Annotated in this window: 60 protein-coding genes and 1 pseudogene (2 of these 61 cut by a window edge); 39 read left to right on the forward strand and 22 right to left on the reverse strand. The window is 71.5% G+C overall.

All coding sequences use genetic code 11. The annotated features are described in order from the left end of the window. The 4 genes from LXM90_RS09580 to LXM90_RS09595 all read left to right on the forward strand — a co-directional run. Positions 1–598: the 3' portion of an efflux RND transporter periplasmic adaptor subunit gene (locus LXM90_RS09580; RefSeq protein ID WP_020092022.1), read on the forward strand. Its footprint begins 506 nt before the window's first position; 598 of the gene's 1,104 nt are visible here — the last part of the coding sequence; the start codon falls outside the window, past its left edge; the stop codon is at positions 596–598. Next, entirely contained in the window at positions 595–1,692 is a 1,098-nt protein-coding gene (locus LXM90_RS09585) for an efflux RND transporter periplasmic adaptor subunit (RefSeq protein WP_020092023.1), read from the forward strand. Before LXM90_RS09580 ends, LXM90_RS09585 begins: the two co-directional genes overlap by 4 nt. A 22-nt stretch (positions 1,693–1,714) precedes the next feature. Next, positions 1,715–4,780, forward strand: coding sequence for an efflux RND transporter permease subunit (locus LXM90_RS09590; protein ID WP_020092024.1), 3,066 nt, complete (start codon positions 1,715–1,717; stop codon positions 4,778–4,780). A gap of 178 nt (positions 4,781–4,958) precedes the next feature. Then, positions 4,959–5,180: a hypothetical protein gene (locus LXM90_RS09595; protein ID WP_020092025.1), complete on the forward strand. Its 222-nt coding sequence runs from the start codon at positions 4,959–4,961 to the stop codon at positions 5,178–5,180. Between the two features lie 15 nt (positions 5,181–5,195). On the opposite strand, the gene LXM90_RS09600 is transcribed toward LXM90_RS09595, so the two are convergent. Further along, entirely contained in the window at positions 5,196–5,573 is a 378-nt protein-coding gene (locus LXM90_RS09600) for a 4a-hydroxytetrahydrobiopterin dehydratase (protein WP_020092026.1), read from the reverse strand. A 184-nt stretch (positions 5,574–5,757) separates the two neighbouring features. Between LXM90_RS09600 and LXM90_RS09605 the strand changes: the two genes are divergently transcribed. From LXM90_RS09605 to LXM90_RS09630, 6 genes and pseudogenes are all read left to right on the forward strand, one after another. Next, entirely contained in the window at positions 5,758–6,738 is a 981-nt protein-coding gene (locus LXM90_RS09605; RefSeq protein WP_020092027.1) for an ABC transporter substrate-binding protein, read from the forward strand. A 60-nt stretch (positions 6,739–6,798) separates the two neighbouring features. Next, a complete protein-coding gene (locus LXM90_RS09610; protein WP_056528723.1) occupies positions 6,799–7,536 on the forward strand; it encodes an ABC transporter permease in 738 nt (245 codons plus the stop codon). Continuing rightward, a complete protein-coding gene (locus LXM90_RS09615; RefSeq protein ID WP_103984763.1) occupies positions 7,517–8,251 on the forward strand; it encodes an ABC transporter ATP-binding protein in 735 nt (244 codons plus the stop codon). The genes LXM90_RS09610 and LXM90_RS09615 overlap by 20 nt, the downstream gene beginning before the upstream one ends. A 174-nt stretch (positions 8,252–8,425) precedes the next feature. Continuing rightward, positions 8,426–8,522, forward strand: a pseudogene (locus LXM90_RS09620) (isocitrate lyase/phosphoenolpyruvate mutase family protein); the annotation flags it as partial. A gap of 259 nt (positions 8,523–8,781) precedes the next feature. Next, positions 8,782–9,999, forward strand: a complete 1,218-nt coding sequence (locus tag LXM90_RS09625) for an MFS transporter (protein ID WP_234082476.1) — start codon at positions 8,782–8,784, stop codon at positions 9,997–9,999. A 34-nt stretch (positions 10,000–10,033) separates the two neighbouring features. After that, positions 10,034–10,921: a LysR family transcriptional regulator gene (locus LXM90_RS09630; protein WP_234082478.1), complete on the forward strand. Its 888-nt coding sequence runs from the start codon at positions 10,034–10,036 to the stop codon at positions 10,919–10,921. A gap of 9 nt (positions 10,922–10,930) precedes the next feature. Here the strand turns inward: LXM90_RS09630 and LXM90_RS09635 are convergent, their stop codons facing one another. The 5 genes from LXM90_RS09635 to LXM90_RS09655 all read right to left on the reverse strand — a co-directional run bounded on the left by LXM90_RS09635 (position 10,931) and on the right by LXM90_RS09655 (position 15,963). Further along, positions 10,931–11,263, reverse strand: coding sequence for a cytochrome c (locus LXM90_RS09635; protein ID WP_234082481.1), 333 nt, complete (start codon positions 11,261–11,263; stop codon positions 10,931–10,933). Between the two features lie 11 nt (positions 11,264–11,274). Then, positions 11,275–12,492 (reverse strand): molybdopterin-dependent oxidoreductase, encoded by a 1,218-nt coding sequence (locus LXM90_RS09640; RefSeq protein ID WP_234082483.1) that lies wholly within the window; start codon positions 12,490–12,492, stop codon positions 11,275–11,277. Between the two features lie 495 nt (positions 12,493–12,987). Beyond that, positions 12,988–13,503, reverse strand: a complete 516-nt coding sequence (locus LXM90_RS09645) for a DUF2165 family protein (protein WP_020092034.1) — start codon at positions 13,501–13,503, stop codon at positions 12,988–12,990. Positions 13,504–13,574: 71 nt separating this feature from the next. Continuing rightward, complete coding sequence (locus LXM90_RS09650) at positions 13,575–15,491, reverse strand: hypothetical protein (RefSeq protein ID WP_234082486.1); 1,917 nt, start codon at positions 15,489–15,491, stop codon at positions 13,575–13,577. Positions 15,492–15,636: 145 nt separating this feature from the next. Beyond that, the gene (locus LXM90_RS09655; RefSeq protein WP_020092036.1) at positions 15,637–15,963 is read right to left on the reverse strand and encodes a HesB/IscA family protein; all 327 of its coding nucleotides are present in this window, start codon (positions 15,961–15,963) and stop codon (positions 15,637–15,639) included. 153 nt (positions 15,964–16,116) lie between these two features. On the opposite strand from LXM90_RS09655, the gene LXM90_RS09660 reads away from it, so the two are divergent. Continuing rightward, entirely contained in the window at positions 16,117–17,364 is a 1,248-nt protein-coding gene (locus LXM90_RS09660; protein WP_234082489.1) for a deoxyguanosinetriphosphate triphosphohydrolase, read from the forward strand. Positions 17,365–17,389: 25 nt separating this feature from the next. Here the strand turns inward: LXM90_RS09660 and LXM90_RS09665 are convergent, their stop codons facing one another. After that, the gene (locus LXM90_RS09665; RefSeq protein WP_020092038.1) at positions 17,390–17,827 is read right to left on the reverse strand and encodes a hypothetical protein; all 438 of its coding nucleotides are present in this window, start codon (positions 17,825–17,827) and stop codon (positions 17,390–17,392) included. Positions 17,828–18,106: 279 nt separating this feature from the next. On the opposite strand from LXM90_RS09665, the gene argS reads away from it, so the two are divergent. The 6 genes from argS to tatC all read left to right on the forward strand — a co-directional run bounded on the left by argS (position 18,107) and on the right by tatC (position 24,472). Continuing rightward, on the forward strand, positions 18,107–19,858 hold the full coding sequence (argS, locus tag LXM90_RS09670) for an arginine--tRNA ligase (protein ID WP_020092039.1): 1,752 nt from the start codon (positions 18,107–18,109) through the stop codon (positions 19,856–19,858). A gap of 48 nt (positions 19,859–19,906) precedes the next feature. Beyond that, on the forward strand, positions 19,907–21,286 hold the full coding sequence (locus LXM90_RS09675) for an SPOR domain-containing protein (RefSeq protein ID WP_020092040.1): 1,380 nt from the start codon (positions 19,907–19,909) through the stop codon (positions 21,284–21,286). Between the two features lie 251 nt (positions 21,287–21,537). Next, positions 21,538–22,542, forward strand: a complete 1,005-nt coding sequence (nagZ, locus tag LXM90_RS09680; protein WP_234082492.1) for a beta-N-acetylhexosaminidase — start codon at positions 21,538–21,540, stop codon at positions 22,540–22,542. Positions 22,543–22,699: 157 nt separating this feature from the next. Then, entirely contained in the window at positions 22,700–22,972 is a 273-nt protein-coding gene (locus tag LXM90_RS09685) for a twin-arginine translocase TatA/TatE family subunit (protein WP_020092042.1), read from the forward strand. A 103-nt stretch (positions 22,973–23,075) separates the two neighbouring features. Then, entirely contained in the window at positions 23,076–23,675 is a 600-nt protein-coding gene (gene tatB / locus LXM90_RS09690) for a Sec-independent protein translocase protein TatB (RefSeq protein WP_056528755.1), read from the forward strand. Further along, positions 23,672–24,472: a twin-arginine translocase subunit TatC gene (gene tatC / locus LXM90_RS09695; RefSeq protein ID WP_020092044.1), complete on the forward strand. Its 801-nt coding sequence runs from the start codon at positions 23,672–23,674 to the stop codon at positions 24,470–24,472. Before tatB ends, tatC begins: the two co-directional genes overlap by 4 nt. 15 nt (positions 24,473–24,487) lie before the next feature. Here the strand turns inward: tatC and LXM90_RS09700 are convergent, their stop codons facing one another. Together LXM90_RS09700 and tyrS are read right to left on the reverse strand one after the other, a co-directional pair. Then, positions 24,488–25,171: a response regulator gene (locus LXM90_RS09700; RefSeq protein ID WP_103984760.1), complete on the reverse strand. Its 684-nt coding sequence runs from the start codon at positions 25,169–25,171 to the stop codon at positions 24,488–24,490. Positions 25,172–25,203: 32 nt separating this feature from the next. After that, complete coding sequence (gene tyrS / locus LXM90_RS09705) at positions 25,204–26,475, reverse strand: tyrosine--tRNA ligase (RefSeq protein WP_042675258.1); 1,272 nt, start codon at positions 26,473–26,475, stop codon at positions 25,204–25,206. A gap of 123 nt (positions 26,476–26,598) precedes the next feature. On the opposite strand from tyrS, the gene LXM90_RS09710 reads away from it, so the two are divergent. From LXM90_RS09710 to ribB, 4 genes are all read left to right on the forward strand, one after another. Continuing rightward, positions 26,599–27,732 (forward strand): anhydro-N-acetylmuramic acid kinase, encoded by a 1,134-nt coding sequence (locus LXM90_RS09710; RefSeq protein WP_020092047.1) that lies wholly within the window; start codon positions 26,599–26,601, stop codon positions 27,730–27,732. Beyond that, positions 27,729–28,343, forward strand: a complete 615-nt coding sequence (locus tag LXM90_RS09715) for a DUF3578 domain-containing protein (protein ID WP_042675259.1) — start codon at positions 27,729–27,731, stop codon at positions 28,341–28,343. The genes LXM90_RS09710 and LXM90_RS09715 overlap by 4 nt, the downstream gene beginning before the upstream one ends. A gap of 103 nt (positions 28,344–28,446) precedes the next feature. Further along, positions 28,447–29,547, forward strand: a complete 1,101-nt coding sequence (aroC, locus tag LXM90_RS09720; protein ID WP_020092049.1) for a chorismate synthase — start codon at positions 28,447–28,449, stop codon at positions 29,545–29,547. A 32-nt stretch (positions 29,548–29,579) separates the two neighbouring features. After that, positions 29,580–30,656: a 3,4-dihydroxy-2-butanone-4-phosphate synthase gene (gene ribB / locus LXM90_RS09725; protein WP_026604765.1), complete on the forward strand. Its 1,077-nt coding sequence runs from the start codon at positions 29,580–29,582 to the stop codon at positions 30,654–30,656. 20 nt (positions 30,657–30,676) lie between these two features. On the opposite strand, the gene LXM90_RS09730 is transcribed toward ribB, so the two are convergent. Beyond that, on the reverse strand, positions 30,677–31,294 hold the full coding sequence (locus tag LXM90_RS09730) for a LysE family translocator (protein WP_234082495.1): 618 nt from the start codon (positions 31,292–31,294) through the stop codon (positions 30,677–30,679). 132 nt (positions 31,295–31,426) lie between these two features. After that, positions 31,427–32,356: a histone deacetylase family protein gene (locus LXM90_RS09735; protein ID WP_020092052.1), complete on the reverse strand. Its 930-nt coding sequence runs from the start codon at positions 32,354–32,356 to the stop codon at positions 31,427–31,429. A 191-nt stretch (positions 32,357–32,547) separates the two neighbouring features. On the opposite strand from LXM90_RS09735, the gene LXM90_RS09740 reads away from it, so the two are divergent. The 9 genes from LXM90_RS09740 (at position 32,548) to LXM90_RS09780 (ending at position 39,172) form a co-directional block, all read left to right on the forward strand. Beyond that, the gene (locus LXM90_RS09740) at positions 32,548–33,126 is read left to right on the forward strand and encodes a L,D-transpeptidase (protein WP_020092053.1); all 579 of its coding nucleotides are present in this window, start codon (positions 32,548–32,550) and stop codon (positions 33,124–33,126) included. Positions 33,127–33,288: 162 nt separating this feature from the next. After that, positions 33,289–33,729, forward strand: a complete 441-nt coding sequence (locus LXM90_RS09745) for a hypothetical protein (protein WP_020092054.1) — start codon at positions 33,289–33,291, stop codon at positions 33,727–33,729. A 100-nt stretch (positions 33,730–33,829) separates the two neighbouring features. Further along, positions 33,830–35,833 (forward strand): acetyl-CoA carboxylase biotin carboxylase subunit, encoded by a 2,004-nt coding sequence (locus LXM90_RS09750; protein ID WP_020092055.1) that lies wholly within the window; start codon positions 33,830–33,832, stop codon positions 35,831–35,833. Between the two features lie 28 nt (positions 35,834–35,861). After that, positions 35,862–36,212 carry a hypothetical protein gene (locus LXM90_RS09755; RefSeq protein WP_020092056.1) on the forward strand — a complete coding sequence of 117 codons (351 nt, stop codon included), beginning with the start codon at positions 35,862–35,864 and terminating at the stop codon, positions 36,210–36,212. 17 nt (positions 36,213–36,229) lie between these two features. Continuing rightward, positions 36,230–36,661: a gamma-glutamylcyclotransferase family protein gene (locus LXM90_RS09760; protein ID WP_091676826.1), complete on the forward strand. Its 432-nt coding sequence runs from the start codon at positions 36,230–36,232 to the stop codon at positions 36,659–36,661. 146 nt (positions 36,662–36,807) lie between these two features. Further along, positions 36,808–37,656, forward strand: a complete 849-nt coding sequence (locus LXM90_RS09765; protein ID WP_020092058.1) for a formate/nitrite transporter family protein — start codon at positions 36,808–36,810, stop codon at positions 37,654–37,656. Positions 37,657–37,711: 55 nt separating this feature from the next. Next, positions 37,712–37,996, forward strand: a complete 285-nt coding sequence (locus LXM90_RS09770; RefSeq protein ID WP_020092059.1) for an acylphosphatase — start codon at positions 37,712–37,714, stop codon at positions 37,994–37,996. 79 nt (positions 37,997–38,075) lie between these two features. Continuing rightward, positions 38,076–38,849 (forward strand): DUF599 domain-containing protein, encoded by a 774-nt coding sequence (locus tag LXM90_RS09775; protein WP_020092060.1) that lies wholly within the window; start codon positions 38,076–38,078, stop codon positions 38,847–38,849. After that, positions 38,846–39,172 carry a DUF3253 domain-containing protein gene (locus LXM90_RS09780; protein ID WP_020092061.1) on the forward strand — a complete coding sequence of 109 codons (327 nt, stop codon included), beginning with the start codon at positions 38,846–38,848 and terminating at the stop codon, positions 39,170–39,172. Before LXM90_RS09775 ends, LXM90_RS09780 begins: the two co-directional genes overlap by 4 nt. Here LXM90_RS09780 and LXM90_RS09785 read toward each other — a convergent pair. From LXM90_RS09785 to epmA, 5 genes are all read right to left on the reverse strand, one after another. Then, positions 39,091–39,936 (reverse strand): YdcF family protein, encoded by an 846-nt coding sequence (locus LXM90_RS09785; RefSeq protein WP_020092062.1) that lies wholly within the window; start codon positions 39,934–39,936, stop codon positions 39,091–39,093. The two genes, LXM90_RS09780 and LXM90_RS09785, sit on opposite strands and share 82 nt — an antisense overlap. Positions 39,937–39,941: 5 nt before the next feature. After that, positions 39,942–40,592 carry a dimethylmenaquinone methyltransferase gene (locus LXM90_RS09790; RefSeq protein ID WP_020092063.1) on the reverse strand — a complete coding sequence of 217 codons (651 nt, stop codon included), beginning with the start codon at positions 40,590–40,592 and terminating at the stop codon, positions 39,942–39,944. A 100-nt stretch (positions 40,593–40,692) separates the two neighbouring features. Next, complete coding sequence (locus LXM90_RS09795) at positions 40,693–41,304, reverse strand: glutathione S-transferase family protein (protein WP_020092064.1); 612 nt, start codon at positions 41,302–41,304, stop codon at positions 40,693–40,695. Between the two features lie 16 nt (positions 41,305–41,320). After that, positions 41,321–42,364, reverse strand: a complete 1,044-nt coding sequence (locus LXM90_RS09800; protein ID WP_234082498.1) for a lysine-2,3-aminomutase-like protein — start codon at positions 42,362–42,364, stop codon at positions 41,321–41,323. Next, entirely contained in the window at positions 42,361–43,416 is a 1,056-nt protein-coding gene (gene epmA / locus LXM90_RS09805; protein ID WP_026604766.1) for an EF-P lysine aminoacylase EpmA, read from the reverse strand. The genes LXM90_RS09800 and epmA overlap by 4 nt, the downstream gene beginning before the upstream one ends. A 191-nt stretch (positions 43,417–43,607) precedes the next feature. Here epmA and efp point away from each other — a divergent pair, with 191 nt between their 5' ends. Beyond that, entirely contained in the window at positions 43,608–44,231 is a 624-nt protein-coding gene (gene efp / locus LXM90_RS09810) for an elongation factor P (protein ID WP_199778764.1), read from the forward strand. 45 nt (positions 44,232–44,276) lie between these two features. On the opposite strand, the gene LXM90_RS09815 is transcribed toward efp, so the two are convergent. Next, a complete protein-coding gene (locus tag LXM90_RS09815) occupies positions 44,277–45,296 on the reverse strand; it encodes a heparan-alpha-glucosaminide N-acetyltransferase (RefSeq protein ID WP_020092068.1) in 1,020 nt (339 codons plus the stop codon). A 353-nt stretch (positions 45,297–45,649) separates the two neighbouring features. On the opposite strand from LXM90_RS09815, the gene LXM90_RS09820 reads away from it, so the two are divergent. The 8 genes from LXM90_RS09820 (at position 45,650) to LXM90_RS09855 (ending at position 50,870) form a co-directional block, all read left to right on the forward strand. Next, positions 45,650–46,255, forward strand: coding sequence for a cold-shock protein (locus LXM90_RS09820; RefSeq protein ID WP_020092069.1), 606 nt, complete (start codon positions 45,650–45,652; stop codon positions 46,253–46,255). Positions 46,256–46,405: 150 nt separating this feature from the next. Further along, positions 46,406–46,900, forward strand: a complete 495-nt coding sequence (locus tag LXM90_RS09825; protein ID WP_020092070.1) for a DUF192 domain-containing protein — start codon at positions 46,406–46,408, stop codon at positions 46,898–46,900. A gap of 121 nt (positions 46,901–47,021) precedes the next feature. Beyond that, positions 47,022–47,426 carry a hypothetical protein gene (locus LXM90_RS09830; protein WP_020092071.1) on the forward strand — a complete coding sequence of 135 codons (405 nt, stop codon included), beginning with the start codon at positions 47,022–47,024 and terminating at the stop codon, positions 47,424–47,426. 80 nt (positions 47,427–47,506) lie between these two features. Next, positions 47,507–48,379, forward strand: coding sequence for a dienelactone hydrolase family protein (locus LXM90_RS09835; protein ID WP_020092072.1), 873 nt, complete (start codon positions 47,507–47,509; stop codon positions 48,377–48,379). A gap of 190 nt (positions 48,380–48,569) precedes the next feature. Then, positions 48,570–49,025: a response regulator gene (locus tag LXM90_RS09840; protein WP_042675510.1), complete on the forward strand. Its 456-nt coding sequence runs from the start codon at positions 48,570–48,572 to the stop codon at positions 49,023–49,025. 78 nt (positions 49,026–49,103) lie between these two features. Continuing rightward, a complete protein-coding gene (locus LXM90_RS09845) occupies positions 49,104–49,304 on the forward strand; it encodes a hypothetical protein (protein WP_020092074.1) in 201 nt (66 codons plus the stop codon). Between the two features lie 115 nt (positions 49,305–49,419). Further along, positions 49,420–50,595, forward strand: a complete 1,176-nt coding sequence (locus LXM90_RS09850) for an alpha/beta hydrolase (protein ID WP_020092075.1) — start codon at positions 49,420–49,422, stop codon at positions 50,593–50,595. 74 nt (positions 50,596–50,669) lie between these two features. Beyond that, positions 50,670–50,870 (forward strand): hypothetical protein, encoded by a 201-nt coding sequence (locus LXM90_RS09855; RefSeq protein ID WP_020092076.1) that lies wholly within the window; start codon positions 50,670–50,672, stop codon positions 50,868–50,870. Between the two features lie 3 nt (positions 50,871–50,873). Here the strand turns inward: LXM90_RS09855 and LXM90_RS09860 are convergent, their stop codons facing one another. The 5 genes in view from LXM90_RS09860 to LXM90_RS09880 are tightly spaced (at most 21 nt apart) and all read right to left on the reverse strand, a layout consistent with a single transcriptional unit that may run on beyond the window. Next, on the reverse strand, positions 50,874–51,830 hold the full coding sequence (locus LXM90_RS09860) for a YncE family protein (protein ID WP_020092077.1): 957 nt from the start codon (positions 51,828–51,830) through the stop codon (positions 50,874–50,876). Continuing rightward, positions 51,827–52,360 carry an SRPBCC family protein gene (locus LXM90_RS09865; RefSeq protein ID WP_020092078.1) on the reverse strand — a complete coding sequence of 178 codons (534 nt, stop codon included), beginning with the start codon at positions 52,358–52,360 and terminating at the stop codon, positions 51,827–51,829. The genes LXM90_RS09860 and LXM90_RS09865 overlap by 4 nt, the downstream gene beginning before the upstream one ends. 21 nt (positions 52,361–52,381) lie before the next feature. After that, entirely contained in the window at positions 52,382–52,972 is a 591-nt protein-coding gene (locus tag LXM90_RS09870; RefSeq protein WP_020092079.1) for a DUF447 domain-containing protein, read from the reverse strand. 4 nt (positions 52,973–52,976) lie between these two features. Next, positions 52,977–54,539 (reverse strand): DUF6513 domain-containing protein, encoded by a 1,563-nt coding sequence (locus tag LXM90_RS09875; RefSeq protein ID WP_020092080.1) that lies wholly within the window; start codon positions 54,537–54,539, stop codon positions 52,977–52,979. Continuing rightward, positions 54,536–54,861, reverse strand: the 3' portion of a protein-coding gene (locus LXM90_RS09880) for a uridylate kinase (RefSeq protein WP_020092081.1). Its footprint extends 250 nt past the window's final position; the window shows 326 of its 576 coding nt (coding positions 251–576); its start codon lies off the right edge, out of view; it ends in the stop codon at positions 54,536–54,538. Before LXM90_RS09880 ends, LXM90_RS09875 begins: the two co-directional genes overlap by 4 nt.

Raw genomic sequence — 54,861 nt, forward strand, 5'->3', positions numbered from 1 at the left:
GCAGTTCTCCTATACCGAGCTGCGCGCGGGCGTGTCCGGCGTGGTGACGAGCCGCAGCTTCGAGGTCGGCCAAGTGGTCCAGTCGGGCCAGACCGTGCTGGTCGTCGCGCAGGACGGGCCCCGCGACGCGGTCTTCAACGTCTACGAATCGCTGCTGGCCCAGCCGCCGGCCGGCGACACCGTCGCGGTGGCGCTGCAGTCGGACCCGTCCGTCACCGCGGTCGGGACCGTGCGGGAGATCTCTCCCACCGTGGATGCCGCCAGCGGCACGGTGCGGGTCAAGATCGGCCTTAAGTCGACGCCCGACGCCATGGGGCTCGGCGCCGTCGTGATCGGTCGCGGGCGCTTCGCGCCGCACGAATCGGTGATCCTGCCCTGGTCGGCGCTCTACCGCTACGACGGGAAGCCCTCGGTGTGGGTCTACGATCCGGACCGGAAGACCGTCTCGGTCCGCGCGGTGGAGATCGATCGCTTCGGCCCCGATATCATCGCGCTGAAGCGCGGCGTCGAGCCGGGCGAGCGCGTGGTCATCGCCGGCATCCAGTTCCTGCGTCCCGGCCAGACGGTCGCGGCCGCCGAGATCGGAGACCGCCCATGACAGCGCGCGCGTATCTCGTCCTGGGCCTCCTCGCGACGGCACTGGCCGGGTGCAACGGTCACGGCGAGGAGGGAGGCGAGGCCGCGGCGGCCCCGGTCCGTCCGGTGCTGACGCAGGTTGTCGTACCGAGTGACACCGTCACGTTCGGGCCGTTCGCCGGCACGATCGAGCCGCGCTACCAGGCGCAGCTCGGCTTTCAGATCCCCGGGCGCATGGTCGCGCGGGACGTGACGATCGGCGACCTCGTCACCCGCGGCCAGCGCCTCGCGGCCCTCGACACCATCGTGACCCGTTTCGACCTGACCCGCGCCGAGGCCGACTTGGCCGACGCGAAGGCGCAGGCCGAGAACGCAGAGGCCGCGGAGTCGCGGACCCGGCGCCTGATGACCGGCAACGCCGTCTCCCAGGCGACGCTCGACCAGGCTGTCGCCAAGCGCGAGACCGCCCGGGCCCGGGTGGATCAGGCGATGGCGAGCCTCCAGAAGGCCCGCGACCAGATGGACTACACTGAGCTGAAGGCCGAGTTCGACGGTGTCGTGACCCAGCGCCTCGCCGAAGTCGGCCAAGTGCTCAGCGCCGGCCAGGGCGTCGTGACCGTGGCGCGGCCCGACGTTCGCGAGGCGGTGGTCGACATTCCCGAGGCCCATGTCGGGGCTCTGCCGTCGGACGGCGTGTTCACCGTCGCGCTCCAGAGCGCTCCGGAGCTGACGGCGCGCGGGCGCGTCCGCGAGATCGCGCCCCTCGCCGAGTCGGGGACGCGGTCCAAGCGCATCCGGATCACCCTGGACGATCCCGGCCCGGCCTTCCGGCTCGGCGCGACCATCAACGTGTCGCTCATGCGCAAGGTCGCGCCCACCGTCCTTCTGCCCGCCTCGGCGCTGCTTGAGGACGGTGACCGCCGCTCGGTCTGGGTCGTCTCGCCCGACGGGAAGTCGGTAGCGCGCCGCGACGTCACCGTGGCGGCGCGGGACAACGCCGAGGACGGCCGCGTCGCGGTCGTCGCCGGCCTGAAGGCCGGCGAGCGCGTCGTGGTCGCGGGCGTCCACGTCATCAAGGAAGGCCAGGCCGTGCGCCTGACCGACGGCGCCGTCTGATCCGGCCGCACGGGGTTTTCGCGTGAAGGACTTCAACCTTTCCGACTGGGCGCTCGGGCACCGCTCGTTCGTCTGGTTCCTCATGCTGGTCTCGCTGATCGCGGGCCTGATGGCCTACACCCGCCTCGGCCGTGAGGAGGATCCGCCCTTCACCATCAAGACCATGGTGGTGCAGACCACGTGGCCCGGCGCGACCATCAAGGACACCCTCGATCAGGTCACCGACCGGGTCGAGAAGGAGCTTCAGCAGCTCAACGGCCTCGACTTCGTCCGCAGCTACACGACGCCCGGATCGTCGACAGTCTTCGTCCAGTTCCGCGACACGCTCAAGAAGAACGAGATCCAGCCGGCCTTCTACCAGGTCCGCAAGCGGCTCGGCGACATCAAGGGTCAGTTCCCGGAGGGCGTGCAGGGTCCGTTCTTCAACGACGAGTTCGGCGACGTCTACGGCAATATCTACGCGTTCACGGCCGACGGCCTGACGCACCGGCAGCTGCGCGACTACGTCGAGGGCATCCGCACCGAGGTCCTGCGGGTGCCCAATATCGGCAAGACCCAGCTGATCGGCACGCAGGACGAGACGATCTACCTCGACTTCTCCACCCGGAAGCTCGCCGGCTACGGCATTGATTTCCAGGCCCTGATCAAGGCCCTGCAGGCGCAGAACGCGGTCTCGGCCTCCGGCGTGGTGCAGGCCGGGCCGGAGCGCATCTCGCTGCGGGTCAGCGGCTCCTTCGCCTCCGAGGCCTCGCTCCAGGACTTCAACCTGCGGGTCAATGACCGCTTCTTCCGCCTCGCCGACATCGCCGAGATCAGCCGCGGCTACGAGGATCCGCCCGCACCGCTGTTCCGGGTGGACGGCAAGCCCGCGATCGGCCTCGCCATCGCGATGCGTCCGGGCGCCAACCTGCTGCATTTCGGAGAGGCCCTGAAGGAGCGCATGCGCGCCATCGAGGCCACCCTGCCGCTCGGTGTCGGCGTCCATCTCGTGTCGGACCAGCCCAAGCAGGTCGAGCACGCGGTCGGCGGCTTCACCCAGGCGCTGGTCGAGGCCGTCATCATCGTGCTGGGGGTGAGCTTCGTGAGCCTCGGCGTCCGGGCCGGCCTCGTCGTCTCGGTGTCGATCCCGCTCGTGCTGGCGATCGTCTTCGTCGTCATGCAGATCATGGACGTCACCCTCCAGCGCATCTCCCTCGGCGCGCTGATCATCGCGCTGGGCCTCCTCGTCGACGACGCCATGATCACCGTCGAGATGATGGTGGCCCGCCTGGAGCGGGGCGACACGCTGCGGAAGGCCGCCACCTTCGCGTACACGTCGACGGCGTTCCCGATGCTGACCGGGACGCTCGTGACGGTGGCGGGCTTCCTGCCGATCGGCTTCAACGGCTCCGGCGCCGGCGAGTACACCTACTCGCTGTTCGTGGTGATCGCGGCCTCGCTGCTGGTCTCCTGGGTCGTGGCGGTCCTGTTCGCGCCGCTTGTCGGTGTCACGCTCCTGCCGAAGACCATGAAGCACCACACGGAGAAGGAGGGGATCTTCACGCGCCTGTTCGTCTGGGCGCTGCGGCTCGCCATGCGCTGGCACTGGACGACGGTGGTGGTCTGCCTCGGGCTGATGGCGGCGGCCATCGTCGGGATGGGGCACGTTCAGCAGCAGTTCTTCCCGTCCTCGGACCGGTCCGAGGTGCTGGTCGACCTGACCCTTCCGCAGAACGCCACCATCGCCGAGACCCGGGCGCAGATGGACCGGTTCGAGGCGAACCTGAAGGACGATCCGGACGTGACGAGCTGGTCGTCCTACGTCGGCGAGGGCGCGGTGCGCTTCTACCTCCCGCTCGATCAGCAGCTCGCCAACGCTTTCTTCGGCCAGATCGTCATCGTCACAAAGTCGCTGGAGGTGCGCGACCGCGTGATGGCGCGCCTGCAGACCATCGGCCTGCGCGACTTCGTCGGCACCGACGTGCTGGTGCAGCCCCTGAGCCTCGGGCCGCCCGTGGGCCGGCCGGTGCAGTACCGCCTCAGCGGCCCGAACATGGAGACGGTGCGCCGCCTGTCGCTCGACCTCGCCAACGTGGTCGCGGCCGACAAGCGCCTCGACGTGCCGACCTTCGACTGGAACGAGCCCGGCAAGGTCCTGCGGGTCGAGATCCTCCAGGACAAGGCGCGCCAGCTCGGCGTCACCAGCCAGGACGTCGCCGGCATCCTGAACGGGATCGAGGGCGGCCAGGCGATCACGCAGGTCCGGGACTCGATCTACCTCGTCAACGTCGTCGGCCGCGCCCGCGCCGCCGAGCGGTCGTCGCTGGACACCCTGCAGTCGCTGCAGGTCGGTCTCGCGAATGGCACGGTGGTGCCGGTGCTCGCCTTCGCGCGGATCGGCTACGATCTCGAGCAGCCGATCGTCTGGCGCCGGGACCGCCTCCCGACCGTGACGGTGCGCGCCACGATCCACGACGCGACCCAGCCGGCCACCATCGTGGCCGCCCTGCAGCCCGGTCTCGACGCCTTCATCAAGGCGCTCCCGGAGGGCTACACGGTCCAGACCGGCGGCGCCGTCGAGGAATCCGCCAAGGGCCAGGGCCCGATCGCGGCCGTGGTCCCGGTCATGCTGCTGGCCATGGCGTTCCTGCTGATGATGCAGCTCCAGAGCTTCGGCCGGATGCTCCTCGTCTTCACCGTGGCACCGCTCGGCCTGATCGGCGTGGTGCCGGCGCTGCTCCTGTTCGACAAGCCGATGGGCTTCGTCGCCATCCTGGGCATCCTGGCGCTCATCGGGATCATCATCCGCAATGCGGTGATCCTGGTGAGCCAGATCGAGGAGTTCCGGGCCGAGGGGATGGCGCCCTGGCAGGCGGTCTTCGAGGCGACCCACCACCGCATGCGGCCCATCCTCCTGACTGCGGCCGCGGCGAGCCTGGGCCTGATCCCCATCGCCCGCGAGGTGTTCTGGGGGCCGATGGCCTTCGCGATGATCGGCGGGATCCTGGCGGCGACCTTCCTGACGCTCCTGTTCCTGCCCGCGCTCTACGTCGGCTGCTACCGTATCCGCCCGGAGACGGGCGGCGCGCCGGCGGCCCACGCCGGCTGATCGGCCGGCTCACGCGATCGCGGCGCCCGCGGGCGCTGCGAGAAACGGTCGGCCCGCCCCTCCGCCCCCTCAGGGCGGGCCGACCGTGACGATATTTCACGCGAGCGGGGCCACACCGCCGGAAACCCGACGGTGTTCCGGCGCGTAGGGTGCGACGGAAACGAGGACCGTCCCGCCCATGAACGCCTTCATCGCCGTCGTCCTGGTCTGCGCCAACGGGATCGCGCAGGAGTCCTGCACGGACGCCCAGGCGCTCGAGGTCCGCAAGGTCCGGGTCGCCAACGAACTCGGCTGCGCCACCGGCTGGCAGGAGATCATCGCCCGCACCGAGCTGCGCGAGGAGATCGGCAAGACCGCCTACCTGAAGACGGAGTGCCGCCGGGTGAAGGAGCCGCGGTGACGCACGCGGCGGCCGCTACTTCTCGTACTTGATGTAGGCGAAGCGCGGATCGGTCGGGGTGCCCTCGAGCCCCTGTCCCTCCAGGCCCGGCTGCCAGGAGACGACCTCCTCGATCTTCCGGGCGAGGGCGAAATCCTTGTCGGTGATGCCCTTGGCCGCGTGGTTCATCAGCCGGACCTCGACCCAGGCGTAGGAGGCCGTGATGTCCGGATGGTGCCACGCCGCCTCGGCGAGGTGGCCGACCGTGTTGATCACCATCAGGGTGCTCTTCCAGCCGGACGTCTTGTAGGTGCGCCGGATCCACCCGTCCTCCAGCCGCCAGGCGGGCAGCTCGGCCTTCAGCCGCGCCTCCACGGTCGCGTCGTCCAGTGCGCCCTCGCGTCGCTCGCTCATGATCCATCTCCGATGAAACCGTCGCTGCCGAGGGTGCCGCCGCGGCCGGTTGCGCGCAAGCGTGTTTGCCGCGGTGGACGGAAACCGATGTGAGCCCTATGACCTTTTGGCAATGGCGTCCGGCTCGATCGGCACTCCAGTCTGCCGCCGCTGAAGACTGCGCAATACGATGGGAGAAGGCGTGATGCTGTCACGGCGCGCGATGCTCGCCGGGGGCCTGCTCGGCGGCCTCGGCCTGCGGGCGGCGCGCGCCGACGTGCCGACGATCCGCCTCGGCAGCCTGCCCTTCGGCACGTCTACCTGGGAGGCGGCGGTGATCAAGGCCCGCGGCCTCGACACGGCCAACGGCTTCGAGCTCGACGCGGTCAAGCTCGCCGGCAACGACGCGGCCCGGATCAGCTTCATCGGCGGGCAGGTCGACACGATCATCGGCGACCTGCTCTGGGCTGCCCGCCTCGGCAACGACGGCCAGGCGGTCCGCTTCATCCCGTACTCGACCTCCGAGGGCGGCGTGATGGTGCCGGGCGGCAGCCCGGTGAAGAGCCTCAAGGATCTCGCGGGCAAGCGCCTCGGGGTGGCGGGTGGCCCCCTGGACAAGAACTGGCTCCTCCTCCGGGCACAGGCCAAGGACGCGGCCGGCATCGACCTCGAGCAGGCCGCCGAGATCGCCTACGGCGCCCCGCCTCTGATCACGCTGAAGCTGGAGCAGGGCGCCCTCGACGCGGCGCTGACCTACTGGACCTACTGCGCCCGCCTCAAGGCCAAGGGCTATCGGCAGCTGGTCGGGGCCGAGGACATCATGCACGCCCTTGGGGTCCCGGGCGACGTGGCGCTGATCGGCTACCTGTTCCAGGACGCCACCGTGAAGGAGAAGCCCGCGGCCGTGGCGGCCTTCGCCCGGGCCTCGCGGGCCGCCAAGGACATGCTCGCCTCCGACCCGAGCACGTGGGAGATCGTGCGCCCGCTGATGGCGGCGGAGGACGAGGCGACCTTCGAGGCCCTGAAGCACGATTTCCTGGCCGGCATTCCGCGCCGCTCCATCGCGGAGGAGCGCGCCGACGCCGAGAAGCTCTACGCGGTGATGGCGCGGCTCGGCGGCGCCCGCCTCGTCGGAAAGGGCAACGCGCTCCCGCCGGACCTCTACTACATCGGCCGCAATGGTTGAGGCGGCCGCCCGGCGGGCGCGCGTGTCGACCGTCAAGACTATCAGGATCATCGGGACCGCATGGGCGCGCTGACCCGTATCGCGTCCCTGGCCGTGCTCCTCGCCGCCTGGCAGTTCGCCGCGATGGAGGCGGGCTCGCGCCTGCTGCCGGCGCCCCTCGCGGTGCTGCGCTTCATCGTTCAGGAGGCGGAGCGCGGCGACCTCGCGCACAACGTGGGCATGACACTGCTCCGCGTGGCGATCTCCTTCACCGTGGCGATGGTCCTCGGCGTCCTCCTCGGCGTCGCGCTCGGACGGTCCAAGGCCGCCGACCTCACCCTCGACACGCCGCTGCTCGTCCTCCTGAACACGCCCGCCCTGGTGATCACGGTCCTGGCCTATGTCTGGGTCGGCCTCACCGAGACCGCCGCGATCCTGGCGGTGGTGCTCAACAAGCTGCCGAACGTCGCGGTGATCGTGCGCGAGGGCGCGCGGAATCTCGATCCCGGGCTCGACGAGATGGCCCGCGCCTACCGGCTCGACCGGCGCAGCTGGGCCCGCGACATCCTGATCCCGCAGCTCCAGCCCTACATGGTCACGGCGGCGCGGTCGGGCCTCTCGCTCGCCTGGAAGATCGTGCTGGTCGTGGAGCTGCTCGGGCGCCCGGACGGGGTCGGCTTCGCGATCAACTACTACTTCGTCCAGAGCACCGACGTGGCGGCCATCATCGGCTACAGCCTCGTCTTCATGGCCGTGATGATCGGCATCGACGTCCTCCTCCTCCAGCGGCTCGAAGCCTATGTCCGTCGCTGGCGCTGAGCCCGTCCTCCAGGTCGCGATCGCGTCGAAATGGTACCGGCCCGCCCGGGCCGAGGCGGTCGAGGCCGTCCGGAACCTGACCTTCGGCGTCGGCGCCGGGGAGATCGTCTGCCTGATCGGGCCGTCGGGCGCCGGCAAGACCACCACCCTGCGGATCCTGCTCGGCCTCGACACCGCGTTCGAGGGCCGCGTCTCCGGCGCGGACCGGGCGGGCATCGTGTTCCAGGAGCCGCGGCTGCTGCCCTGGCGCAGCGTCGAGCACAACGTCCGCCTCGGCCTGCCCCGGGCACGGCGCGGGCGCGATCTCGACGATCTGTTCGCGCGGCTCGGCCTGACGGCGTGGCGGACGCGCTACCCGAAGGCCCTGTCACTGGGCATGCAGCGGCGCGTGGCGCTGGCGCGCGCCCTAGCCGACGGCCCGCGCGTCCTCGTCCTCGACGAACCGTTCGTGTCCCTCGACGACGCCGCCGCCGCGGAGCTGCGCGGCCTCGTGGTGGACACGGTGGACCGGGCCGGCATGAGCGTGCTGATGGTGACGCACAACGTCGCCGAGGCGATCGGGATCGCAGACCGGCTGCTCCTCGTGTCGCGGCGCCCAGCCAGTCTCATCGCCGACGTCCGCCTCGACCGGCCGCGCCGGGAACGCGACCGCGCCTGGGCCGAGGCGACGCGGGCGAACCTCGCCGCGCAGCATCCGGAGATCATCGCGCAGTGACGCGTGTCGCGCCGGCCGTTCGGCCGATGCCATCGGTCCAGATCGGCCGCTGCGTTCAGCGCGCCTCCCGAACGGATCGTTGAACCTCCCTCCATCTCAACCTCGGACGATCCCCGGCCAGGCAGGCCATCCCCCCGCGGGACCCGATTGGCGTAGGGGCGCCCGAGGGAGGTGCGGATCAGTGTCGGCGGGTCGTTCGCGCGGGCGGTCCTCGGCGGTCTCGCGCACGCGGCGCGGGAGGTGCTGGAACGCGGCACCTTCAGCGACGCGGCGGAGGCCGTGTCGGGCGGCAGGGCGAAAGCCTACAGGGCTGAAGAGCCGCGGCAGGCGCGACAGCTCGGGATCGCTGCCGCACGGCGGGCGATCCTGCGGCGAGCGGGCGCCGATCGGCCCGGATACGCGAGTCGCGGCGAAGGACCGGGCGGCACGGTTTGTCATCGCATCGCGATACGGACGGGAACGCCGCCGCTATACCGGTGCCCTCGTCGCACCGGCCGGCCGCGGAGCCTTGTCGAATCCAGAGCGTCTCGATGTCCCGCACGTCCCCCTCGGCCATCGACCGCGCGCCCGTCGCCGACCGGTCGGGCACCGGCAATGTGGTCAGGCTAGCCGTCGCGCAGGCCCTCGCCGGCGCGAACTCGACCGTCGTGTTCGCGACGGGCGCGGTCGTCGGCAACATGCTCGCGCCCAGCAAGGTCCTGGCCACATTGCCGATCTCGATCTTCGTGGTCGGGATGGCCGCCTGCGCCCTTCCGACCGGCAGCATCGCCAGGCGCCACGGGCGCCGCACCGCCTTCATGGTCGGCACCGGGTGCGGCGTGCTCGTCGGCCTGCTCTCGGCCTGGGCGATCGTCGCGGCCAGTTTCTGGCTGTTCTGCGCGGCGATGTTCCTCGGGGGCGCCTACGCGGCCGTGGTCTTCTCGTTCCGCTTCGCCGCCGCGGACTGCGTTCCGGCCGATCGCCGCCCGCGGGCGCTGTCGGCCGTCATGGCCGGCGGCGTCTTCGGCGGGGTGATAGGGCCGCAGCTCGTCACCCACACCATGGACCTTTGGCCTCCCTACCTGTTCGCCGCCACCTTCCTGGCCCAGGCCGCCGTCGCCGCCGCGGCCGCCCTGATCCTGGCGGGCGTTCGCCTGCCGCGGCCGGCCGCCGGGTCCGTCTCGGGCGGACGACCGCTGGCCGTCATCCTCGCGCAGCCGCGCTTCGTGATCGCGGTGATCTGCGGGGCCGTGTCCTACCTCCTTATGAACTTCGTCATGACGGCCGCCCCGCTGGCCATGCGCCTGTGCGGCCACGCGCAGGAGGATGCCAATCTGGGCCTGCAGTGGCACGTCATCGCCATGTACGGCCCGAGCTTCTTCACCGGGCGCCTGATCACGCGCTTCGGCGCGTCCCGCGTGGTGGCGGCCGGCCTCACCTTGACGGGGGCGGCAGCGCTCGTCGGACTCGCGGGCTTGGACGTCGGGCATTTCTGGTTGTCCCTCATCCTCCTCGGCGTCGGCTGGAACTTCGGCTTCGTCGGCGCCTCCGCGATGGTGCTGGACTGTCATCGCCCGGAGGAGCGGACGCGGGTGCAGTCGATCAACGACTTCATCGTGTTCGGCATGGTGGCGGTCGGTTCGTTCTCGTCCGGGGGCCTGCTGACGAGCTACGGCTGGGACACGGTGCTCTGGGTGTCCTTCGCGCCCTTGGCGCTGGCCGCGACGGCGCTCGCGCTCACGACAGGGCGCGGCGCGAAGGCGTGGTAGCCTGGATCGTCCCTCGCGGTCGCAGAGCCTGTCGATGACCCTCGATCAGTTGCGCATCTTCGTGGCGGTCGCCGAGCGTCAGCACGTCACCCGCGCGGCCGAGGCCTTGAACATCGTCCAGTCTGCGGTCAGCGCCGCGGTGTCCGGGCTGGAAGAGCGCCACGCGGTAAAACTGTTCCACCGGGTGGGCCGCGGCATCGAGCTGACCGATGCCGGTCGCGTCTTCCTCGAAGAGGCCCGCGCGGTGCTCGCCCGCGCGGAGGCGGCCGAGCGGGTGTTGGCCGACCTGAGCGGCCTGCGGCGGGGAAGCCTGCGCGTTCACGCGAGCCAGACCATCGCCAGCCACTGGCTACCCCGCCATCTCGTCGCGTTCCGGGCTGCCCATCCGGACATCACGATCCGGCTCGCCGTGGGCAACACCGCGGAGGTGGCGCGGGCGGTCGCCGATGGCTCGGCCGAACTCGGCTTCGTCGAGGGCGAGGTCGAGGATCCGGTCCTGGCGAGCGCGGCGGTCGCGCAGGATCGGCTCGTGCTCGTCGTGCCGGCCGGCCACCCCTTCTCGGCCCGGGAGACCCTGACGGCCGCCGATCTCGCGGGCCACCCGTGGGTGCTGCGCGAGGCGGGCTCCGGAACGCGCTCCGCCTTCGAGGCGGCGCTCGCGGCGGCGGAGCTGGCGCTCGCGGATGTGACGGTGTCGCTCGAGCTGCCCTCCAACGAGGCCGTGCTCGCCGCGATCGAGGCCGGGGCCGGTGCGAGCGTCCTGTCGGAGGCGGTCGTGGCGGGCAAGCTGGCCGCCGGCGCGCTCGTCGCGCCGCCGTTCCCGCTGCCCGCACGGACCTTCCGGATGCTGCGCCACCGGGAACGGTACCGGAGCCGCGCCGCGGACGTCCTGCTCGGCCTGATCCGAGACGGGGCGCCGTGAGCGGCGCGGTCAGGGCCGCGGCTTGAGCGCGGCGAGATAGTCGATGATGGCCTGCCGGTCGGCGGGATCCACGCTCGCCTTGTAGCTGTGGATCATCTTGTCGACGATCCCGCTCCACTGCGCCTTCGACAGAACGGGCTGCGTGAGGATCATCCCGGCCGAGTGACAGGCGAGGCAGGTGTTGCTGATCGCCTCGGCGCCCGGTTCCGCCGGGAAGACCTGATCGGACGTGGGCCATTCGACATGCTGCGACGTGAAGCGCATCGACTCGGGCGCGGCGGCCGCGAAGACGGGGATCAGGGCGAGCGCGGCTAGGCAGCGCGCGGTTGGCGTCAGGGACATGAAACTCCTCCTCAGGCGACCTGGAGCGTCACGGTCTCGACGCCGTTCTGCATGAAGCCCGCGCCGTTCCAGACCGGGTCCATCGGCTGCGCGAGTCCGTTCGTGTTGGTGCAGCGGACCTTGATGGCGCGAGTGCCGGTCGCGAGGGCCGGCAAGCCGACGTCGAAGCGGCGGAAGCTGTAGCCTCCCGCGTCGGCCCCGAGCCGCGTCGGTGTCCACGACGCGCCGCCGTCGGTGGAGATCTCCACGGTCCTGACCCCGCAATCGCCCCCGAAGGCGATGCCGCGCACGGCCACTGGCGCGCCGGCCGCGACCCGGACGCCGTCCTGCAGGTTCGTCAGGAAGGCGCGCGGCACCATGCGGTCGATCGGCACCGTCTTGAAGCCGGTCTGGCCGGGCCGGACGTTGGCTCCCGGCACGTCCGGGATGCGGTAGGCGGTCTCCATCCAGTACTGATCGTCGGGCCTGTCCAGAACCTCGATGTCCGACAGCATCTTGACCCAGTAGGTCGAGTATCGGCCCGGGACGACCAGGCGCAGCGGGAAGCCGTTCAGCAGCGGCAACTGCGCGCCGTTCATCGCGTAGGCGATCATCACCTCGCCGTCGCGGGCATGGTCGAGGGCGAGGGATTTCCGGAAGTGCGGCGCGTCGCTCACGACCGGCTCGTCGAGGCCGGCGAAGCGCACCTGCACGGCCCCAGCCTTCACGCCCGCACGGTCGAGCACGTCCTTCAGGCGCACGCCGGTCCAGAGGGCGTTCCCCATCGCGCCGTTGGCCCACTGCGCGCCGGGGACCCGCGGCACGAACAGGCCCCGCGAATTGCCAGAGCACTGGTTCACCGCCGCGATCTCGAATCGCGGCATGCCGGCGAGCGTGTCGAGGGACAGCGACAGGGCCGTCTCGACGTGGCCGCGCACTGTCAGACGGAAGGACGATGCGTCGATCGCGGTCGGAATCTCGGCCCAGTGCCAGCGCACGTAGAAGCGGTCGTTGGGGGTGAACACGCCCTCGTCGAACACCGCGAAGGGTGTCTCCAGCAGCGGCGGCCGGGTGCGCTGCAGGATCATCGCGCCCTTCCCGGGGAAGGCGGTCGTGACCGCGCGCTGCTCGGGACCGCCGGGCAGGGGGAGTCTGACCGTGCCGGCGGCCCAGGCCGGGGCGGCCGCAGCGAGGCCTCCGAGGCCGAGGCCGGCCAGCACGGCACGGCGGGGAAGGGCGGATTGGCTCACGGCGATGTCTCCTCAACGGCGTGGGGTAACTCGATGACCGTTGCTCTGCGGTTTGCAGATCGCGGTTGCGCGGTCCGATCTCTCTCCTGACGCTCCTCGAACTGGACCCGGGCATCACGCGATGCCGAGAAGGCGGATCAGGTGGAGGCTGACGGCGGTGGGCGCGGCGAGCGAGGGTGCAGGTTCAGGGCCCGGTCGACGATCGCGACCTCGACCGCCTCGGGCCGACGGCTCTGGGGCTGACCGCGAGGCGGGAGCCAAGCCTGGCTACGGAACCGCGGATGCGGCACGCGATCGAAAGAGGGTTGGTCCTGCGCGACACGGCTCGGCTCCGGAACAGGGAGCCACCATCCCTCTCGCCGAGCGTTCAATCCAACAGAACTTATGGAACGAACTGATCGCGATTCCCGATCGTTCCGGGTGGCGGTGCGGCGAACTCCGAGAACGCGGTCGGCACGACAGCCCCCGCGTCGGGGCAGCGCTGGCCGCGCGATCTCAGCCTATGCGGCCCGCCTCCGGATCCTCGGCCTCGGGCAGGGCGACGTAGATCATCACGCCGAGGACCGTCATGGCGAAGCGGAAGGCGGATTGTTGGCCGTTCCAGACCTTCGACATCCACATGCCGAACCACTCGGCGCCGATGCCCAGGAAGCCCGCCTGCCAGACCAGGAAGCCGACGCTCAGGCCGGCGATCGCCCAGGTCTTGGCCCGGTCGAAGTCGCCGCGCGGGGCCCGCAGCCGCGCGAGCATCAGCGCGACGCCGATCCAGAGCAGGAGCGCCGTGACAGCCTCCGCGGCGACGATCATCGCGAAGGCGCCGCGCTGCAGTGCCGGATCGGTGATCGCGCGGTCGGCGATGCCCGAATCCGGCAGGATCGTGTCCATCGACAGCACGTGCTGCACGAAGGCGAGGTTCACTGCCGGCTCCGTGACGTTGCCGTACACGACCAGCGTGCAAGTCAGGGCCAGGGCGCCGACGAGGGCGGCCTTCGAGAGGCGGACGGCGAGCATGGGCGGCCCTTCCAGATATGCGGGCGTCGCCTTCGGAGCCGGGCCATGGCCTCGGCCGATCGCGGCGCCCCTCAGTTCGCCTTCGCCTCGACCTCGAGCCGGTCGAGGACGGCGGCCGGTGAGCGCGCCGCGCCCAGGTCGATGAAGCCGATCCCCGCCGGCTCCTTGGACTTGGCGTGCACCACGAGCTTGCCGGGTTTCATCACGAACTGGCCCATGGCGGCGCCGATCCCCTTGGCGGCCGCGCTGTTGCCCAGGATGATCGGCACGCCGAGCAGGCTGGCGGTGACGTATTCCTTGCGCAACTCGTCCGGCTTGAGGCTGAGATCCTTCGACTGCGCGGCCAGGAAGCGCTCGAACAGGCCGGCATTCTCGACCGTCAGGTTCAGGGTCTTGGCGCTGCCCGAGAACATCACCATGGTCGCCGCCGGCAGGGTGCCGGAGAACAGTTCGGGCCCGATGCCTCCGAGCGTGCCGGACAGGCGGACGGTGCCGATGTGCCGCCCGGAGATCGTGACCTCGCGCAGGGCGAGGTCGCGGGCCTTCTCGTCCAGGCTCGCGTCGGCCACGAGGTCGAGGTCGAGGTCTCGGTAGCCGTAGGCCGGCAGCAGGCCGAGGAGCGGCGCGCCCGCGAGCAGGTCGGCGGGCAGGCTCAGGCCGGTGAGGCTGATGCGGGTCGCGCTGGGCACGCCATCGGTCAGCGGGCCGAAGGCCAGGGCCGCCTCGCGCAGCGCGACGCGGGGGGACGTCCGCGGCGACACCGTGACCGCCAGGGGATCCGCGGTCCTGTCGGCCGGCCTGGGCTCGGGTGTCCGCGCCGACCGGCCCGGCTCGGGCAGGGCGCCACGGGCCGGGGGCCGGACGTCGCGGGGAGGCGCCCGCTCGACCTCCGCCTCGGGCGGCAGGTCGATCGACAGGTCGGTGAGGGTGAGCGTGCCGAGCTTCGGCGTCAGGCGACGCATCTCGACGTCGGAGAAGCCGGCGCCGCCCGTCGGCTCGGCGGCGATGCCCTGGAGGGTCGCGACGGTCGGCGCCAGGGAGGTCCCCAGCGCGGCCACGCGGCCGACATGGATCCGCAGCGCGCCGCGGGTCATCGACAGGTTGTCCAGGGTGGTGCCGCCCTCGGAGCCCGAGGAGGTGTAGGCGGCCCGGCCGATCTCGAACAGCACCGGCCCCTTCGGATCGGTGTCGCTGACGCTCAGGCCCTGCATCTCCAGGCTGCCGACCGAGGTGGCGTCGATGAGATCGGCGGCGGCGGCGGCCAGCGGTCGGCGGTCGCTGGCGCCGTCGAAGCCGTTCGCCACGATGGCGAAGGCACCGCTCCAGCCGTCCGGGACCTGCCGGCCGCCGAGGTCGCGGCCGTCGAGGCGGGCGATCTTCACGGTGGTGCCGCGCGCGTCCGAGTAGGTGACGTCCGAGACCTGGATGGTGCCGTAGACGCGCTGGACCGGTCCCTTGCCGTCGCCGGGCACCGTGTAGAGCCGGCTGAGCGCGGCGAGATCCAGGTCCGTGGCGCGCACCTGACCGTAGGTCCCGGACCCGCGGTTCGGCCCCGCGACGGAGCTGACCGTCGCGCCGGCCGCCGTCAGCTCGCCGACGCGGCCGGCCCGGATGTCGCGGGCGACCACGTCGCGGTAGGTGACGGTCTGCCGGTTCTCGCCGGGACCCGCGTTCTCGGAGACGAGGACCGGGACGGTCAGGCTGCCGGCGTCGAGCCGGGCGAGGCGCTGCTCCCAGGGCACGTTGGAATCCGGGCGCAGGATCGCCGCGAGATCCTCCTTGGAGAGGCGGGTGCCGCTGGCCGTCAGCTTCGGAGCCTTCAGCAGCGTGCCGCCCAGCGGGATCACCACGTCGTTGACCGTCACGTCCTGGACGGCGGCGGCGCCCTCCTGCGCGGCGAGCGGCGCGGGCGCGAGGCCGAGAAGGGCCAGCGTGGCGGCCGTCGCCCAGGCCGACCGGAGGCGGAGACGGGCCTTCGGGTGGTTCATGGCAGCGTCCGGACCAGGGCTCTCGCGGGGATGCCCTAGCCGTGCCGTGTTTTGCCGGGCGAGGCAATCGCGCGCGCCGGCCCGGGCGATCGAGCCTGGAAAGGTGTCGTACGGACGCAACGGCGCGTCGGCGCCGGGGCGGGGGCTACAACGAGAAGGAGGTCCCGCAGCCGCAGGAGGCGGTGGCGAGCGGGTTCTCGATCTTGAAAGACTGCCCGATCAGATCGTTCACGAAATCGATGGTCGAGCCGCTCATGTACTCGAGCGAGACCGGATCGACGATCACGGTGGCGCCGTCGCGCTCGATCGCGACGTCCTGCGCCTCGCGGGCGCGGGTGATGTCGAAAGCGTAGGAGAAGCCCGAGCAGCCGCCACCGTTGACGCTGATCCGCAGCGACGAGCCCGCCGGCTCCGCCACCATGATCTCGTTGATGCGCTTGGCCGCGCGGGCGGTCAGGGTGATCTCAGCCATCGGTCTCTGGCCACGCATTCGTTCGGTGGACGGCGCGCCCGGCCCGTTGCCGAGGGCGCCTCGACCCACAAGATATGAGCCGCAAGCCCGCGCCGCAACGCGCCGGGCGGGGAGCCGTCATGAGCAGGGTGCGTGAGTTACAGAGCGGATGCCGTGCGACCGAACGGTGAGCGCTGGCGCGCGCCCTACGCCACCGACCCGGCCCGCACCCGGGGCCGCCTGATCCCGGAGGCCGGCTCGCCGACCCGCAGCAACTTCCAGCGCGACCGGGACCGGATCATCCACTCGACGGCGTTCCGGCGCCTGAAGCACAAGACGCAGGTCTTCGTGCATCACGAGGGCGACCACTACCGCACCCGCCTGACCCACACGCTGGAGGTGAGCCAGATCGGCCGGGCGCTCGCACGCGCCCTCGGGCTCGACGAGGACCTCGCGGAAGCTCTGGCCCTCAGCCACGACCTCGGCCACACCTGCTTCGGCCATACCGGCGAGGACGCCCTCGACACCTGCATGGCGCGCCACGGCGGCTTCGACCACAACGCCCAGGCGCTGCGGATCGTCACCCGGCTGGAGCGGCGCTACGCCGGCTTCGACGGGCTGAACCTCGCCTGGGAGACGCTGGAGGGCCTCGTCAAGCACAACGGTCCGCTGCTCACCGCGGACGGCCACCCGACGCCCCGCTACGCCGCCCGCGGCATCCCGGCGGCGATCCTGGAATACGACGCGCTGAATCCCCTCGACCTGTGGAGCCAGGCCGGCCCCGAGGCCCAGGCCGCCTCGCTGGCGGACGACATCGCCTACGCCGCCCACGACCTCGACGACGGGCTGCGCGCCGGCCTGTTCGAGATCCCGGAGCTGCGGGCGGTCCCGTTCCTGGCCGGGCTGCTCGACGAGATCGACCGGCTGCATCCGGGCCTGGAGCCGTCGCGGATGATCCACGAGCTCGCCCGCCGGGTGATCACCCGCTTCGTCGAGGACGTCATCCGCGAGGGCGGCCGCCGCATCGCCGCCCTGGATCCGCAGCGCGTCGAGGACATCCGCGACGCGGATCAGCCGGTCATCGTGTTCTCGCCGGAGATCGCGGCGGCTGACGCCGAGATCATGCGCTTCCTGTGGGAGCGGATGTATCGGCATCCCGGCGTGGTGGCCGTGCGGAAGAAGGCCGACGCCATCGTCAACGACCTGTTCGCCGCGTTCACCGCGGCGCCGGCCCGGATGCCGGAGGAGTGGAGCGCCGGTCTCGACGGTGCCACCGAGGCCCGGGTCGCCCGCCGTGTTGCCGACTACATCGCCGGCATGACCGACACTTACGCGGTCCTGGCGCACCGCAAGCTCTACGCGACGACGCCGGACCTGCACTGGGAGTTGCCCAGCCGGGGCCTGCCCCTCGCCGAGCCCTGAGGGCCCGGCGCGGGGCCGGCGCGTGTCAGCAGCCGCAGCCGCAGGTGAAGCTGCCGTAGCACCCGCCGTAGCCGTAGCCACCGTAGGCGGCGGGATAGCCGTAACCGTAGCCGTAACCGCCGTAGGCGGCCGGGTAGCCGTAACCGTAGCCGCCATAACCGTAGCCGCCGTAGACGCTGCCGGCGGCGAGCCCGAGCCCGAGGCCGATCCCCGCGCCGGCCAGCCCGTAGCCGAGGGCCCGACCGTAGCCGCCGCGGTAGCCGTAACCGTAGCCGCGCCCGTAGAAGCCGCGGGCCGCGTAGCCACCGCGGTAGCCGTAGCCGCCGCGGTAACCGCCCCGGAATCCGCCACCATGGAATCCGCCACCATGGAATCCGCCGCCGCGGAACCCGCCCGCCTCGGCACTCGGCGTGGCCAGGATGAGCGCGCAGAGCGCCGTGCCCGCAATCGTCAAGGTCTTCATCAGTAACTCCGCGATCGGCCTACTCACGATCGCCAACGATGACACCGTGTCGTCTCGTTCGAGACAAGACGGACACTGGGCGATCCGTATTCGTCGCGCGGGATAACCCGTCGGCGACGCGCACGTGGTTACCGGAGCGATGCCGCGACCGCGGATTCCGCGCGGTCGGTGCGCGGCCCGGCGCCGTGACACCCTCCCGCCCCCTTGCTAGACCGCCGGGGCGGGCGCAGGCCGGACGGGCCGGGCGACGAGACCCCCGCGCGAGCGAGATCGAGACCCATGAACATCTTCGCCCTGTTCGAGGCGCGCGTGCGCGAGGCCGTGGAGGCGCTGACCCGCGCCGGCCACCTGCCCGAGGGCCTCGACCTGGGCCGCGTGGTCGTCGAGCCGCCCCGCGACGCGTCGCACGGCGATCTCGCCACGAATGCCGCCCTGGTGCTCGCCAAGGAGGCGCGGACCAACCCGAAGGCGCTCGGCGAGGCCCTGGCGGAGGAACTCCGCGCGGACCCGCGGATCGTCGAGGCGAGCGTCGCCGGGCCGGGCTTCATCAACCTGCGGCTCGACCCCGCGATCTTCCACGCGGTCGTGCGCGACGCGCTGACGGCGCCGGAGGCGTTCGGCCGCTCGCGGCTGCCCGGCGGCCCGATCAACGTCGAGTACGTGTCGGCGAACCCGACGGGGCCGATGCATGTCGGTCACGGCCGCGGCGCGGTGTTCGGCGACGCCCTGTGCAACCTGCTCGTCGCCGCCGGCCGGCAGGTGACGCGGGAATACTACATCAACGACGCCGGCGTTCAGGTCGACGTGCTGGCCCGCTCGGCCTTCCAGCGCTACCGCGAGGCCCTGGGCGAGCCCTTCGCGATCGCCGAGGGCCTCTACCCGGGCGACTACCTGAAGCCCGTGGGCGCCGCGCTGGCCGAGACCCACGGCCGCGCGCTCCTCGACAAGCCGGAGGCGGAGTGGCTGCCCGCGGTGCGCGAGACCGCGCTCGGCATGATGATGGATATGATCCGGGCCGACCTGGCGGCGATCGGCATCCGCCACGACGTGTTCTTCTCCGAGCGCACGCTCCAGGAGAGCGGGGCCGTGAAGTCCCTGCTCGCGGAACTGCGCGCCAAGGGCCTCGTCTACGAGGGCCGCCTGCCGCCGCCCAAGGGTCAGCTGCCGGAGGATTGGGAGGACCGCGAGCAGACGCTGTTCCGCACCCGGGAATTCGGCGACGACAGCGACCGCCCGCTGCTGAAGTCGGACGGCTCGTACACGTACTTCGCCTCCGACATCGCCTACCACCGGGCCAAGTACCTCGCCGGCGCGACCGAGCTGATCGACGTCCTGGGGGCCGATCACGGTGGCTACGTGAAGCGCATGCAGGCTGCCGTGAAGGCGGTCAGCGACGGCAAGGCCACGCTCGACGTCAAGCTCTGCCAGCTCGTGCGGCTGTTGCGCGCAGGCGCGCCGGTGAAGATGTCCAAGCGGGCCGGCGAGTTCGTGACCCTGCGCGACGTGATCGACGAGGTGGGCCGCGACGCGATCCGGTTCATGATGCTCTACCGGAAGAACGACGCGACTCTGGATTTCGACCTCGCCAAGGTCGTGGAGCAAACGAAGGACAACCCGGTCTTCTACGTCCAGTACGCCCATGCCCGCGTCCGCTCGGTGCAGCGGCAAGCGCGCGAGGCCTTCCCGGACGCCGACCTCTCGGCCGCGGCGCTGGCCCGCGAGGCGGATTTCTCCGTGCTGAGCGACCCGGGCGAGATCGAGATGATGCGCCTCATCGCGCAGTACCCGCGGGTCCTCGAATCCGCGGCGCTGGCGCACGAGCCGCACAGAATCGCCTTCCACCTCTATGAACTGGCCTCCGCGCTGCATAGTTTCTGGAACAAGGGCAAAGACTTGCCGCAATTACGGTTTGTTAATGCAACCGACCGAAAGTCGACGTGGGCCCGGCTGGCGCTCGTCGAAGCTCTGCGGAGCACGCTGGCGGCCGGCCTTGCGATTCTCGGTGTGACCGCGCCGGACGAGATGCGATAGGCCCGGGTGCATCGGGCCGGTCTTCGGCGTTGATGTGAGGATGCTGCCATGACGAACGCTTCGCGCGCTCAGGTCGATTTGGACGCCCTCGCGCGCGATCTGCGTCAGGAGAAGGGCCAGGCGCCGCAGGCGTCCGGCAAGGGCGACCCGCTGGCGGAACTCGCCCGCATCGTCGGCCAGGACGACCCGTTCCGGGCGCTGCTCGCGGCCCGCGACGAGATGCGCGCCGTCGCGCCCGCCGCCCCGCAGCAGGCCGCCTGGAATGCCCGGGTCGAGCCGAGCTTCGCCCCGGAACCCGCCAAGGCCACGCCGGCCGACGCGTTCGACCAGTATCTCGCCTCGGTAGAGCAGGACACGCACCGCGAGGGCGCCGGCTACGCTCCGGAGGGCGGCCCGACCTCGACCGGCGACGAGGAGACCTACGCGGACAGCCGCGCGCTCCGGCGCGCCAATCCGCGGCGGCGGCTCGCCTCGGTGGGTGCCGGCGTCGCCGTGGTGGCGCTCGCCGTCACCGGGGCGCTCACCTACAAGGGCCTGAGCAATTCGGGCCACGGCGGCGTTCCGGTGGTCCAGGCCGATTCTACGCCCCTCAAGGTCGCCCCGAAGGTCGCCGACGGCGTCGAGATCCCGGATCAGAACCGGCAGATCTACGACCCGAAGGGCAAGAAGGACGGCCAGATCAAGATCGTGAACCGCGAGGAGCAGCCCCTCGACGTGGCCGAGGCCGCGCGGGCGGCCCAGGGCCCGTCGCAGCCGAGCGGCGCCCAGGGTGGCACGACGCCGGGCAGCGGCCCGTTCGAGGCCTTCGGGGAGCCGCGCCGCGTCCGCACCGTGGCGGTCAAGCCCGAAGCGCCGCCCGCGCCGCCGCCGCGCGAGCAGCAGGCCGCCGATGCCGGGCCGGCCCCGATCCCCACCATGGTCCTGCCGAGCGACGAGCCGCCCGCTCCGCCGGCCCCGAAGTCCAGGCCCGTCCGCCAGACCGCCGCAGCCATGCCGGCGACCACGGCCACGCCCGTCGACGCGCAGCCGGAAGCCGCGGTCGAGCAGCCGGCGCCCAAGCCGGTGGCCGTGAAGCCGCCGCCGAAGGCCGCCCAGCGCATCGCCGCCGTCGCTCCGGCCGGGGCGGCCGCGCCCGACACCACCGCCAGCACCACGACGGACGACGACGCCGTGAAGTCCGGCCCGGTCAGCGGCTTCTCGGTCCAGCTGGGAGTGCGCAGCTCCGCCGCCGAGGCCAAGGCCGCGTTCCACCAGTTGCAGGCCAAGTACGCGCAGCTCGCCGGCAAGCCCGAGCTGATCCGGCAGGCCGAGGTCAACGGCAAGACGATCTACCGCGTCCGCGTCGGACCGCTGGAGAAGGCTCAGGCCGCGAGCCTGTGCAGCGCCCTGCAGGGCGCGGGCGGCCAGTGCTTCGTGGCCAAGAACTGATCTCCTGACGGCACCTCGCGGACGGGACGGCGTGCCCGTCCGCGGTGATCCGCGTCGCCCGTCCGACCGAGTCCCCTAGGCAACACGGGCGGCGCGATCGCCCCGGCCACTGGTCCGGGGCCCCGGTTTGGTCTTGCCGGCTCCCCGTTCCCGCCCGACTCTGTCGCCATCGATTCGCGCCGCCCGGCGGCCCTGCCGCCGTTCTCGCGCCGTCTTCGCGCCGCCACCGAGCAGTATCCGAGCCGTTCCAGATGACCTCCCGCGCCCTGATTCTCGGCTGCACCGGCCCGTCGCTCACGGCGGAGGAGAGGGCCTTCTTCCGGGACGTGAAGCCCTGGGGCTTCATCCTGTTCAAGCGCAACATCGGGACGCCCGACGAGGTCCGCGCCCTCACCGGGGCACTCCGGGACTGCGTTGGGTCCGACCGGGCGCCGATCCTGATCGACCAGGAAGGCGGCCGGGTCCAGCGGATGGGCCCGCCCCACTGGCCGGCCTATCCGGCCGGCGGTCGCTACGGTCGGCTGAACGGCAGCGCCGCGACCATCGCCCGCCTCGGCGCGCGCCTCATGGCACACGACCTCGCCGAGGTCGGCATCAACGTCGACTGCGCCCCCGTCCTCGACGTGCCGGCGCCGGGCTCGCACGACATCATCGGCGACCGCGCCTACGCGACGAGTCCGGAACGGGTCGCCGAGATCGGACGCGCCGTCGCCGAGGGCCTGATGGCCGGCGGCGTCCTGCCGGTGATGAAGCACATTCCGGGGCACGGGCGCGCCACCTGCGATAGCCACCACGGCCTCCCGGTGGTCGACGCGACCCGCGCGGATCTCGCCGGGCAGGATTTCCGCACCTTCCGCGCCCTCGCAGACCTGCCGATGGCGATGAGCGCGCACGTCGTCTTCACCGCCATTGACCCCGACCGGCCGGCGACCCAATCAGACACCGTCATCCGCGACATCATCCGCGGCGCCATCCGCTTCGACGGCCTGCTGATGACCGACGACCTGTCCATGCACGCGCTGACCGGCACGTTCCGCGACCGGACGGAGCGCGCCTTCGCGGCGGGGATCGACATCGGCCTCCACTGCAACGGCGCGCGCGACGAGATGCAGGCTGTGGCCGAGGCGGCGCCCGAACTGACCGGCGAGGCCGCGCGGCGCGCCGCCGCTGCGCTGGCGCGGCTCGACCCCGCCGGCGACGGGCTCGACGTCGCGGAAGCCCGCGACCGCTTCGCCGCGGCCCTCGCCGCCGCCTGACCTGAGACACCGCGCGGCGATCCATCGCGGCCTTCCACCGGCCGTGGCATCGCCTCTGCTTGTGTTCGGGCGGCGCGATCCCTAGGTTCGCCCCGAAATCCTCAACCGGACGTGGCGTCACGCTCCCGCTTCTTCGGGGCGCCCGCAGGAGGTTGCCATGGGCAGCATGAGTATCTGGCACTGGGTCATCGTCGCGGTCATCGTGATGCTGCTCTTCGGACGCGGCAAGGTGTCCGACCTGATGGGCGACGTCGCCAAGGGCATCAAGGCCTTCAAGAAGGGCATGGCCGAGGACGAGACCCCGCCGGCGGCCCAGGCCGCGCCGCCGCCGGCCGAGCCGGTTCGCACCATCCCGCACACCGCCGAGACGAGCCCCGGCACCGCGATCCCGGCGAGTCATATCCCCGGCGGCGAGCGCAAGCCGGTCTGAGGGCGAGCTTGACTGTAGGACTGTCAGAGCGCGCGCGCTCGTGTAGAGCCTGACGGGGTCCGGCCGCCGTGCCGGATCTCGGGGCAGCAGGACCGTCGACGACATGCTGGACATGAGCTGGGGCGAGGTGATGCTGATCGGCGGCGTCGCCCTCATCGTCATCGGGCCGAAGGATCTGCCGAAGGCGCTGCGCACCGTCGGGCAGATCACCACGAAGCTGCGCCGCATGGCCGGCGAGTTTCAGATGCAGTTCAACGAGGCGATCCGCGAGGCCGAGCTCGACGACGTCCGGCGCGAGGTCGACGGCATCCGCAACACCGTCCGCACGGCGGGCTCGACCTTCAATCCGGTGCAGACGATCCGCGACGAGCTGAAGGGCGCCGTCGAGGGCCGGGCCAAGATGGGTCCGGAGAAGATGGGACCGGAGATGCCCGGCCCCGAGACACCCCCGGTCGAGACCCGGTCGCTGGCCGACGCCACGGCGCAGCTGAAGGCCGAGCAGGAAGCCGCGGCGGCGCCTCACGCCGCCGATACGCATCCGGTGACGCCAGCCGGCGCGTCGGACCATGGTGCGGCGACCGAGGTCGCGGAGGCGCCCCTGCCCGTGCCCGGCTCGGTGGACGATCCGTTCGGCCCTCCGCCCGACCCGCCCGCCGCGCATCCCGCCACCGAAGAGTCCAAGAACGGCACGGCTGCCCGATGATCAGCGAGGCGGACGAGGCCGAGATCGAGGCGTCCCGGGCGCCCCTGCTCGAGCACCTGATCGAATTGCGGTCGCGGCTGATCAAGTCGCTCATCGCCTTCGTGCTGATGTTCTTCGCGTGCTTCTTCTTCTCGCGCGACATCTACAACGTGCTGGTCTACCCCTACGTCTCGATCGTGGGTGCGCAGAACGCCGAGCTGATCGCCACGCACTTTCTCGAGCAGGTCTTCACCAACATCAAGCTCAGCGTCTTCGGCGCGGCCTTCCTGGCCTTCCCGGTGATCGCGACGCAGATCTACGCCTTCGTGGCACCCGGCCTCTACCGCAACGAGCGCAAGGCGTTCCTGCCCTACCTCGTGGCCACCCCGATCTTCTTCCTGCTCGGCGCGCTCGTGGTGTTCTTCCTGGCGATGCCGCTGCTGATCAAATTCTCGGTGTCGCTCCAGCAGGTGGGCGTCGCCGGGGAGCCGACGATCAAGCTGCTCCCGAAGGTCGACGAGTACCTGTCGCTGATCATGACGCTGATCTTCGCGTTCGGCATCGCCTTCCAGCTGCCGGTAATCCTGACGCTCCTCGGCCAGATCGGGATCATCGACGCGGCGTTCCTGCGCGAGAAGCGTCGTTACGCGATCGTGCTGGTCTTCGTCGCCGCCGCCATCCTGACCCCGCCGGACGTCATCTCGCAGCTCTCCCTCGCGATCCCGATGCTGCTCCTCTACGAGGCCTCGGTGTTCTCGGTGGCGCGGGTCGAGAAGCTGCGCGCCGCGCGGCGCGTCGAGGAGGGGCTGGAGCCCTGAGCCGGTGCGCCGGGCTCAGTCCGGCGCGCGCAGGCGGTAGCCGACGCCGGTCTCGGTGAGTAGGTAGCGCGGGCGCTCGGGATCGGGCTCGAGCTTCTGGCGCAGCTGCCGGATGTAGACGCGCAGGTACTGCGGGTCCGACGAGGCCGGCGCGTGGCGCATGAGCTGCGCGTGGGTGAGCACCTTGCCGGCGTGCTGCACCAGCACGCGCAGGAACTCGTATTCCCGCGGCGACAGCTTCACCTCGCGCTCGCCGACGCGGACGATGCGGCGGACGAGGTCGACCGAGAGGTCCTCGACCCGGAAGACCGGCCGCTCCCCCTGCATGGCGAGGCGATGGCGCAGGGCCGCGCGGATGCGCGCCAGCAACTCGTTCATGCTGAAGGGCTTGGTGACGTAGTCGTCGGCGCCGAGATCGAGAGCCTCGACCTTGCCGCGCTCGTCGTCGCGGCTCGACAGGATCACGACCGGCAGGTCGGGCCAGCGCTCGCGGATCGCCGCCAGGAGGGCGTGGCCGGCCATGTCGGGCAGGCCGAGGTCGAGGATCGCGAGATCCACCCCGCCGGCCTCCAGGGCGGCGAGCGCCGCGGCCCCGTCGGCGGCCTCGACGACCGCGTAGTCCTGCGTCCCGAGACCGGTGCGGAGCAGCCGGCGGATCGGCGGCTCGTCGTCGATCACCAGGATGCGGGCTATGCTCACGCGTTCCGTCCCTCGTGGCGGTCTCGGGCGGCCTATTCGGGCCGCAACAGCACGTGCCGCTTCTTGCCGAAGGAGAGCTTGATCACCCCGTCCGCGGTCACGTCGCCGCGGCCGAGGACAGCCTTCTCGTCCGTGACCGGCACGTCGTTGACCCGCAGGCCGCCGCCCTTGATCTGACGGCGCGCCTCGCTGGTGGACGGCACGAGCTTGGCGACCTCCGGCCCGAAGGCGGTGAGCACGCCGAGGCCCGCCTCCAGGGCGGCGGACGGCACGGTGACGCTCGGGAGGTCGGCGGCCAGCGTCCCCTCGACGAAGGTCTTGCGGGCGGTCTCGGCGGCGGCCTCGGCGGCCTCGCGGCCGTGCATCAGCGCGGTCGCCTCCGTGGCCAGCACCGTCTTGGCCGCGTTGATCTCGGAGCCGGCGAGGGCGGAGAGGCGCGCGATCTCCTCCATGGGCAGCAGGGTGAACAGCTTGAGGAAGCGGGCCACGTCCGCGTCCTCGGTGTTCCGCCAGAACTGCCAGTAATCGTAGGGCTTCAGCATGTCCGGGTTGAGCCAGACGGCGCCGGCCGCGGTCTTGCCCATCTTGGCGCCGGACGACGTGGTCAGCAGCGGGCAGGTCAGGGCGTAGAGCTGCGGCGTGCCCATGCGGCGGCCGAGATCGATGCCGTTGACGATGTTGCCCCACTGGTCCGATCCGCCCATCTGCATGACGCAGCCGTAGCGGCGATTCAGCTCCACGAAGTCGTAGGACTGAAGGATCATGTAGTTGAACTCGAGGAACGACAGCTCCTGGTCGCGCTCCAGGCGCAGGCGCACGCTGTCCATCGACAGCATGCGGTTCACCGAGAAATGGCGGCCGACGTCGCGCAGCATCTCGATGTAGTTGAGCTTGGTCAGCCACTCGGCGTTGTCGACCATCACGGCGTCGCCGGCCGCGTCGCCGAAACGCAGGAACCGGTCGAAGGTCTTGCGGATCTCGGCTTTGTTGGCGTCGATCTGCTCGACGGTGAGGATCTTGCGGGTCTCGTCGCGGCCGGACGGGTCGCCGACCCGGGTCGTGCCGCCGCCCATCAGGGCGATGGGCCTGCCCCCGGTGGCCTGCAGCCAGTGCAGCATCATGATCGACAGGAGGTGCCCGACATGGAGCGAGGGCGCCGTGCAGTCGTAGCCGACATAGGTGGTCAGCCGGCCCTCGAGGGCCGCGGCGTCGATGCCGGCGAGGTCCGAGGTCTGGTGGATATAGCCGCGCTCGGTCAGGATCCGCAGGAAGTCGGATTTCGGCGCGAAGCTCTCGGCGGTCATGGATGCCATCTCGGGTCGCGCGCTGGCGCGACAGGCCGAGGCCCCGCATGCTAGCTCGCGCTGGGTTCAGGATACGGCGCGCTCTTAGCAGGGCGTTGACCGAAAGGCACGGGGCAGCACGGCATGGCGATGATGCGCGCGATCGGACTGATGAGCGGCACCTCGCTGGACGGCGTCGACATCGCGCTGATCGAGACCGACGGCGAGCGCGTCCACGTGGTCAAGGGCCACAACAACTTCCTCGAGCCGCTGGGCCCCACCGGCTACCGCGGCTACGCCGACGACGAGAAGGCGCTGCTGCGCGCCGCCACCAAGGACGCCGAATCCGTCCTCCATCCCGCCGACCGGCCGGGGCGTCTGCCGGAGGCCGAGGCCTTCGTCACCCTCGCCCATGCCGAGGCCGTGGAGCGCTTCCTGGAGGAGCACGGCCTGAATGCCTCCGAGATCGACGTGATCGGCTTCCACGGCCAGACCGTGATCCACCGCCCGGACCAGCGGATCTCGATCCAGATCGGCGACGGGCAGGCGCTGGCGACCCGGCTCGGCATCCCGGTCGTCTCGGACCTGCGCCGGGCCGATATCGAGGCGGGCGGGCAGGGGGCGCCGCTGGTGCCGGTCTTCCATAAGGCGCTCGCCGAGGCGTCGGGCTTCGACGGGCCCTTCGGCATCCTTAACATCGGCGGCGTCGCCAACGCGACGCTGATCGACTCGAAGGGGGGCGTCATCGCCTTCGACACCGGTCCCGGAAACGCCCTGATCGACGAGTGGATGCAGGAGCGCGAGGGCAAGAACCTCGACGATGGCGGCCGCACCGCCGCCCGCGGCCGCCCGGACGAGCAGCTGCTCGCCTGGCTCCTGACGCACCCGTTCTTCTTCCGCAAACCGCCGAAGTCGCTGGACCGGAACTGGTTCTCGCACAAGCTCGCCGGGCAACTCTCGACCGAGGACGGCGCCGCGACGCTCACGGCCTTCACGGCCCGGGCCGTGGCCCGGGCCCTCGACCACGCCCCGGAGGTCCCGACCCGCTGGATCGTGGCCGGCGGCGGCGCCCGCAACGGCGAGCTGGTGCGGCTCCTGAACTACCACCTGCGCGCCGAGATCACGACCGCGGACGCGATCGGCTGGTCCTCCGCCTATCTGGAGGCGCAGGCCTTCGCGTACCTCGCGGTGCGCTCGCTCAAGGGCCTGCCGATCACCTTCCCGGCGACCACCGGGGTACGCGAGGCCATCACCGGCGGGGTGCTGGCGCGGCCGTGAGCCTCGGCTACGCCCTCCGGCGGATCGTCGAGGAATACCCGCTCGCCCGGCTCGATCCGCCGGCCGGCCACCCGCTCGCCGCCGTCATCCGCAGGGGTGCGCCGGACGAGCTGCGCGCCGCCCTGGAGCCGATCGACGGGCCGTTCCTGGTGAAGGGCAGCCCGGGGCGCGGGAGCCACTGGGCCGCGATCCCCTGGATCGCCGTGTTCGATCCCGCCGTCACCACCAGCGCCACGCGGGGCTACTACCTCGTCTACCTGTTTCCGGCGAACCGCGAGGCGGTGCACCTGTCGCTGGCGCAGGGAACGGTGGCGGCGATCCGCAGCCACGGTCCGGCGGCCGGTGCCCATCTTCGCGCCAGCGGCGCCGCGCTCAGGACTCGGCTGTCGGACTTCGCCGACGCGCTGCCGAACGCGGCGATCGCCCTCGGCAGCGCGGGCGAATTGCCGGAGGGCTACGAGGCCGCCCACATCCTCGGCCTCACCTACGCCCTCGCCGATCTCGGCGACGAGCGCCGGCTGCGCCGGGATCTCGCGGCGGCGGTCGCGGCGTACCGGGCGCTCAAGGCGCGGGGCGGGCTCGATCTGCCCGGTTCGCCGAAGGCCCGGTGAGGCTGCCGGGCGCTCCGACCCGTCACCGCGCGCGGGTCTGCCCGGCCGCCCTGCACGGGCCGCGTTTGTGCCCCCGCCGCTCCCGCGCTAAGGCAGCCGCGCCATGTCGCACAACACCTTCGGCCACTTGTTCCGCGTCACGACCTTCGGCGAGAGCCACGGGATCGCGCTCGGCTGCGTCGTCGACGGCTGCCCGCCCGGCCTGCCCCTGGAGGCCGAGGAGATCCAGGCCGAGCTGGATCGCCGGAAGCCCGGCCAGTCGCGCTTCACGACGCAGCGCCGCGAGCCCGATCAGGTCAAGATCCTGTCCGGCGTCTTCGCGGACGACCGCACCGGCGGCCGCCAGCTCACCACCGGCACCCCGATCGCGCTGATGATCGAGAACACGGATCAGCGCTCGAAGGACTACTCGGAGATCCGCGACAGCTACCGCCCCGGCCACGCCGACTACACCTACGACGTGAAGTACGGCATCCGCGACTACCGCGGCGGCGGCCGGTCCTCGGCGCGAGAGACCGCCGCGCGGGTCGCGGCCGGCGCGGTGGCGCGCAAGGTCATCCCGGGCGTGACCATCCGGGCGGCCCTCGTGCAGATGGGCCCGCACGCCATCGACCGGTCCCGCTGGGACTGGGACGCGGTCGGCAACAACCCGTTCTTCTGCCCCGATGCCGAGACGGCGTCCTTCTACGAGACCTATCTCGACGGGCTCCGGAAGGACGGCTCGTCGGTCGGCGCCGTCATCGAGGTCGTCGCCGAGGGCGTGCCGCCCGGTCTCGGCGCACCGGTCTACGGCAAGCTGGACGCGGACCTGGCCGCCGCGATGATGTCGATCAACGCCGTGAAGGGCGTCGAGATCGGCGACGGGTTCGCGGCGGCGGCCCTGCGCGGCGAGGACAACGCGGACGAGATGCGGGCCGGCAACGGCGGCCGGCCGCGCTTCCTGGCGAACCACGCGGGCGGCATCCTGGGCGGCATCTCCAACGGCGAGCCGGTCGTGGTGCGGTTCGCCGTGAAGCCGACCTCCTCGATCCTGACCCCGCGCCGCTCCGTCACCCGCGACGGCGGCGAGGTCGATCTCGTCACCAAGGGCCGGCACGATCCCTGTGTCGGCATCCGCGCCGTGCCGGTCGCGGAGGCCATGATGGCCTGCGTGCTGGCCGATCACTATCTGCGCCATCGCGGACAGGTCGGATCCCAGCCCTGATCCGGGTCCGTCCCAACAATTCGAGAATGCCCGTGCCCCACTGCACCGTCACAGAGGCCATCGCGGCCTTCGCCCGCGGCGAGATCGTGGTCGTCACCGACGACGACGACCGCGAGAACGAGGGCGACCTCGTCGTCGCCGCCTCGCTCTGCACGCCGGAGAAGATGGCGTTCATCATCCGCAACACCTGCGGCATCGTCTGCGCGCCGATCACGCAGGCCGAGGCCCGGCGCCTGCACCTCGCGCCGATGGTGGCGTCGAACGACGCACCGCTGGGCACCGCCTTCACGGTCACGGTCGACGTCAAGCACGGGCTGACGACCGGCATCTCGGCGGAGCAGCGCTGCAACACCGTGCGGGCGCTGGCCAACGGCAACATGGGCGCCGGCGACTTCGTGCGGCCCGGCCACGTCTTCCCGCTGATCGCCCGCGACGGCGGCGTGCTCATGCGCTCGGGCCACACCGAGGCCGCCGTCGACCTGTGCCGCCTCGCCGAGCTGCCGCCCGTAGGCGTGATCTGCGAGCTCGCCAACGACGACGGCACCGTCATGAAGGGGCCGCAGATCGAGACCTTCGCCGAGAAGCACGGCCTCAAGCAGGTCTCGGTGGCTGACCTGATCGCCTATCGGCAGGCCCGCGATCGTCTGGTGGAGCGGGTCGGACACTTCCCGGTGCGCTCGAACCACGGCGACCTGAACGCTTACGTCTTCTCGACGCCCTTCGAGTCGATCCAGCAATTCGCGTTCGTGATGGGCGAGATCGGCGACGGCCGCGACGTGCTGGTGCGCCTGCACCGCTCCAACGTCGCTGCCGACGTGATCGGCGGCGGCAAGCAGATCGACGCCGTGCTCAAGCGCTTCGCGGCGGCCGGGCGCGGCGTGCTGGTCTATCTCCGCGACGGCACCGCGGGTGTCCCGGTCAAGAGCGTCACCGACGAGGGAACGGAGGCGCTGCGGGCGCGGCAGTGGCGCGAGGTCGGGCTCGGCGCCCAGATCCTGCGCGATCTCGGCGTGGTCTCGATCCGCAACCTCGCCACCTCGTCCCGCTCCTATGTCGGCCTCTCGGGCTTCGGTATCGAGCTCCTCGGCGACGAGCCCCTGGAGGGCTGAGGCCCGGAAGAGCGCCCCGGTCAGGCGCGGCGCAGGACGGTCCAGAAAGCCGCGCCGGCCATGATCGCCGCGGCGCCGGGGTTCAGCCGCGCGCGAAAGGCCGGCCGCCGGAGAGACTCGCGCGCCCGCGCCGCCAGCGCCGCGTAGGGCGTCATCACGGCGAAGAGGATCGCGGCCGTGATGACGACGAGGGTGACGCAATCCGCCGCCGTCACGCCCCGCAGATCGACGAGCGTTGGCAGGATCGCGAGGTAGAAGACGATCGTCTTCGGATTGCCCAAGGTGATGGTCAGCCCGGCGACGAAGCTGGTCCACGGCCGGTCCCGCGATTCCCCCTCGACCCGGGCTGCGGCTCCGGCCGCGCGCCAGAGCCGGAACGCCAGGTAGGCCAGGTAGAGCGCCGCGCCGTAGCGGACGACGACGAAGACCGCCCCGAGCGCCTCTGCGATCAGCGACAGGCCGAAGATCGCGGCGGCGAGATAGGTCAGGTCGCCGAGGATCAGGCCGAGCGAGAAGGCCATCGCGGCGCCGAAACCGGCGCCCAGGGCCCGGGCGACGAGGGCGACGACGCCGGGCCCGGGGATCGCGGCAGCGACCCCGAGGGCCAGCGCGTAGGTCAGGAAGCCCGCGAGCGTCATCGAGCGGTGCCCGCGGCCGGGACGGGAATGCTCCGCAGGGGTGGGCGCAGACGGCTCCGTGGCGGCATGGCGGCGATCTCCTCCGAGACGCCGATTATCGCCTGCCGCCGGACGACCGCAACGCAGCCGCCGTCAGCGGCCCATCAGCGCGTCGACGTGGGCGGCCACCGACTTGCCGAGGCCCTCGAGGCTGTAGCCGCCCTCGAGGATCGAGACGACCCGGCCGCCCGCGCAGCGCTCGGCCAGGTCCATCAGGCGGCGGGTCGCCCAGCCGAAATCCTCGGCCTCCAGCCGCAGATTGGCGAGCGGGTCCAGCCGGTGCGCGTCGAAGCCGGCGGAGATCACGATCACGTCCGGCCGGAACGCCTCCAGGCGGGAGAGGATGCCGGTCTCGAACGCCTCGCGGAACACCTCGCCGTCGTCGTTCGGCCGCAGCGGCACGTTGACGATCGTGTCCTTCTCGCCCCGCTCGGACGGCGATCCGGTCCCGGGATAGAGCGGCATCTGGTGGGTCGAGCAGTAGAGCACCGAGGCGTCGTTCCAGAAGATGTCCTGGCTGCCGTTGCCGTGGTGGACGTCCCAGTCCACGAGCGCCACCCGCTCGGCGCCGTGCTTCTTCCGGGCGTGCAGGGCCGCGATGGCGGCGTGGTTGAACAGGCAGAAGCCCATCGCGCGGGTCCGCTCCGCGTGGTGGCCGGGCGGGCGCATGGCCACGAAGGCGTTGCGGCACTCGCCGCCGACGACGGCGTCGACGGCGTGCATCCCGCCGCCCACGGCCCGCAGCGTCGCCTCGAGGCTGCCCGCCGACAGGATCGTGTCGGAATCGATGCCGACCATGCCGTGCTCGGGCACCGCCGCCACCAGCGCGTCCACGTACTCGCGCGGGTGCGCGAGGGTGACGGCCTCGATCTCGCCCCGGGGCGCCGTGGCCCGCACGAGGCCCGCGAAGCGCTCGTCCTCCAGGGCCCGCTCCACCGCGCGCATCCGGGCCGGTCGCTCCGGATGCCCCTCGGGGACCTCGTGATCGAAGCTGGCGGGATGGCTCACGTACAGGGTGGTCACGAGGGTCGCTCCCGGGATGCTCGCCTGTCGCGCACCGGCAACAGGAGCCGGCAATGTGCCACGGGCCCAACGCGCGGACTACGGCGGGGTGCCGTTGCCCCCTTATGGTTGCGTGATTCTTCCACGGGACGGACCCGGATCGGCGATCCGCGCGCCCCGTCCGCGGCCGCGACGACCTTCGAGGCGGGGATATGCGCATTATCTCGGGACTCGGCTGCGCCCTGCTGCTGGCGGGCTGCACCTTCAAGGGCGTGCCCGATCCGGCGCTCTCGGCCCGCGACGCCGAGTACATGGCCCTGGTGCCCGAGGCCGAGTTCGATCCGCACTTCGCCCGCTACGAGATCGCCGACCCGACCCGGGAAGCGCCCGGCACGATCGTCGTCGAGACCAAGGAGCGCCAGCTCTACCTCGTCCTGCCGAACGGCCGGGCGATGCGCTACGGCGTGTCGGTGGGCGACGAGGCGTATGGCTGGACCGGCACGGCCCGGATCGACCGCAAGGCGGAGTGGCCGGCCTGGAACCCGCCGGCCGAGATGATCCGGCGCTGGCCGCACGTCCACGCCATGCAGGGCGGCCCGATGAACCCGCTCGGCGCCCGCGCCCTGTACCTGTCGGATCGCGGTCGGGACACGCTCTACCGGATCCACGGCACGAACGAGCCCGAGAAGATCGGCCAGGCGGTCTCCTCGGGCTGCATCCGAATGCGCAACATCGACGTGGTCGACCTCTACAACCGGGTGCCCGTGGGAGCCACGGTCATCGTCCGGTAACGCAACCGGTCAACGTCCCAATAAGCCTGCTTGCTCGGGGGGTGTTTACCTGAACTTCCGTTCAGATCTCGCCATTAACCTCTGGAAGGGGAGCGGTCCCGTAAGTTGAAGACACACAGGGACTAGAGCCGACCGCAACAAAGGTCGGGGAGGCAGGCGATCATGACCACCATTTCCGTTCAACAGTTCTGCAACCATGCTGTCTCGGCCGGCACGATCAGCGACGAGGACCTGCTCGTCCTGAAGCGCGAGGTTCTCCCGGACGGCCTCATGAACCGCGAGGAGGCCGACCTCCTGATCGCCCTCGAGCGGGCGGTGATCGGTTCCGACGCCTTCGCCGACTTCCTGGTCGCCTCGGTCGTCGACTTCGCCGTGTGGGGCTCGCGCCCGACCGGCTACATCGACCGCGACGTCGCCGCGTGGCTCGCCGCCTCGCTCAGCGGCCGCGACGGCCCGAGCGCGGTGGGTGCCCGGATCGCCATGGAAGTCGTCCGCGAGGCCGAGAGCAGCGCCGAATCACTGGTGGCCTTCGCCCTCGAGGCCAACCGTCGCGCCCGCGACACGGTCCAGGCCCCGCGCATGACCTTCGCCCTGGCCGCCTGAGCCTCAGACCAAGGCGCAGCTTCCGTCGGCGGCGCAACTGATCTATCGGGACAGTCAAGCCGGTGCGCAATCCGGCGATCTCGAAAGCAGTGCGCCAGCGATGTTCGACAAGATCCTGATTGCCAACCGGGGTGAGATCGCCTGCCGGGTGATCAAGACGGCCCGGAGGATGGGCATCAAGACCGTAGCGGTCTACTCGGATGCCGATCGCGACGCCGTGCACGTCGCCATGGCCGACGAGGCCGTGCATATCGGGCCCGCTGCCGCCTCCGAATCGTACCTCGTGATCGAGAAGATCGTCGAGGCCTGCAAGAAGACCGGCGCCCAGGCCGTCCATCCGGGATACGGCTTCCTCTCCGAGCGCGAGGCCTTCCCGAAGGCGCTCGAGGCCGCCGGCATCGTGTTCATCGGCCCCAACCCGGGGGCCATCGCCGCCATGGGCGACAAGATCGAGTCGAAGAAGGCGGCGGCCGCCGCCGAGGTCTCGACGGTTCCGGGCTTCCTCGGCGTGATCGAATCACCCGAGCACGCCAGGAAGATCGCCGACGAGATCGGTTACCCGGTGATGATCAAGGCCTCCGCGGGCGGCGGCGGCAAGGGGATGCGCATCGCCTACTCGGGCGAGGAAGTGGCGGAGGGCTTCGCCCGCGCCAAGTCGGAGGCGGCCTCCTCCTTCGGCGACGACCGCGTCTTCATCGAGAAGTTCATCACCGACCCGCGCCACATCGAGATCCAGCTGATCGGCGACAAGCACGGCAACGTCGTCTACCTCGGCGAGCGCGAGTGCTCGATCCAGCGCCGTAACCAGAAAGTGATCGAGGAGGCGCCGTCGCCGCTCCTCGACAAGAAGACCCGCCGCAAGATGGGCGAGCAGGCCGTCGCGCTCGCCAAGGCGGTGAACTACGATTCGGCCGGCACGGTCGAGTTCGTCGCCGGGCAGGACAAGTCCTTCTACTTCCTGGAGATGAACACCCGTCTGCAGGTCGAGCATCCGGTCACCGAGATGATCACCGGCCTCGACCTCGTCGAGCTGATGATCCGCGTCGCGGCCGGCGAGAAGCTGCCGATCACCCAGGACGACGTGAAGCTGAACGGCTGGGCGGTCGAGAGCCGCGTCTACGCCGAGGACCCGACCCGCAACTTCCTGCCCTCGATCGGTCGGCTGACCACCTACCGTCCGCCGGAGGAGGGCCAGCAGGGCACGGCGATCATCCGCAACGATACCGGCGTGGAGGAGGGCGGCGAGATCGCCATCCACTACGACCCGATGATCGCCAAGCTGGTCTCCTGGGCGCCGACCCGGGCCGAGGCGATCGCCGCGCAGGGCGAGGCCCTCGACGCCTTCGCCATCGACGGCATCCGCCACAACATCCCGTTCCTCTCGGCGCTGATGGCCCATCCGCGCTGGCAGGAGGGTCGGCTGTCCACAGGCTTCATCGCCGAGGAATTCCCCGAGGGTTTCACGGCTCCGGAGCCCGCCGGCCCGGTGGCGATCCGCATGATGGCGGCGGCGGCGGCGATCGACCACAAGCTCAACCAGCGCAAGCGCGGCATCTCCGGGCAGATGCGCGCGCCCGGCCTCTTCGCCTTCGAGCGTGAGCGCGTGGTGATCCTGGCGGGTCAATCCTTCCCGGTGACGGTCGAGCCGGAGGGCGAGGACATCCTCGTCACCCGCGACGACGGCACGGCGCTCACGGTGGCGAGCGCCTGGCGCCCGGGCGAGCCGGTCTGGATCGGCACGATCGGCTCGGAGCGCGTGGCGATCCAGGTGCGCAGCCTGCTCAACGGCGTGTTCCTGCAGCACGCCGGCGCGGCCGCCGAGGCCCGGGTCTACACCCGCCGCGAGGCGGAGCTCGCCGCCCTGATGCCGGTGAAGGAGCAGGCCGGCTCGGGCAAGCAGGTGCTCTGCCCGATGCCCGGCCTCGTGAAGCAGATCCTCGTCACCGAGGGCCAGGAGGTGAAGAACGGCGAGCCGATCGCGGTCGTCGAGGCCATGAAGATGGAGAACGTCCTCCGCGCCGAGCGCGACGCGACGGTGGGGAAGATCCACGCCAAGGAGGGCGACAGCCTCGCGGTCGACGCGGTGATCCTGGAATTCGCCTGATCGCGGGGCACGCGTCGCGCTCGCGGCCGTGACTACGGTTCACAATGAGCAGACCAAGCTGCTGGCGACGGCGCTGAACAACATCGCGGTTGCCTACGTCGTCATCGGCTTCGTCACGCCGATGACGGCCGCGAGCTTCGGTGTGCCGAGTGCACCGGCGCTGCGCGTCGAGAACGCGATCTTCACGCTCGTTTGGCTGGGGACCGGCTGCGCAGTACTGTTACGGTGCGAGGCGTGCCCTCCAGAGCCTGAAGCCGTGAACTACGACTGGATCTTCGTAACGTTCGGCATTCCGGCGATCACGCTGGCGATCGCCTACGCGGCCGTGCGCGCGAACGAGCGGGCCGCGCAGCGCCTCGATCCCCCAGCGGGCGAGTAGGCTCTCACAGCTCCGGCATGCCCCTCTATTTCGCCTACGGCGCCAACATGGATGCCGCCGCGATGGCGCTGCGCTGCCCGGTTTCGCGGCTGATCGGCGGCGGACATCTGCCGAACCACCGCTTCATCATCATGCGCGAGGGCTACGCGTCGGTCGTGCCCGATCGAAGGCGCACCGTCTGGGGCGTCCTGTGGGAACTCGCTCCCGACGACATCCCGGCCCTCGACCGCTACGAGGGCGTCGCCGGGGGGCTCTACACCAAGGCGGCGCTGCCGGTCCGCACCGGGGAGGGCGTCAAGCGCGCCCTGATCTATCGCGGATGCTCGACCGCGCCCGGCCGTCCGAGGCCCGGATACCTGGAGGCGGTCGTCGCGGCGGCGCGCGCGGCGCAGCTGCCGCCCGCCTATCTTCGGGAACTCGGCACCTGGGCCCGCGGCCTGCCCGCCTGAGCGTCGCGCAGTTGGTACGCGACATGCTTGCCCACGAGCGAGCTGGAGGGCGAGCGGCAGCACCGCGCCCGTCCGGCCATCCGTGATTGCGCGGCGCGCCCGTCGGTCAACGACGATCGGCGTGCGTTCGCGAGGGAGAGTTGTGCATGTCGTATCTGGCGCCCGCCGATTTCGTGAAGAAGGCCGTCGATGCCGGTGAGGCGAAGGTCTTCATGGCTACCAAGGACACGTTCATCCGAGCCTACATGGCCGGCGCGATCCTGGCGCTCGCCGCCGCCTTCGCGGTGAGCGTCAACCAGGCGACCGGCCAGCCGCTGGTCGCGGCGCTGCTGTTCCCGGTCGGCTTCTCGATGCTGTACCTGCTCGGCTACGACCTGTTCACCGGCGTCTGCGTGCTCACGCCGCTCGCCCTCATCGACAAGCGCCCCGGCGTCACCGTGGCCGGCGTCGCCCGCAACTGGGTGCTGGTCTTCTTCGGCAACTTCGCGGGCGCCCTGACCACCGCGGTGATGATGTCGATCGTCTTCACCTTCGGCTTCGCCACCGAGCCGAACGCCGTCGGCAAGCTCATCGCCGGGATCGGCGAGGCGCGCACCCTCGGCTACGAGAAGTACGGCGCCTCGGGGATGCTGACGCTCTTCGTCCGCGCCATGCTGTGCAACTGGATGGTCTCGACCGGCGTCATCGGCGCCATGCTGTCGACCTCGGTGCCCGGCAAGGTCATCGCGATGTGGATGCCGATCACGGTGTTCTTCTTCATGACCTTCGAGCACTCGGTGGTGAACATGTTCCTGTTCCCGTCGGCGATCCTCATGGGCGGCCACCTCACGGTGATGGACTACCTGCTCTGGAACGAGATCCCGACGCTGATCGGGAACATCGTGGGCGGCATCGCCTTCACGGGCCTGATGCTCTACTCCACGCATGTCCGCACCGGCGCGACGCGGACCCCGGCCCTCGGTGCCGGCATGCGTCGCCCGATCGCGGCCGAGTGAGGCCATCCCGGCCCGCGCCGCCGGCGCGGGCCCATCCAGGCGAGACCGCGCCCGCATGAGCGAGACCCGGACGATCTCCGTCATCGTCACCGGTCGCGTCCAGGGCGTGTCCTACCGGGCCTGGACGCAGTCCGAGGCCCGCGCCCGCGGCCTCGCCGGCTCCGTGCGCAATCGCGACGACGGCACGGTCGAGGCGGTCTTCAGCGGCGCGCCGGAGGCCGTGGCGGAGATGGCGGCCCTGTGCCGGTCGGGTCCGCCGGGTGCGCGCGTGACCGACGTGGCCGCGCGGGACGGCGGCGACGTGCCGCGCGACGGCGAATTCCGGATCCTGCGCGACTGAGATCGCCGCGGCGGGTTCAGCGCGCGCCCGCGGACTGGTATGGCGGATGGCCCCTTCGCGTATCCGCCATCCGGAGACCATGACCGACCTGTCCGCCGGCAGCGCCGCCTTCTCGCATCTCGATCTCGCGGCGCTGCTCTACTTCGTCCTCGCCTGGATCGCCTACGGCCTGTCCGTCGGCCGGCTGCGCGGCAGGATGGTCTCCCTCAGCCAGATCATGAACGGCCACCGGGCCAACTGGGCGCGCCAGGTCATCGGCCGCGACAACCGGGTGGTCGACACGCAGATCAACGCCTCGCTGCAGAACGGTACGGCCTTCTTCGCCTCGACTTCGCTCATCGCGCTGGGTTCCGTCCTGACCCTGTCGCGCTCCGGGGACGACGTCCTGAACCTGTTCGCCACGCTGCCCTTCGGGACGGTGGCCAATCGCCTGACCTGGGAGCTGAAGGTCGCCGGCCTCGCGCTGATCTTCGTCTACGCGTTCTTCAAATTCGCCTGGGCCTACAGGCTGTTCAATTACACGGCGATCCTGCTGGGCGCCGTGCCGCACAAGGGGTCCGGCACGAGCGACGTCGAGATGCTGCGGGCGGTGCGGCGGCTCGCGGCCATGAACGTCAGCGCCGGGCGGCACTTCGCCCGCGGTCAGCGCGCGTTCTTTTTCGCGCTGGCCTATCTCGGCTGGTTCATCAGCCCCTACGTGCTGTTCGTCTCGACGACGGCCGTCGTGATCATCATGTGGCGCCGCCAGTTTGCCTCGGAGATCCGCAAGGCTCTCCTCGAAGCCGGGGAGGGGCCCCACGAGGGACCGCTCGAGGCGCCGCTCCTGTCGCCCGCCGAAGAGGCCCGCACATGACCGACCCACGACCCGACGACGCCGCGATCGAGACGGCGATGCTGCGCCTCGTGGCCGAGCGCGGCGCCGACAAGACCGTCTGCCCCTCGGAGGTCGCCCGCGCCCTCGGCGGCCCGCACCCGGACGGCTGGGGCCCGCTGATGCAGCCTGTGCGCCGGGTCGCGGTGCGGCTCGCCCATGCCGGGCGGATCGCGATCCTGCGGAAGGGGAAGCCCGTCGACCCGGACGATTTCCGCGGGATCTACCGCCTGTCGCTGCCGACCTCCGATGCGGCCTCGGAAGCCCCCCTGGAATCCGGTCCCGGCAGCCAGTCCGGCGTGTAGCCGGACAGGCGATAGGCGACGAGGCCGATCCACTCCTTCACGGCCAGGTCGAACTGGAGCAGCCCGTCCGACGCGAAGCCGTGGAAATGCGCGACGTCGCCCCAGCCGCGGGTCCGGTAATCCACCGGGAACGCGTCCACCGCGAATCCGGCCTGGCGGAAGCAGCCGACCGCCCGGGGCATGTGCCAGGCCGAGGTCACGAGCAGCCAGCGCTCGCCGGGCTTCGGCTGCACCAGGGCCGCCGAGAAGGCGGCGTTCTCGTGGGTGTTGCGTGAGCGGTTCTCCAGGATAAGGCGCGTCCGCGGAACGCCGATCACGTCCGCCTGCCGGCTCACGATGTCGGCTTCGGCCATGCCGCCCGCGATGAAGCCGCTGCCGCCGGAGAAGACCAGCCGCGCCGCCGGGTAGCGCCGGGCGAGGTCGGCGAGATAGATCGGCCGCTCGCCGGCATCGTTGACGACGATCTGGCGACGCGCCTCCGAGAGGCCCGTCTCGATGCCGCCGCCCAGCACGATGATCCCGGCCGGGGCCGGCCCGTCATCCGGATAGGCGGGGAAGCGCTGCTCGAGGGGGATCAGGGCCACGTCCGACAGGGGCGCCAGCCCGGCCGCGCCGAGCAGCAGGGTGCCGAGCAGCGCCAGACCGAGGCCGGCCCTCCGCCACCGCGTCACCGCCGCGACGGCGATCCCGAGCAGGATCGCGAAGATGCAGAAGTTCGACGGGGTGATCAGGAAGAAGATCACCTTCGAGACGGGGAAGAACACGGTGCTCAGGCCGGCTTCGTCTCGGCCTCGAACCGGGCGAGCGCCGCGGCGTCCGGCGGAAGGAGACTCGCGAGGTCGGCGCCGCGCTCGACCTCGCGCTGGATCCAGAGATCGAGGCGCTGCTGCTCGACGGCCTCCAGGGCGACCCGCTCGGCGAGCGCCGCCGGCACGGCGACGAGGCCGCTCGAGTCGCCGACCAGGATATCGCCGGGATGGATGGCGGCGCCGCCGCAGGCGACGCGCTCCTGCGTGCCGACCAGGGCCAGGGCCCCTGTGGCCGCGGCCGGCCGGCACCAGGCGGGGAGGCCGATCTCCTCGGGCAGGGCCGCGTCGGTGATCAGACCGACGGCGCCGCGCTGGGCGAGGCGTGCCGCCAGGATCGCTCCGAATGGCAGGGCGAGGGCGGAGGCCGCGGCATCGATCACGACCACAGCGCCTTCGGGGACGGCATCGATGGCCGCGGCGAGATCGCCCGCGGCGTCGTCGCGGGCCGGGATCATCCGCATCGTGTAGGCGGGCCCGACCACGGTTCCGCTCCCCCGCGCCGAGAGCCCGTGTGGCGTGCAGGCCTTCACCCCGGCCCGCGCAAGGGCGCGGGCGAGGCTCGCCGGTGTCACGGCGGAGAGCGCGTCGCGCAGGGTTGGGTCGATCGCCATCGGGGGCTCCGTGAAAGGCCGGTCCCGGTCCGGGCGGCGCGGTCGGGGAAGGTGGATCGCGCGGGCGTGCCGGCAAGGCTCCGGGCGCCCGCGGCGGCCGTCAGGCGATGGGCTCGCCGAGCGCCCGGGCGGCACCGGGCCGGACGGCGATCCGGTCGTACCAGCGCCGCAGCGCCGGGCGCTCGATCCGCTCGGCCGGAAGGTTCAGCCAGCGATGCGCCGCGCAGCCGAGGGCGATGTCAGCGATGCCGAAGCTGTCGCCGACCGCGTAGGTCCGGTCCGCGAGATGGCGGTCGAGGATCTCCGCCATGGCCTCGCTCTTCTTCAGCGATGCGGCGATCAGGCCGCGGTCCGGATCGGCCGCGCGGTAGAGCTGCCAGAAGGCGTCGCGCATGGCCGGCGTGAAGCTCGTGGCCTGCCAGTCGAGCCACTGCTCCGCGTGGGCGCGCGCCCGGGGGTCAGCCGGCAGGGCCAGGGCCGGGCTCACCGCCGCCAGGTAGCGGAGGATCGCGTTGGATTCCCACAGGACGAAGCCGTCCTCCTCCAAGGTCGGGACGAGGCCGTTCGGGTTCATCGCGCGGTAGCCGGGGTCGTCGACGACCCCGTGGGCGCCGCCGGCCTCGACCCGCTCGTACGGCAGGCCCGTCTCGTCGAGTCCCCACACCGCCTTCTGCACGTTCACCGAGGTGAGGCGGCCCCAAAGCCTGCGCATAATCGAAGAGTCTCCGTCACGCCTTCGGCGGGTAGGCGTGGTCCTGCCCGCCCGGATCGGTCACGCGCACCCCGTCGGGGGTGTCGTGCAGGTAGCCCGGTCCGATCGGCACCTTGCCGTGGCCGCCGGGAATGTCGAGCACGTAGGTCGGCTGGGCGAGGCCGGAGAGGCGGCCGCGCAGGGCGCGCATCAGCGCCTGCCCCTTGGGCACGTCCGTGCGCAGGTGGGCCGTCCCGGGGGCCAAGTCGCCGTGGTGGAGATAGTACGGTTTGATCCGGTTCTCGACGAGGATCCGCATCAGCGCCTCGAGGGTCGCGGCCTCGTCGTTGACGCCGCGCAGGAGCACCGACTGGCTGACCAGGGGAATGCCGGCATCGACCAGCCGGGCGCAGGCGGCGCTGGCGGCGGCGGTGAATTCCCGCGGATGGTTCGCGTGCACGGCGACGAAGACCGCCCGCCCGAACCGCTTGAGCGCCTGGACCAGGGCATCGGAGACGAGATCGGGCTTCACCACGGGCACGCGCGTGTGGACCCGCATGACCCGGACATGGGGGATGGCGGCGAGGCGCTCCGCGATGGCGCCGAGGCGGCGCGGCGAGAGCGCGAACGGGTCGCCGCCGGTGAGCACCACCTCCCAGATCCGCGGATCCTGCGCGATGTAGGCGAGGGCGGCGTCGAGTTCGGCGTCGGTGAGGGTCCCGAGCCCGTCGGGTCCGACCGTCTCCCGGCGGAAGCAGAAGCGGCAGTAGACAGGGCAGATGTGGAGCGGCTTCAGCAGCACGCGGTCCGGGTAGCGGTGCACGATCCCCGTCACCGGGGCGTGGGCGGCGTCGCCGATCGGGTCGGCGCGCTCCTCCGGCGTCGCCACGGCTTCCGCGGCGCGGGGCACGAACTGGCGGCCGATCGGGTCGTCGGGGTCCTGCGGGTCGATCAGCTCGGCCATGTCGGGCGTCACCGAGACCGCGTAGCGCGCGAGGACGGCGCCGAGGGCCTCGGCCTCCGCCCCCGAGATCAGGCCGCCGGTGAGGAGGTCGTCCGCGCTGCGCAGGACCCGGTTCATGGCCGCGTCTCCGCCACGGGAGTCCAGATCACGTCCTCGACCCGGGTAGCCCCGCAGGCCAGCATCGCCAGGCGGTCGAAGCCCAGGGCGACTCCCGACGCCTCCGGCATGACGGCCAGCGCCGCGAGGAACTCGTCGTCGATCGGGTAGCGCTCGCCGTAGACCCGCTGCTTCTCGGCCATCTCGGCCTCGAACCGGCGGCGCTGCTCCGCCGGGTCGGTCAGCTCGCCGAACGCGTTGGCCAGCTCGACGCCGCAGGCGTAGAGTTCGAACCGCTCGGCCACCCGCGGGTCGTGCGGCGCCGGACGGGCGAGGGCGGCCTCGCTGACCGGGTACTCGCACAGGATGGTCGGGCGGCCGAGGCCGAGATGCGGCTCGATCCGCGCGACGAGGACGCGGGAGAACAGGTCGGCCCAGGTATCGTCCGGGGCGACCCGGAGGCCGGAGGCCGCGACGGCGGCGGCCAGAGTCTCGCGGTCCGTCTCGCCGCCCGGCGCGACGCTCGCCAGCAGGTCGATCCCGGCGAAGCGGTCGAAGGCCTCGGCCAGGGTGAGGCGCTCCGGCTCGGCGAAGGGATCCGTCTCCCGGTCGCGGAAGGTGAAGCGGCGGGCGCCGGCGGTCTCGGCCGCGCCGGCGAGCAGGTCGGCGCAATCCGCCATCAGCGCCGTGTAGGGGGCGCCGGCCCGGTACCACTCGAGCATCGTGAATTCGGGATGGTGCAGCGGCCCGCGCTCGCGGTTTCGGAACACCCGGGCGACGCTGAACAGTCGTGGCTCGCCCGCCGCCAGCAGCTTCTTGCAGGCGAATTCCGGCGAGGTGTGCAGGTAGAGGGACGTGCGGGCGCCGCTCGCACCGACGGCCTCGGTGGCGAAGGCGGACAGGTGCGCCTCGTTGCCGGGCGAGACCTGCAGGCAGGCGGCCTCGGCCTCGACGAAGTCGCGGTCCGCGAACCACGCGCGGAACGCCGCGAGGACGCGGTTGCGCAGGAGCAGCGCCGGGCGCCGGTCGGCGTGGCGGCCGGCCGACCACCAGGGGGAGGCGGGTCCGCTCACGACCGGCCTCCGCGCCGGATCGGGACCGGCCGGCTCCAACCGGGACGCGTCGCGTTCTGGAGCACTCTCATCCTCGGACCTGACTGGCTCCGGGCCGCGGAGACGCGCCGCGGCCGATGCCGGTTGCCATCGACGGTCCGCGCCCGCCCGCTGGCAACCGCGGCGCAGATGCGATAGTGGCGGGGTCCGAGATGCAGCGCCCGCGCTTGGCGCGTGCCGGCCCCCATGTCAATGCAGGACGCAATTCCGTGAAGGTGATCGCCTCAACGCTCCGCAAGGGCAACGTCGTCGAGAAGGACGGCAAGCTCTACGTGATCCTGTTCGCCGAGAACATCCACCCCGGCAAGGGCACCCCGGTGACCCAGCTCGACATGCGCCGGATCACGGACGGCGTGAAGGTGTCCGAGCGCTACCGGACGACCGAGCAGGTCGAGCGCGCCTTCGTGGAGGATCGCGAGCACACCTTCCTCTACAGCGACGGCGAGGGGTTCCATTTCATGAACCCCGAGAACTACGAGCAGATCGCGGTGCCGCAGGACGTGGTCGGCGACGCCGCCCCGTACCTTCAGGAGGGCATGGCGGTGATGCTCTCCGTCCATAACGGCGTCCCGCTGACCATCGAGCTGCCCCAGCGTGTCACGCTCGAGGTCGCCGAGACCGAGCCGGTCCTGAAGGGCCAGACCGCCTCGTCGTCCTACAAGCCCGCGACCCTGTCGAACGGCGTGCGCACGACCGTGCCGCCCCACATCGCCGCCGGCACCCGCGTCGTCGTCATGACGGCCGACGGATCCTACGTCGAGCGCGCCAAGGACTGATCCGGTCCGCGCCGGCGACCAACCCTGCGAGGTCGGTCGCCGCGTTCAGCGCGCGGATCGCGTGGCGGCCTCCAGGGTGGCGTAGCAGCCCTGCGAGATCGCCTGCGCGCGCAGGCGCTCCGTCCCGCTGAAGGGACGGCCATCCTCCCGGAACAGGTCCTCGCGGAGCAGCGCCTCCGAGGTGCAGCGGGCGGCGATGCGGCAGAGCGGCGGCTCGCCGCCGGTGCGCGCGCAGATCGTCACGTAATCGGCGCGGAACGCCCGCAGCCCGGCACGCGGATTGACGCCGACCACCGTGACGAGCCCGGTCAGCAGCGCCAGCAGCAGCGGCTGGTGGATGAGGTAGATCGCGAGGCTGTGCCGGCCCGCGAAGGTGGCGGCGCGGCCGAGCCGCGTGCGCGGCGCCCAGGCTCCCAGCCGCGACCGGGCGAGCCGCGGCAGGGCCAGACGACCCAGGACGATGCCGGCCAGCACCAGCCCGAACCAGGGGAAGAGCGGCACGTAGTCGTTCGTCCGCGGCAACACCGAGCCGAGGCCGAGGAAGAACAGGGCCGGCGCGTCGAGGACGGGCGCGTGCACCACGTGCGGCGCGGCGAGCACGGCCGCGGCCGCGACGGCGGTGACCAGGACCGGCAGGAACAGGAACGGCAGCCCGAGCAGGCTCGAGACGGCGATGCAGTGGAGCACGCCGAAGAACACGAAGGCGTCCGGGAACATGACCCAGGTGCCGAGAGTCACGAGGAGCGCCGCCCCGCCGATCCGCGCGAACCGCAGCAGCGTCGGTCGAAGCCGGACCCCGCGCCCGTTCATCAGCACGAGGCCGACGCCGACCAGGACCAGGAAGGTGCCGGCAATCGTCTCGGCGGCGTGCCGCCCCGTCGGCGTCAGCGCGTAGTTCTCCGCGGTCAGCCGCAGGTGACCGAGATCCCAGAGCGTGTGGTAGCTCGCCATCGCCAGCAGGGCGGCCGCCCGCGCCGCGTCGATGATCGGCAGGCGGCGCCGCTGCGAGGCGGGCGCGACCGGGGAGGCGGCGACGGGACGGTCGAGGGTGACGTCAACGGACATGATGGTGCACCCAAACCATGTCGGGGCCGCCCTTTCCATCGCGCCGTGCGACGGACGCTCCGACCGAGCCCGAAGCGGGTACGTCGGCTCTCGGAAACGTGAACGCCGACGCGGCGTGCGCGGGAGTGCCGGGAGGGAGAGCCGGCATCCGGAAAACCCCTCGGCAGCCCCGACGCTTAAACGCCGGTTTCGCCCGAGCCTGCGACCGATCGACTGTTGCGGCCCCGCCTCCTTGCGCCAAGATTGCAACTTGGCGTCACTGTTCTGCCGGCCAAATGGGCTTCCCGGACATCAGGACTTCGTTAATCTTGCTGGGAGAGCGCGCGGCGTGATTCGGTGTAGGTTGCTCGGCCATGTCTGACGAACGCGGATCCGGGCCGGAGAACCCCGAGCGGGGGATTGTCGCCCGAACCGGCGAACTGGATCAGCACGAGGATGAGGCGCTCGACCTCGTCGAGGTGGCCGGCCGCATCAAGTGGTTCGACGTCTCCAAGGGTTTCGGGTTCATCGTGCCCGACGACGGTGCGCCCGACATCCTGCTCCACGTCACGTGCCTGCGGCGCGACGGCTACCAGGCGGCCAGCGAGGGCGCCCGCATCGTCGTGGAGGCCGTCGAGCGGCCCCGCGGCTGGCAGGCCTTCCGGGTCATCTCCCTCGATCAGGCGACGGCGGTGCATCCCTCCGAGCTGCCGATGCCGCGCACGCACGTCACCGTGACGCCGACCAGCGGGCTCGAGACCGCCGTCGTGAAGTGGTTCAACCGCCTGCGCGGGTTCGGATTCCTGACCCGCGGCGACGGGACGCCGGACATCTTCGTGCATATGGAGACGCTGCGGCGCTACGGGATCGCCGAGCTGAAGCCCGGCGACTCCGTCCTGGTGCGCTACGGCGACGGCTCGAAGGGCGTGATGGCGGCGGAGGTGCGGCTGATCGACGGGACGATGCCCGCGTCCCATTGAGGCCGCGTTTCCCCGGCCCGGCATACCCCGTCCTATCTCCTTGCCGATGCTCGGAAAATCCGGAGCCGGATTTCCCTTCGGCATGTCCTGGTCTATCACCGGGCGACGGGCCTCACGGTCCGCGCGCCATCCCACGAGAGGCATGAGCCTGTGAGACCCCTCCTTCGCACCGCCCGGGCGGCCGCCATCGCCTGCCTCGCCCTGACCGCGATCGCCCCGGCGCCCGCCGTCGTGGCGCAGGCGGCCGCCCGGGCCGCCGCGACCAAGTCGGAGCCGCTGACGATCGTCACGAAGGCCGGGCCGAAGCGCTTCGACGTCGAGGTGATGCGCGACGACGCCGCCCGCGCCCGCGGCCTCATGTTCCGCCGGCACATGGCGGCCGACCACGGCATGCTGTTCGACTTCGAGCAGAACCAGCCCGTCACGATGTGGATGAAGAACACCTACCTGCCGCTCGACATGGTGTTCATCCGGCCCGACGGGACGATCAGCCGGATCGCCGCCGACACCGAGCCGCTCTCCACGGCGATCATCCCGTCGGGCGGCCCGGTCGTGGCGGTGCTCGAGCTGAACGCCGGCACCGCGGCGAAGCTCGGGATCGCCCCGGGCGACCGGATCGAGCACGCCATGTTCAAGGCCCGCTGAGGCGCGCCCGCGCGATTCGCGAACGCACCGGGAACAAGCGCCTTGACCACCGCCGATTTCCGCTCCAGTGTTCCGGCAATGTTCCGGTGCGCCGGAAGGCTGGTTCAGGGCGGAGGACCCGATGGGCGACGCGGCTGAGGTCGAACTGTTCGGCAACGACGACTGGTCGGTGCAGGCGGACGGAATCGAGCACCGCCAGACCGGCTACTTCATCGCCCGCTCCGCGCTCGCGACGCGCCGGGCGGAGGGCCTGTGGGACTGGCCGCTGCAGATGGCCGAGAAGCGCTGGTGCCGGCCGAGCCTGTTCCGCGAGGCGTTCCTCGCCGCTCTCGACCGGTTCGGCATCCCGCGGGACGCCGAGCTGATCCGCTCCTTCGCGCTGGGCTACGGCATCCGCGCCGTGATCTCGCCGGCCGCCGAGACCTTCGTGAGCCTGGGCGACATGCTGAAGCCCCGCGAGATCGCCGAGCCGGCGCGCGCCGCCAGCCCGCGGCCCGTCCGGGCCCTGGCGGCCGCTGGCGCCTGAGGACCCGGCGACGGCAGCCGATTTGACCCGGGCGGCCGCCCGCGGATAGCCCTCAGCCTCGGAACGAGGGAGAGAGCACGATGGCGGATCACGACCGGGCCGGACTCGACGGGTTGATCACGCCGCCCCTGTCGCGACGGGGCTTCGTGATGACGAGCCTGATGAGCGGGCTGACGCTCGCGACCACCCGCGTCGAGGCCCAGGTGATCCACACCGACAGTGCGGGCATCGAGGCCGGCGAGGTGAAGATCCCGGCCGCGGACGGGCCGATGCCGGCCTACCGCGCGGTTCCGGAGGGCGCGGGCCCGTTCCCGATCGTCCTGGTGATCGAGGAGATCTTCGGCGTCCACGACTACATCAAGGACATCTGTCGCAGGCTCGCGAAGGCCGGCTACTGCGCCGTGGCTCCCGAGCTCTACGCCCGCCAGGGCGACCTCTCGACCATGTCGGATCCGAAGCAGATCATCCGCGACGTCATCGCGAAGACGCCGGACGCGCAGTGGATCGGCGATCTCGACGCGACGGTGGCCTGGGCGGCCTCGGCGGCGAAAGGCGACCCGAACCGCCTCGGCGTCATGGGATGGTGCCGCGGCGGGCGCGCCACGTGGCTCTACGCGGCGCATCGTCGCGACCTGAAGGCCGCCGTTGCCTGGTACGGGCCGGTCGGTGGCGAGCGGACCGACATCCAGCCGCGCACCGCCGGCGACGTGGCGGCCGAGATCCACGCGCCGCTCCTCGCCCTCTACGGCGGGGCCGATACCGGCATCCCCGTGGCGGCGGTCGAGGAGGCGCGCGACCGCGCCAGGGCGGCCGGCAAGAGCGTCGAACTCGTGGTTTACCCGGACGCGCCGCACGGCTTCCACGCGGATTATCGTCCGAGCTACCGCCGCGAGGCGGCGGAGGACGGCTGGAAGCGCGCGCTGGCCTTCCTGAAATCGCACGGCGTCGGCTGAATAGTCGGCCCAGGACGCCCGATCGGGCGCGTTCCGGAGTGGCTGTGTTACCCAAGACACGGCCACAACTTCACAATCGTGCAAGGATCCAAGGAGGATCTGTGCCCGCGCGGGTCTGGCCCTTCGCGGCGCTCGGGCGTTGAACCGATCGAAGCGACCGCCGTTCAGCCCCTGTAGAGTGTCCTGGTCCATGAGCGATTCGGTACAGCCTGGCCAGAAGCCCGTGATCCTCGTCGTGGAGGACCAGCCCGACGAGCGCTTCCTCGCGGCCACGCTGCTGGAGGATACCGGCTTCACGGTGATCGAGGCCGAGACCGCCGATCGCGCCCTGGCGATCCTCAACGATCGCGCGGACGAGGTCAGTGTCGTCTTCTCGGACGTCCGCACGCCCGGACCGATCGGCGGCTTCGAGCTCGCGCGGATCATCGGCGTGACTTGGCCGCGCGTGCGGGTCCTGCTGACCTCGGGCGACGCGGGCGACCAGCCGAGCGACCTGCGCGTCTCGGCGACCTTCATCCCGAAGCCGTGGCGCGCCGAAGACATCCTCGCCTGGGTGGAGCAGGCGGCCGGGCGACCCTCGGCCGGGTCGGGACCGTCCGTTATCGGACCGGGCGGCAAAATAATCCCGTCCGGCTTGGAAACCTGAGGCGGCCGCACAGTTGTACGCCACTCCGGAGCGCGCCGCGCCCGGACTTCCGCAGTACAACCGATCCCCGACGCCGCCATGAAGATTGTCGCAACCAACCACGCCGATTCACTCCGACGCCCCGGTTCGCGGGATTCGGCGGAATCCGCCGTTCTCGACACGGTCCGGGAGGGGCTGCTCAGTGTCTACGGCACGGCGGATCGCGACCTGCCGGCGGAATTGGCGGCGCTGGCGCGGCAGCTCGACCGTCCGGGTCCCGCGGGCTGCGGCCCGACCTAGCTTCCGCCGCGGAACCTTGACAGGAGACTGCGCCAGCGGGTCGCCAAGACGAGAGAATCTGCTATTCAGCGCATTCTGACCTGCCGACGCAGTGCGTCTCTCAGTCGAGTCCCGGATGCGTCTCACAGTTCTTCGCGGATCGCTCACCGCCGCCGCGATCCTGACCCTGGCCGGTCTCGCGTCCGTTCAGGCGGCGACCCCGCCGGCCCAGCCCGCCGACGGCGCGGGCGGTGTGGGTGACCGCAAGGCGACGGTGACCAAGCGGCTGCTCGGGCGCGGCACGGCCTCGACTTACGCGTTCTACGCCGCGGGCGCGGCCCCCGAGAAGGGCCGGCCGGTCGCGATCGTCCTGCACGGGTGGGGCGCGGTCAATCCGCAGAGCTACGGCGGCTGGATCGATCATCTCGCCCGCCAGGGCTGGCTCATCTTGTATCCACGATTTCAGGAGGTGAACCGGACCCGCCCGGCCGACGCCCCGGCCATCGCGGAATCCCTCGTCAAGGCGGCCCTCGCCGAGATCGCGACGGACGGCGAGGCGAAGCCCGACCTCGGCCGCGTCGCGATGATCGGCCACCTCGCCGGGGCTCCGCTCGCCATGGATCTGGCTGCCGCGGCCAAGGCCCAGGGCCTGCCGGTGCCGAAGCTGATCTTCGCAGTGATGCCTGGCGGCATCGCCAGCGGGCCGAAATCCCGCGGCATCGCCCTCAACGACCTGTCGGCGATCGATCCCGCGACGCTGATCGTGACCATGGTCGGCGACAAGGACACGCGGGCCGCCGATCTCGCGGCCAAGCGCCTCCTGCGCGAGGCGAGTGCCGTGCCGCTGGAGCGCAAGCTCTTCGTGCGGGCGCTGTCGGACGATCACGGCTTCCCGGCCCTGACGGCGACCCTGGCGGCCCCGGCCGGCGTGGACACGGCCTACGACGGCGGCGCCATCAAGCCGGGCCCTGAGCCGAAGGACGCGCCCAAGGACGCGACGAAGCCGCCGCCGTTCCGCTGGTCCGCCGACATGGCGCTGTCCGGCGAGCAGCAGACCCTGGTCTCGCAGATCAACCTCGCCCGGGTCGACGCACTCGATTATCTCGGTTTCTGGAAGACCTTCGACCTCGCCGCCGCGGCGGCCTTCGCCGGATCGGACGCGACGGCGCTGAAGAACAATCCGCGCCTCGCCGACATGGAGCGCTGGAGCGACGGCTGGCCGGTGAAGCGGCTCGCCGTCGAGACGCCGCGGCCCACGCCGGCCGCGCAGGCCGGGACGCCGGCGCCGGCACCCGCCGGACGCAAGCGCTGAGGTCGGACGGCCCGGCAGCTTGGCCTTGGCGCGCGGCTTGCTAATCTCTCCCCGTTCGACACGGGAGGGAGATCATGCCCGAGTTCGTCGCCAGCCTGCTCGCCGCCGCGGCCTTCTGCCTGACGTTGCTCGCGCTGAACGCGCTGACACGGCTGCTGATCCAGGCGCATATCGCCCCCTCGGATCTCGGCGAGACCGGCTTCCTGCAGGTCGGCGGTGCGCTCCTGATGGCCCGGGCGGCCTACCGGCGGGCGCCCCAGCGCCGACCGGGCTGACGCTCAGCGCAGGAACGCGCCGAACGAGCGTGGGCCGTTGCCCGTCGGGATGGTCGCCAGCACCTTGAGCGTCTTCGAATCGAGAACGCTCAGCGTGTTGTCGCCCCAGTTGGCGACGTAGAGGCGTCCGTCGGGATCCGCGGCGATCCCTTCAGGGTGGTCGCCGACATCGACATCGGCGATCGGCTTGAGCGTGGCGAGGTCGAACGCCGTGACGCTGCCGGCATACTGGTCCGTCACGAAGCCGCGCCCGCCGGCGAGGGCGATGACGTAGGGCCGGCGGCCGGTCGGGATGCGGCCGATCTCGCGCCCTGTCTTCAGATCCAGCACCGAGACGTCGTCGCCGGTCACGTTGGCCGTGTAGGCGCGCCCCGCCGCGGCATCGAGCGTGATTCCGAACGGATGCTGCCCCACCGGGATGACCTTGGTCTCCCGCCGGGTCGCGGCGTCCACGACCGAGACCGTGTCGGCCTCGCGGTTGGCGACGTAGAGCGTCGCCCCGTCGGGGCTGACGGCGATCCCCGAGGGCGAAGCGCCGACGGCGATCTCGCCGTCCGGAACCAGGGTGCCGTCGCGCTCGGTCAGCACGAACAGGCGGTGCCCGTACCAGTCGGCCACGTAGACCGCGCCGCCCCGCGGGTCGGAAGCGACGCCGAGCGGGCCGCCGGGCAGCGGCACCTCGGACAGGACCTTGCCGGCGTCGAGGTCGAGGATCGCGAGGCCGTGCCCCTCCGGCCGCGTGACGTAGGCCCGCCGGCGATCGGGCGACAGGGCGATCCCAGCCGGGGCCCCGTCGACGGGGATGCGGCGCACCACCTTCCCGGCGGCCAGGTCGACGATCTCGACCGCGCCGCCGAGCTGGGCGGTGACGATGGCCTCCCGGGCCGGTTCGGCGCGGGAGGCGGTCGCCACGAGGACGAGGCCGGCGACGAGGGTCGCGCGGCCCCGAGCCGGGCTCACGAGCCCTTCTCGACCTTGGCCTTCAGGTTGGCGAGGCTCGCCTTGATCCAGTCGCCGACGCCCTTCTCGGAGGCCTCGTCGTTCAGATCCGGCGGCGGGTCGTTGTTCATGTAGCCGCGATAGAACGCCGCCTTCCACTCGACCTTCGACTTGGCGTTGCCCTCGGGCTCGACCGTGATGGTCGCCGAGTAGTCGTTCGCCGGAAGATCCTTCACGTCGACCTTGTCGATGTAGTAGGAGAACAGCTTGTCCTCCGGCTTGTACTTGTTGCTGGTCTCGGAGATCTGATTCCCGTTCTTGAGCGTCAGCACACGCTTGAACTTGCCGGCCGGGTCGCCGTTGAGCTCCGTCTTGGTGACGTTCTGCATCCAGTCGGAATTCTTCAGGTCGCCGACCACGGCCCAGACCTTGTCGGCGGGGGCGTTGATCTCGATCGACTCGGTGATCTTGCGCCGGGTCGGGCCGTGGGCCTGCGCGGTCGCCGCCACCAGGGCCGCCGTGGCCGCCAGGGCCAGGGTGATTTTCTTCATCTTGTCCTTCTCCTCCCGCCCTCAGCGGTCGTCGCGATCGAGGACGCGCGCCTCGGGGCCGAGGGCCGCCGCGACCTTGTCCTCGATCCAACCCCAGGCCTCGCGCTCGCGCGGTCCCGCGGTCTTGCCAATGGCGATGGCGAGGTAGGCCATCTCCGTCAACACCTTCTCGGGCTCCAGCATGTGGAGCCGGGTCGAAAGAATGGCGGCCTCGAGGACCGCCGCCTGCGCGCGGTTGAAGCCGATGAACGGCGAATGCGCGGCGCTGTGGACCATCCGGCCACGGAAGCGAGGCCGAGTCTCGTGGGCTTCGACGGAGGCGACCGCGAATTCCGCGTGGCCGAAACTGTCGGCGAGGCGGCGGCCCTCGATCGCCGCGCACGGCAGCGTCGGCCACTCGCGCCGGCCCGTCACCGCGCCGGCGATCACCCGGATGTCGCGCGGGCTCGAGGCCGCGAAGCAGGGATTGGCCTCCAGGTTGACGATCGTCGGCGATGGCCGGAACGGCGCGAGGACGTAGCCCTCATCCTCGCCGATCAGCCCGAACGGGACGAGGTGCAGCTCGCCCGCCGGGGACAAGGTGGTGACGATGGTCTCGAGAATCAGCGGCATGGCCTCACGCCTTGTCGGCGGGGACGAGGCGCCCGCAGACCAGCTTCGACGGCGGATCCTGCGGGCGCTCGGGCGCGACCGCGGCGCGCGCCGCGGCCTCCGGGACGGTCTCGGGCGGGCTCGCGCCGGCCTCGGGCCCGGCCAGGCGCGCGTCGCGGGTCCCGGGCGGGGGCGCGTCGGGTCCGGAATGGCGGGTGTGGCCGGCCTTCTTGAAGGCGGTGGCATCCTCGATGTCGGCGTCGGCCGCGCAGCCCCAGTCGAGGGCCTCGTCCTGAACGTAGCGCTTGCCGAGCCGCCACGCCGTCTCGGCCTTGGCGAGTTCGGCGCCGAGATAGAAGGCGTGGGCGCCGTCGCTCGCCACGTCGAGGTCGGGGAAGAAGGCCATCGCGTCGGTGCCGACCCTGTGGATGTCGCGGTTGTAGAGGTGGATCCCGTCCTCGGCGATCACGATCCGGTAATTTGGGTCACGCACCTCGGCGGCGGCCTGGGCGATCTCGTCGGCGGTCTGCACGAACGGGCGCTTGTCGTGAAGGGCGAGGAGCGCCCGGCCGTAGCCCTTCGGCAGCGCCGAATCGGCCTTGGCCGCGTACATGACCCGCCGGGCGGCGTCGTGCTCCTCGACGGTGCGGCGGGTGTGGTTGGAGACCTGCACGATCAGCACGTTGCGGATCGACAGCTCCGAGCACATCCCGACGAGCAGCGCCGTGACGCCCAGGGAATCGGCCTCGGTCAGCTCGGTGAGGTTGCCGGTGCCCATCATCATGTCGATCTCGGGCCAGCGGACGCGGGTGTCGCGGTAGCGCGCGATCGAGTCGACGAAGCCGTGGTGGATCGGCTCGAGGATCGGGTCGGCCAGGAACGGCCGCCCCGCCTTGAGCATGCGCTCGATCGCGCGATCGAGGGAGGGCAGGTCGTCCGGCCGCATCGGCACGAGGATCGGCATCGCGTCGGTCTCGAAGGCGAGATCGAGGGTCTCCTCGTTCAGGCTCAGCAGGAAGTCGGCGCCGGCGCCGGCGCCCCGGACCAGTTCCTCGCGGGAGAAGGAATCGACGCTGACCCTCAGGCCGGCGCCCTTCAGGGCCCGCACGGAATCCTCGAGGTGCGGGAACGAGGTATCGGGCAGACCGCCGAGATCGATGACGTCCGCGCCGCGCCCGGCGAGATCGAGCCCCTTGGCGAGGATCTGGTCGACGCTCATCTTCGACGCGTCTACGATCTCCGAGAAGATCCGGAGGTCGTGCCGGGACAGGTCGACCTTGCGGGCGGTCAGGCCGAGCCAGGCCGGCAGGTCGACCACCTCGTCGGGGCCGCGCTCCACGGGGACGCCGAAATGCGCCGCGAGGTGCTCGGGATTGGCCCGGCACCGGCCCGGCAGGACGATCCGCGTGGCGCCCTCGGGCAGCACGACCCGCCGGCGGATGATCTCCTCGGTCATCAGCGCCGCGACCTTCACGCCGGCATCCGCGATGCTCCAGTGGAGGGTCTGCGGGAGCCCCGCCGCGACCTTCTCGAGCCGCGCCCGGGCGAGGCGGCCGGTGACGAAGACGATGTGCTCGGCGGTGCTCACGCGGCGGCCCTCGTCTCGACCGCGACGCGGCGGTGCGGTCCCCAGACCTCGATCGTCCCCCCGAAACATGCCGCGAAGCCCGGGAAGGCGGCATCCACGATCCGGTCCCGCGCCAGCGCGGCGGGGTCGACGCCCGGCGGCGCATCGACGGATTTCACCAGGACGCAGCGCTCCGCCCCGACCCGCGCGGCGAGCCAGAGGGCGAGGCTGTCCGAGGTGACGTCCCAGGTCTCCGGGATGTCCGGGTGGCCGGCTCGGAGAGCGCGCGGGTTCCAGACCCGAATCCGCGCGGGCGCCGTCTCAGCCCAGGGCTCCAGGCTCT

The sequence above is a fragment of the Methylobacterium oryzae genome (genome assembly GCF_021398735.1).
Taxonomy (GTDB): domain Bacteria; phylum Pseudomonadota; class Alphaproteobacteria; order Rhizobiales; family Beijerinckiaceae; genus Methylobacterium.

Bases quoted from the DNA above. Each gene is read 5' to 3' on its own strand.
- argS (WP_020092039.1), top strand. From the start codon at position 18,107: ATGAACATCTTCGCCCTGTTCGAGGCGCGCGTGCGCGAGGCCGTGGAG.
- LXM90_RS09865 (WP_020092078.1), bottom strand. From the start codon at position 52,360: ATGAAGAAAATCACCCTGGCCCTGGCGGCCACGGCGGCCCTGGTGGCG.
- LXM90_RS09630 (WP_234082478.1), top strand. From the start codon at position 10,034: ATGACCCTCGATCAGTTGCGCATCTTCGTGGCGGTCGCCGAGCGTCAG.
- LXM90_RS09830 (WP_020092071.1), top strand. From the start codon at position 47,022: ATGGGCGACGCGGCTGAGGTCGAACTGTTCGGCAACGACGACTGGTCG.
- LXM90_RS09750 (WP_020092055.1), top strand. From the start codon at position 33,830: ATGTTCGACAAGATCCTGATTGCCAACCGGGGTGAGATCGCCTGCCGG.
- LXM90_RS09840 (WP_042675510.1), top strand. From the start codon at position 48,570: ATGAGCGATTCGGTACAGCCTGGCCAGAAGCCCGTGATCCTCGTCGTG.
- LXM90_RS09675 (WP_020092040.1), top strand. From the start codon at position 19,907: ATGACGAACGCTTCGCGCGCTCAGGTCGATTTGGACGCCCTCGCGCGC.
- LXM90_RS09585 (WP_020092023.1), top strand. From the start codon at position 595: ATGACAGCGCGCGCGTATCTCGTCCTGGGCCTCCTCGCGACGGCACTG.
- LXM90_RS09820 (WP_020092069.1), top strand. From the start codon at position 45,650: ATGTCTGACGAACGCGGATCCGGGCCGGAGAACCCCGAGCGGGGGATT.
- LXM90_RS09645 (WP_020092034.1), bottom strand. From the start codon at position 13,503: ATGCTCGCCGTCCGCCTCTCGAAGGCCGCCCTCGTCGGCGCCCTGGCC.
- LXM90_RS09730 (WP_234082495.1), bottom strand. From the start codon at position 31,294: ATGACGCTCGCGGGCTTCCTGACCTACGCGCTGGCCCTCGGGGTCGCT.
- LXM90_RS09745 (WP_020092054.1), top strand. From the start codon at position 33,289: ATGACCACCATTTCCGTTCAACAGTTCTGCAACCATGCTGTCTCGGCC.
- LXM90_RS09780 (WP_020092061.1), top strand. From the start codon at position 38,846: ATGACCGACCCACGACCCGACGACGCCGCGATCGAGACGGCGATGCTG.
- tatB (WP_056528755.1), top strand. From the start codon at position 23,076: ATGCTGGACATGAGCTGGGGCGAGGTGATGCTGATCGGCGGCGTCGCC.
- LXM90_RS09615 (WP_103984763.1), top strand. From the start codon at position 7,517: ATGTCCGTCGCTGGCGCTGAGCCCGTCCTCCAGGTCGCGATCGCGTCG.
- LXM90_RS09765 (WP_020092058.1), top strand. From the start codon at position 36,808: ATGTCGTATCTGGCGCCCGCCGATTTCGTGAAGAAGGCCGTCGATGCC.
- aroC (WP_020092049.1), top strand. From the start codon at position 28,447: ATGTCGCACAACACCTTCGGCCACTTGTTCCGCGTCACGACCTTCGGC.
- LXM90_RS09850 (WP_020092075.1), top strand. From the start codon at position 49,420: ATGCGTCTCACAGTTCTTCGCGGATCGCTCACCGCCGCCGCGATCCTG.
- LXM90_RS09650 (WP_234082486.1), bottom strand. From the start codon at position 15,491: ATGAACCACCCGAAGGCCCGTCTCCGCCTCCGGTCGGCCTGGGCGACG.
- LXM90_RS09855 (WP_020092076.1), top strand. From the start codon at position 50,670: ATGCCCGAGTTCGTCGCCAGCCTGCTCGCCGCCGCGGCCTTCTGCCTG.
- LXM90_RS09835 (WP_020092072.1), top strand. From the start codon at position 47,507: ATGGCGGATCACGACCGGGCCGGACTCGACGGGTTGATCACGCCGCCC.
- LXM90_RS09800 (WP_234082498.1), bottom strand. From the start codon at position 42,364: ATGAACCGGGTCCTGCGCAGCGCGGACGACCTCCTCACCGGCGGCCTG.
- LXM90_RS09685 (WP_020092042.1), top strand. From the start codon at position 22,700: ATGGGCAGCATGAGTATCTGGCACTGGGTCATCGTCGCGGTCATCGTG.
- LXM90_RS09600 (WP_020092026.1), bottom strand. From the start codon at position 5,573: ATGAGCGAGCGACGCGAGGGCGCACTGGACGACGCGACCGTGGAGGCG.
- LXM90_RS09625 (WP_234082476.1), top strand. From the start codon at position 8,782: ATGTCCCGCACGTCCCCCTCGGCCATCGACCGCGCGCCCGTCGCCGAC.
- LXM90_RS09605 (WP_020092027.1), top strand. From the start codon at position 5,758: ATGCTGTCACGGCGCGCGATGCTCGCCGGGGGCCTGCTCGGCGGCCTC.
- LXM90_RS09710 (WP_020092047.1), top strand. From the start codon at position 26,599: ATGGCGATGATGCGCGCGATCGGACTGATGAGCGGCACCTCGCTGGAC.
- LXM90_RS09870 (WP_020092079.1), bottom strand. From the start codon at position 52,972: ATGCCGCTGATTCTCGAGACCATCGTCACCACCTTGTCCCCGGCGGGC.
- LXM90_RS09760 (WP_091676826.1), top strand. From the start codon at position 36,230: ATGCCCCTCTATTTCGCCTACGGCGCCAACATGGATGCCGCCGCGATG.
- LXM90_RS09740 (WP_020092053.1), top strand. From the start codon at position 32,548: ATGCGCATTATCTCGGGACTCGGCTGCGCCCTGCTGCTGGCGGGCTGC.
- LXM90_RS09815 (WP_020092068.1), bottom strand. From the start codon at position 45,296: ATGTCCGTTGACGTCACCCTCGACCGTCCCGTCGCCGCCTCCCCGGTC.
- tatC (WP_020092044.1), top strand. From the start codon at position 23,672: ATGATCAGCGAGGCGGACGAGGCCGAGATCGAGGCGTCCCGGGCGCCC.
- LXM90_RS09635 (WP_234082481.1), bottom strand. From the start codon at position 11,263: ATGTCCCTGACGCCAACCGCGCGCTGCCTAGCCGCGCTCGCCCTGATC.
- LXM90_RS09795 (WP_020092064.1), bottom strand. From the start codon at position 41,304: ATGCGCAGGCTTTGGGGCCGCCTCACCTCGGTGAACGTGCAGAAGGCG.
- LXM90_RS09655 (WP_020092036.1), bottom strand. From the start codon at position 15,963: ATGGCTGAGATCACCCTGACCGCCCGCGCGGCCAAGCGCATCAACGAG.
- LXM90_RS09770 (WP_020092059.1), top strand. From the start codon at position 37,712: ATGAGCGAGACCCGGACGATCTCCGTCATCGTCACCGGTCGCGTCCAG.
- LXM90_RS09610 (WP_056528723.1), top strand. From the start codon at position 6,799: ATGGGCGCGCTGACCCGTATCGCGTCCCTGGCCGTGCTCCTCGCCGCC.
- LXM90_RS09845 (WP_020092074.1), top strand. From the start codon at position 49,104: ATGAAGATTGTCGCAACCAACCACGCCGATTCACTCCGACGCCCCGGT.
- tyrS (WP_042675258.1), bottom strand. From the start codon at position 26,475: ATGACCGCCGAGAGCTTCGCGCCGAAATCCGACTTCCTGCGGATCCTG.
- LXM90_RS09665 (WP_020092038.1), bottom strand. From the start codon at position 17,827: ATGAAGACCTTGACGATTGCGGGCACGGCGCTCTGCGCGCTCATCCTG.
- LXM90_RS09595 (WP_020092025.1), top strand. From the start codon at position 4,959: ATGAACGCCTTCATCGCCGTCGTCCTGGTCTGCGCCAACGGGATCGCG.
- efp (WP_199778764.1), top strand. From the start codon at position 43,608: ATGCAGCGCCCGCGCTTGGCGCGTGCCGGCCCCCATGTCAATGCAGGA.
- LXM90_RS09790 (WP_020092063.1), bottom strand. From the start codon at position 40,592: ATGGCGATCGACCCAACCCTGCGCGACGCGCTCTCCGCCGTGACACCG.
- nagZ (WP_234082492.1), top strand. From the start codon at position 21,538: ATGACCTCCCGCGCCCTGATTCTCGGCTGCACCGGCCCGTCGCTCACG.
- LXM90_RS09775 (WP_020092060.1), top strand. From the start codon at position 38,076: ATGACCGACCTGTCCGCCGGCAGCGCCGCCTTCTCGCATCTCGATCTC.